This window comes from Actinomadura kijaniata NBRC 14229, assembly GCF_001552175.1.
Lineage (GTDB): Bacteria > Actinomycetota > Actinomycetes > Streptosporangiales > Streptosporangiaceae > Spirillospora > Spirillospora kijaniata.
In genome coordinates, this window is sequence record NZ_BCQR01000077.1 from 1 (window position 1) to 53,490 (window position 53,490).

Sequence of the window (53,490 nt, forward strand, 5' to 3'; positions counted from 1 at the left end):
CGACCCCGGCGCGACCCCCGGCACTCCCGACGTGGCCCCCGGCGCCCCCGACACGCCTCCCGGCGAAGCCCCCGGCATGCCTCCGGGCCCGCCCGACCCGAACGGCGCCCCGCCCGGCCCGCCCGACACGGCCGGCGGCGCGCCCTCCCCCGAACCCGGCACCGCCCCCTCCACCACGGCACCCCAGCCGGTCGAGGGCAGGCCCGGGGCCGCCGGGCGCGGGGACTCCTACCTCCGGCAGGCCGGGAACGGCGGCTACGACGTCCGCCACTACGACATCGACCTGCGCTACCGCTCCGGCGGCCGGGTCACCCTGAGGTCGGTCATCACCGCCACGGCGCTCCACCCCCTGTCCCGGTTCAACCTCGACTTCCGCGGGCCGAGCCTGCGCGGCGTCGCCGTGCAGGGGAGGGCGGCGCAGTACCGGCGTTCCGGGCAGGAGCTCGTCATCACCCCGGCGGCACCGGTCCGCTCGGGGACGACGTTCACCGTCGAGGTGCGCTACGACGGCAAGCCCCGTCCCGTCCACAACAAGTCCCTGGGCACCTACGGCTGGGTGGCCAGCCGCGACGGCGCGGTCGTGCTCGCCGAGCCCGACGGCGCGCCGACCTGGCTGCCGGTCAACGACCACCCGACCGACAAGGCCACCTACGCCTACCGGATCACCGTGCCGGCGAAGCTCCGGGCGTTCGCCAACGGCGTCCCCGGCAGGGTCGTCCGGCGCGGCGGCGAGACCACCTACGAGTGGGCCGAGAGGTCCCCGATGGCCAGCTACCTGGCGACGGTCGCGATCGGCAGGTTCGAGGTCAGGAAGGGGAAGGTCGGGAAGGTCCCGGTCATCACCGCCGTCGACCCCAAGTTCCGCAGGTCGGCGCGGAAGGTCCACGACCTGACCGTCGAGGCGCTGCGGTGGGAGACGAAGCTGTTCGGCAGGTACCCCTTCGCCTCCTCCGGCGGCATCGTGGACGACCCGGCGCTCGACTACGCGCTGGAGACGCAGGAACGGCCGATCTACGCCGGGTTCGTGCCCGACGAGGACTTCGTCGTGCACGAGCTGGCGCACCAGTGGTTCGGCAACAGCGTCACCCTGAGCGACTGGTCCGACATCTGGCTCAACGAGGGCTTCGCCACCTACGCCGAGTGGCTGTGGGCGGAGCGGTCCGGCCCCGACAGCGCCAAGAAGATCTTCGACCGGTACTACCGGCAGCCCGCCGACTCCCCGATCTTCTCCCCGCCGCCGGGCCGGCCCGGCCACCGGGACCTGTTCGGGTTCTCGGTGTACGTGCGCGGCGCGATGGCGTTGCAGGCGCTCCGGCAGAAGGTCGGCGACGCGCGGTTCTTCCGGATCCTGCGGACCTGGGCGAGCGGCCGGCCGCACCGCAACGTCACCACCCGCGACTTCATCGCCCACGCCGAGCGGGTCTCCGGCAAGAAGGTCGGCCCCCTGCTCAACGCCTGGCTCTACGACAAGGGCAAGCCGAGGCTCTGACCTCCGGGCCCGAGGAAGGGAGGCGACGACCGTGCAGGTCCCGCCCCTGGCGCGGCGTACGGCCGTGCTGCTGCTCGTCCCCACGATGGCCGCCGCGACCGCCGCGCCGACGGCCGCCCGGCCGGCCGACCGCCGGAACCACGGCCCGGGCGCGGCGGGCGTCGGCGACCCGTACTTCCCGCTGGCGGGCAACGGCGGCTACGACGTCCGGCACTACGACATCGCGCTGACCTACCGCCCGCAGGGCAGGCGCGTCGCCGGCACCACGACGATCACCGCGACCGCGACGCGGGACCTGTCCCGGTTCAACCTCGACTTCGTGGGCAACCGGGTCGGCTCGGTCACCGTCGACCGCGCCGCCGCGCGCCACAGCCGCCGGGGCCAGGAGCTCACGGTCACCCCGCCGCGCGGGATCGCCAAGGGGGCCACCTTCACCGTCGCGGTCTCCTACGCCGGGTCGCCGCGCACCCTCGGCAACGCCAACCTGGGCCGCACCGGCTGGATCCCGACGCCCGACGGCGTGGCCACGCTGTCGCAGCCGCGGGGCTCGGCGACCTGGTACCCGCTCAACGACCACCCGTCCGACAAGGCGACCCACGCGTTCACGATCACCGTTCCGGACGGGCTGACGGTGATCGCCAACGGCGAGCCGGGCAGGACGACGCGGCGGGGCGGGACCACGACGTTCCGCTGGCGCACCGACCGGCCGATGGCGGGCTACCTGGCGCTGCTGGCGATCGGCAGATTCGCGGTGCGCACCGGGCGCACGCCGGAAGGCATCCCGATGATCACGGCCGTGGACCCGACGCTGGTCACCGCCGACCACGACGAGCTGGCGCGCGTCACCGGCGAGGTCACCGACCGGCTGGCGCGGTGGTTCGGGCCCTACCCGTTCGCCTCGACCGGCGGGGTCGTCGACGACATCCCGGTGGGGTACGCGCTGGAGACGCAGACCCGCCCGGCCTACCCCGGCCAGACCGACACGCCGCTGGTGGTGCACGAGCTGGCGCACCAGTGGTTCGGCAACAGCGTCAGCGTCCGCCGCTGGCAGGACATCTGGCTCAACGAGGGCTTCGCCACCTACGCCGAGTGGCTGTGGGCGGAGAGGCACGGCGGGGCCAGCGCCGAGAAGACCTTCCGGCAGCACTACCGCCGCCCCGCGACCGACAAGGTCTGGCGGCGGCCCACCGGCGCGCCGGGCCGCGACGGGATGTTCGACTTCTTCCCGGTCTACACGCGCGGCGCGATGACGGTGCACGCGCTGCGCACCGCCGTGGGCGACCGGACGTTCTTCACGATCCTGCGCACCTGGCTGCGCCGCAACGCCGACGCCGGCGTCACCACGGCCGACTTCGTCGCGCACTCCGAGAGGGTCGCGGGCCGCCGGCTCGATGGTCTCTTCCGCAAGTGGCTCTACCGGCCCGGAAAGCCGAACCATCCGCGATCCACGTCCTGAACCGGCCGTTTCGATACCAAATCGCGCTTGATCCGGACGGGTCGGCTCGCGAGTCTTGGGGCACGTGTGACACACCTCAAGGACGGGGCCGATGAGCAGAACGCCTCACACTCTCACCGCCGTGACGATCCTCGTCACGGCCGGACTCCTCGGGGCGGCGGCGCCCGTGAACGCCGCCGCCCCCGCCCGCTTCACCCCCGGCGCGCCGGGCGCGGGCGACCCCTACTTCCCCGACATGGGCAACGGCGGCTACGACGCCCAGCACTACGACATCGCCCTGCGGTACGACCCGGCGACCAAGGGCGTGCAGGCCGTCACCCAGGTCAAGGCCCGCGCCACGCAGAACCTGTCGCGCTTCAACCTGGACTTCCTCGGCCCGCTCCGGATCTCGGCGCTGACCGTGAACGGCCGCAAGGCCGCCTACAAGCGGACCGGCGCGCAGGAGCTGGAGATCACCCCGCCGAAGGGGCTGCGCAAGAACAGCCGCTTCACGGTGCGGGTCGCCTACTCCGGCGTTCCGCAGAAGGTCGACGACCCGGCGCTGGGCGTGTCCGGCTGGGTCGCCACCGAGGACGGCGCGATCTTCGTCAACCAGCCGATCGGGGCCGCCACCCTCTACCCGGTCAACGACCACCCGACCGACAAGGCCACCTACACGTTCACGCTCGCCGCGCCCAAGGACCTCACCACCCTGGCCAACGGCGACTTCGCGGGCAAGTGGACCAAGGGCGGCCTGACGGTCTCGCGGTGGAAGATGCGCCAGGTCATGGCCAGCGAGCTCGCGATGATCGCGATCGGGAAGTACGACGTGATCAACGGGCGGACCAGGAGCGGCGTCCCGAACATCACGGCCACCGACCAGCGCCTCGGCATCAAGCCGGAGCTGGCCCGGCAGTTCAACACCCAGACCGGGGACGTGCAGGACTTCCTGGCGGGCTACTTCGGCAAGTACCCGTTCTCCTCCACCGGCGGCATCGCCCTCAAGGGCAACATCGGCTACGCGCTGGAGACCCAGGGCCGCCCGATCTACGACCTGTCCCGCCGTCCCGGCACCATCCCGCGGCCCACCCTGCTGGCGCACGAGCTCGGCCACCAGTGGTTCGGCGACAGCGTCACGCCGAAGCGCTGGGCCGACATCTGGATGAACGAGGGCTTCGCCACCTACTCCGAGTGGCTGTACTCGGAGAAGTACGAGAACAAGCCCGTCCAGCAGAGCTTCGACGAGGTCTACGCCACCCCGGCCGACAACGACCTGTGGAAGCCGAGGACCGCCGACCCGGGCCGCGACAACATCTTCCACCCGACCGTGTACGACCGGGGCGCGATGACCCTGCACGTGCTGCGCAAGCGGGTGGGCGACAAGACGTTCTTCAAGATCGCCAAGCAGTGGCCGACCGTCTACAAGTACCGGAACGCCTCCACCGCCGACTTCATCCGCTTCACCGAGAAGGTGTCGGGCAAGCAGCTCGACGACCTGTACCAGAAGTGGCTCTACACCTCCGGCAAGCCGTCCCTGTGACGGCCCTGTGACGGCCCCCTGACGGCCCTCCGCCGAGGCCGCGGCGCGTCTCCCGCTCCGGCGGGGGCGCGCCGCGTTCCGTTCCGGGACGCGCGCTAGCTCAGGGTGAGGGTGTAGCCCTTCTCCCTGAGGCGTCCGAGCACTTCCTCGCTGTGGTCGGAGCCGCGCGTCTCCAGGTGCATGAGCACCTCGGCCTCCTCCACGTGCAGGCGGGCGGCGACGCGCTCGTGCATGACGTCGAGGACGTTGACGCCCATCCCGGCCAGCTCGCTGAGCAGCGTCACCAGCGCGCCGGGGCGGTCGTTCAGACGGCACCGCACCACCAGGTAGCGGCCCGCGCCCGCCAGCCCGTGCCGCAGCACCTTGGACAGCAGCAGCGGGTCGATGTTCCCGCCCGACAGGACCGCGACCACCGGCGTCCGCACGGCGTAGGAGTGCTCCAGCAGGGCCGCGACGCCCGCCGCGCCGGCGGGCTCGACGACCTGCTTGGCCCGCTCCAGGCACAGCAGCAGCGCCTGCGAGATCGACTCCTCGGTCACCGTGACCACGGCGTCCAGCAGCTCCGACACCAGGTCGTAGGTGAGGTCGCCGGGCCGTCCCACCGCGATCCCGTCGGCCATGGTCGGCTGGATCTCGATCTTCGTGGGCCGTCCGGCGGCCAGCGACGGCGGGAACGCCGCCGCCCGCTTGGCCTGCACCCCGAGGACCTTCACCGCGGGCCGGCCGGCCTCCTCCAGGGCGGCCTTCACCGCCCCGGCGATCCCCGACATCAGCCCGCCGCCGCCGACGGCCCCGACGATGGTCCGCACGTCCGGGCGCTGCTCCAGGATCTCCAGCCCGATGGTCCCCTGCCCGGCCACCACGTCCGGGTGGTCGAACGGGTGGATGAAGACGGCCCCGCACTTGTCGGCGTACTTGCGCGCGGCCTCCAGGCAGTGGTCGACCGTCGGTCCGGGGAACCGCACCTCGGCGCCGTACCCCCGGGTCGCCGCGACCTTGGGCAGCGGGGCGCCCTGCGGCATGAACACGGTGGCCTTGCAGCCCAGCATGGACGCGGCGAGCGCGACGCCCTGCGCGTGGTTGCCCGCGCTGGCGGCGACCACGCCCCCGGCGCGCTCCTCCTCGCTCAGCCGCGCGATCCGCACGTACGCGCCCCGGATCTTGAACGACCCGGTCCGCTGGAGGTTCTCGCACTTGAGGAACACCGGCCCGCCGATGGCCTCGCTGAGCACGCGCGAGTGCACCAACGGCGTGGGAACGACCACCTCACGCAGCATCTCCCGCGCCGCGCGCACGTCATCAAGCTTCAGAGCCACCCCCGCATCCTGCCACGTCCGCCCCGGTGGCCCGGCCCGTCCCGGCCGGGGAGGGCCGTCAGTCGGCGTGCCAGTAGGAGCCCGGGTCGTGGATCAGGGCGGCGGCGCCGACCAGGCCCGCGGTCTGGCCCAGCGTGGCGGGGACCGCCTCGACCCGGCGGGCGAAGTCCAGGCGGGCGTGGGCGCGCAGGGCCTCGTTCAGCGGGGCGAACAGCAGGTCCCCGGTCTGGGACAGGCCACCGCCCACCGCCACCACCTCCAGGTCGCACAGGTGCGTCGCCGAGGCGATGGCGACGCCCAGGGCGCGGCCCGCCCGGGTCAGCGCCCGGAGGGCCACCGGGTGGCCCGCGCGGGCGTCGTCCGCCAGCTCCACGCCCGTCACCCGCTCGCCGGGGCGCCAGCCCTGCGACTGGGCCCAGGCCACCAGGCCCGGACCGCGCGCGACGGCCTCCAGGCAGCCCCGGCCGCCGCAGGCGCAGGGCGGGCCGCCCGGGTCCACCACCACGTGGCCGATGTGGCCCGCGTTGCCGCTCGCCCCGTCGATCAGGCGGCCGTTCAGGATCAGGCCGCCGCCCACCCCGGTGGAGACGACCATGCCCAGCACGTTGGCGCGGCCCCGGCCCGCTCCCGCGCGGTGCTCGCCGATCGCCACGCAGACCGCGTCGTTGTGGACGCGGACCGGCAGGCCCGGGTGGCGGTCGGCCAGGCGGGCCCGGAGCGGGAAGCCCCGCCAGGCGGGCATGTTCAGCGGGGACACCTCCGCCGCCGGCCAGGTCATCGGGCCGCCGCAGCCCACGCCGACGCCCGCCAGGTCCGGTTCGCCCGCCTCCGCCAGCACCTTGTCGAGCAGGGAGGTGAGGGCCTGCCAGATCTCCTCCCCGTCGCGGGTGACGGGGGTGGGCGTGCGGGCCTGGGACAGCAGCTCCCCGTCGGGGGCGACCACGGCGGACGCCAGCTTCGTGCCGCCGATGTCCACGGCCAGGACGGTCACCGCGCCGCCCCGAACGCCAGGATCGACGCCGTGAAGCCGTGCACGTGGTTGCGGCCCGCGACCGGGCCGATCTCCCCGGCCGCGAAGAAGCCGCCGACCCCGGCCGCGCCGAACGCCTGCTGGAGGATCTTCGCGTCGTGGTCGGAGTCGGGGAACATCGCCCGTCCCCGGCCGTTGCAGGAGAACAGCAGCGCCCCCTCGACGTGCAGGTCGAAGCGGTCCAGCAGGGCCGCCAGGTCGTGCTCGGCCGCGCCCGAGTCGCGGACCTGGAAGCGGACCGTGCGGCCGATCTCCACCACGTCGCCGATCGCGATCGCGCCGGAGTCGGTGTCGGCGCCGACCACCCCGCGCACCAGGAAGTCGCCGTGCTCGTGCTCCTCGGCGTACTCGTCCATCGCCACGCCGATCAGCAGGCCGCGCGCGGCGAGCTCCTGCTCCTCCTCGGGCAGGCCCAGGACGATCTGCTCCAGCTTGTCCAGGGCCGGGGTGCCCGCCAGCTCGTACAGCACGTTGTCCTCGGCGCGGGTGACCACCATGTCGGGGCCGATCGGGCGCGCGCCCTGGCTGACGACCGTCGCGGCCGTCACCTCGCCGCCCAGCACGACGCCGACCGCGCCGGAGTCGTGGATCTCCCCGTTCAGGAACAGCCGCACCGAGCCCCGCACCGGCCCGTCGGCCATCCCGCCGACCAGCGGCAGGCCGGGCATCGCCTCGCCGGACCGCTCGACGAACGCGTCCACCGGGAAGCTGTAGGGGTCGGCCAGCAGCACGCCGACCACGTCGTCCTCCTGCCCCTCGGGCATCCCGACGACGATCAGCCGGTCCTCGGCGCGCAGCGTCTCCAGCCGGAACGGCTCCAGCCGCGCCCCCGGCAGCACCGCCGCCCACGCGCTGACCGCGCTGGACTCCTCCACGCCCCGGCCCGCGCCGATGACGCCGCCGGCGCTGCATCCCAGCAGCACGGCCGGTCCCGCGGCCTGCGCGGCGACGCGGGCGGCGTCCTCCAGCTCGTCCGGGTCGTCCCCGGCCACGAACACGCACACCAGGTCGGGCGCGGCGTCCAACGGCGCCAGCGCCTGCTCGACCGCCGACCTCGCGGCGCTGGCCAGATCGGGGCCGAGGGCCAGGCCGTCACCGAATCGCGCCATCGGCGCCGCCTCCCTCGAACGGTTCACCGGGTCGGTCCACACCACCAGTCTCCCCGCTGGGAGCCCGTGGCCCAAACCTCCGCTCCGCATTCCCGGCGACGAAGATTCGAAGCCGGACAACGGTGCGATTCGGCGGATCGGCGACGTAGTGTCGTTCGCGTGCGTCCATCCATACCTCGCGAGACCACTCTGGGCGGGCTGCGCACCAGCGGCCACGTGCGACGCTCGGTGAAGGCCGAGATCCGGCACAACCTGCTGACGCGGCTGAGATCCGGCGAGCCGCGCTTCCCCGGCATCGTCGGTTTCGACGACACCGTCCTGCCCCATCTGGAACGCGCCCTGCTCGCCGGGCACGACCTGGTCCTGCTCGGCGAGCGCGGCCAGGGCAAGACCCGGCTGATCCGCACGCTGGCCGGGCTGCTGGACGAGTGGACGCCCGTGGTCGACGGCTGCGAGATCGGCGACCACCCGTACGCGCCGGTCTGCGTGCGCTGCCGGAGGCTGGCCACCGAGCTCGGCGACGACCTGCCGGTGGGCTGGCGGCACCGCGACGAGCGGTACGGCGAGAAGCTCGCCACCCCCGACACCAGCGTCGGCGACCTGATCGGCGACGTGGACCCCATCAAGGTCGCCGAGGGCCGCACGCTGGGCGACCCCGAGACCGTCCACTACGGCCTGGTCCCCCGCTTCAACCGGGGGATCTTCTCCATCAACGAGCTGCCCGACCTCGCCGAGCGCATCCAGGTCGCGCTGCTCAACGTGCTGGAGGAGCGCGACGTCCAGATCCGCGGCTACGCCCTGCGGCTCCCGCTGGACGTGCTGCTGGTCGCCTCCGCCAACCCCGAGGACTACACCAACCGGGGCCGCATCATCACCCCCCTCAAGGACCGCTTCGGCGCGGAGATCCGCACCCACTACCCGGTCGACCTGGACACCGAGCTCGGCCTGATCCGCCAGGAGGCCGACCTCGCCGACCTGAACGGCGTGCCGGCCGAGGTCCCCGACCACGTCCTGGAGGTCATCGCCCGCTTCACCCGCCTGGTCCGGGAGTCCAACGCGGTGGACGCCCGTTCCGGCGTGTCGGCGCGGTTCGCGCTGGCCGGGGCCGAGACCGTCGCGGCCGGGGCGGTGCGGCGCGCCGCGATCGCCGGCGAGGACCACGCCGTGGCGCGCGTGTGCGACCTGCCCGCGATCGTCCCGACGCTGATGGGGAAGGTGGAGTTCGAGGTCAGCGAGGAGGGCCGCGAGCAGGAGGTGCTGGAGCACCTGCTGCGCCGCGCCACCGCCGAGACCTACCGCCGGACCCTCGGCGCGGCCGACCTGTCGGGGCTGCTGGACCGGTTCGACGCCGGGGAGACCGTGGAGTCGGGCGAGCTGGTGAGCGCCACGGCGCTGCTGCGCCGCATCGGCCCGGTGCCCGGCCTCGCCAAGATCATGGAACGGCTGGGGCTGACCGGCGACTCGCCCGGCCAGGCCGCCGCCGCGCTGGAGTTCGCGCTGGAGGGGCTGTTCCTGACCCGGCGGCTGTCCAAGGACGTCACCGAGGGCGGCGACGGGACCGCCACGTATCGCACCTGACCTTTCTTCCTGAGGGGGCTCGATGAGCCGCTACCGGTACGGGGCGTACGAGGACGGGCCCGATCCGCTCGCCCCGCCCTACGACGTCCGCGACGCGCTGGACGCGCTGGGCGACTCGGTCCTGGAGGGCACCCGGCCCGAGGACGCGCTGCGCGAGATGCTGCGGCGCGGCCTGCCGGGCGCGCGGGGCCGCCGCGGGCTGGACGACCTGCTGCGGCAGGTCCGCGAGCGCCGCCGCGCCCTGCGCGAGCGCGGCCGTCTCGACGGCACGCTGGAGGAGGTGCGCCGCCTGCTGGACACCGCGATCGGGCAGGAGCGCGCCGAGCTGTTCCCGGACCCGGGCGACGAGGCCCGGCTGCGCGAGGCGGAGCTGGACACGCTGCCGGACGACACCGCGCAGGCGGTGCGGCGGCTGTCGGACTACGACTGGCGGTCCGACGCGGCGCGCGAGACGTTCCAGAAGCTCAGGGACCTGCTGCGCGACGACGTCCTGGACGCGCAGTTCCAGGGCATGAAGCAGGCGCTCCAGAGCCAGGACCCGCAGGCGATGCGGCGGGTCAAGGACATGATGGCCGCGCTCAACGGGATGCTCGACCGGGACGCGCGCGGCGAGCACACCCAGCGGGACTTCGAGGAGTTCATGCGCGAGTACGGGGACTTCTTCCCCGACGAACCGCGCGACCTGGAGGAGCTCGTCGACTCCCTGGCCCGCCGCGCCGCCGCGACCGACCGGCTGCTGGCGTCGCTGTCGCCCGAGCAGCGCGCCGAGCTGGCCGACCTCATGCGGCAGGCCATGCAGGACGCGGGCCTCGCGATGGAGATGACCCGGCTCGGCGACGCGCTGCGCGCCCGCCGCCCCGACCTCGGCTGGGGCCGCCCCGAGCAGATGACCGGCGACGACCCCCTCGGCATGGGCGACGCCACCACCGCGCTCGCCGAGCTGGCCGACCTCGCCGACCTGGAGAGCGCCCTCGGCCAGGACTACCCCGGCGCGCGCCTGGACGACATCGACGAGGAGGCCGTCCGCCGCGCCCTCGGCCGCCGCGCCGTGGACGACCTGGCCGAGCTGCGCCGCATCGAGGCCGAGCTGGAACGCCAGGGCTACCTGGAGCGCGACCGCGGCAGGCTGGAGCTCACCCCCAAGGCCGTGCGGCGCCTCGGCGAGACCGCGCTGCGCCGCGTGTTCTCCCAGCTCGCCGCCGGCCGGCAGGGCGACCACGACCAGCGCGACGCCGGGCAGGCCGGGGAGCTCACCGGCTCCAGCCGCCCCTGGCGGTTCGGCGACGAGCAGCCCCTGGACGTCGTCCGCACCGTCGGCAACGCGATCACCCGCAGCGCGATGGAGGCCGTCCCCGCCCCCGGACCCGCCGGGCCCTCCGGAGCGGCGGCCCCGGTGGTGCGGCTGCACGTGGACGACTTCGAGGTCCACGAGACCGAGCGCCGCACCGCCGCCGCCGTGTGCCTGCTGGTGGACCTGTCGTACTCGATGGTGCTGCGCGGCGCGTGGGCGGTCGCCAAGCAGACGACCCTCGCCCTGCACACCCTGGTGACCAGCAGGTTCCCGCAGGACGCCATCAAGATCATCGGGTTCTCCAACTACGCCCGCGAACTCCACCCCACCGAGATGGCCGGGCTGGAGTGGGACATGGTCCAGGGCACCAACCTGCACCACGCCCTGATGATCGCGGGCCGCCATCTGGACCGGCACCCCGACTTCGAGCCGATCGTGCTGGTGGTCACCGACGGCGAGCCGACCGCGCACCTGCGGCCCGACGGGCGGTCCTGGTTCGACTACCCGCCGTCGGCCGACACGCTGGTGCTGACCATGGCCGAGGTGGACCGGATGACCCGGCGCGGCGCGGGCCTGAACTTCTTCATGCTGGCCGACGACCGGCGGCTGGTGTCGTTCGTGGAGGAGGTCGCCCGGCGCAACGGCGGGCGGGTCTTCGCCCCCGACGCGCAGCGGCTCGGCGAGTACGTCGTCTCCGACTACCTGCGGGTGCGGCGCGGCCGCCGCCGATGATCTTCCTTTACCGAGCCTGACGGTTACCCCCGAACGCGCCCGGGGAGGGTGACCTCCGCCGCACCGCGGCTACGGAGAGTAATCGAAGGTCGCTCAACGCCTCTCTGGGGGAGAGACGATGAAACCACGCACGTCCCTGGGACTCCTGACGGTCGGCCTCGGCACCGCGGCGGTCGTCGCGTTCGGCTCGGGCCTCGCCATGGCCGACCACAGATCCGACCACCGGACCGCCGCCGTACCCCAGTGCCCGCCGTCCGCCGAGGCCGACCCGGCCGCTGACACGGCCGCCGATTCGGCCGCTGACACGGCCGCCGACACCGCCGCCGATCCCGCCGCCAAGCCCGTCCGGCCCGGGAAGGCCGCGCCGCAGTGCCCGCCGCCGAACGCCAAGCCCGCCGACTCCACCAAGCCCGCGGAGTCCGCGGAATCCGCGGCACCCGGCGACTCCACGAAGCCGGCCGACTCCACCAAGCCGGTCGACTCCACCAAGCCCGCCGAATCCACGAAGCCCGACCAGTCCACGAAGCCCGACGAGTCCACGCCCCACGCCGGCTCCACGCCCCACGCCGACTCCGCGCCGCCCGCCCAGACCGCGGCGCCCGCTCAGTCCACACCGGCTCAGTCCGCACCGGCCCAGACCGCGGCACCGGCCCAGCCCGCGCCGGCCAAGCCCGCGACCACCAAGCCCTCGTCCGGCAAGCCCGCGGCCGCCAAGCCCGGGAAGCCGACCAAGTCCGGGAAGCCGGCCAAGCCCGCCAAGAACACCAAGCCCGCCAAGAGCACCAGGCCCGGCAAGTCCACCACGGCCGCCAAGCCCGCGGCGCCCGTCGTGGCACCGGCCGCGTCCCAGCAGGCTCCCGCGGCGCCCCAGCAGGCTCCCACCGGCTGACGGACCCGGTCCGAGGGGAGGAGGGCCGCCCGGCGTCCGCCGGGCGGCCTCCGCCCATTCCGGGGCCGTGCGGGCTAGGGTCGGCGGCATGTCGACTTCTGATCGTCTGCTGCTGGTCCTGCACGTCGGCTTCGCGATCTTCACGCTGGGACCGCTGACGGCCGCGACCATGTCCACCCCGAGGTACATCCGCAAGCAGGACGTCACGGTCGTGCGCTACCTGACCCGGACGACGCGGATCTACGCGCTGGGGTCGCTGGGCATCTTCCTGTTCGGGATGTTCCTGGCCAAGGGCCAGTTCGCCAAGGTGTGGCTGTCGGCGTCGATGACGCTGTTCCTCGTCGCGCTGGTGCTGCTGTTCCTGGTGGAACGCGACCAGCGCAAGGCCATCCACCTGCTGGAGGTCGCCGCCGCCGAGGCTCCCCCGCGCCCCGCCGCCCCCGCGGAGCCCCCCGCCGGGGACGAGAAGGCCGAGAAGACCGCGAAGGCCGCGAAGACCGACGCCCCCGAGGAGAAGCCCGCCCCCCGCGCCGACGTCGCCCAGGTGGAGCGCGGCCGCATCGCCGCCATGTCCGGCGTGGTCGCCCTCATCTGGCTGGTCATCCTGTTCCTGATGGTCTGGTACGGCTGACCCGACCGGCGGAACGCGCGAACGGGGCTCCCCCACCGAGGGGGAGCCCCGTTCGCGTGGGACCGGACGCTCAGCGGGTGCGGGCCTTCAGCCAGGACAGGATCGTCGGGTAGACGTTCGGGTCGTTCAGCAGCGAGCTGCCGTGCGTGTCGCCCTGGATCGTGCGCACCGTGACCGGGACGTTCACCGCCCGCAGCGCGCTCGCCAGCGCCGTGCTCTGCGCGGGCGGCACGAAGTCGCCGACGCTGTGCATCAGCAGCATCGGGGCGTCGCCCGCCGAGGCGTGGCTGGCGCTGTCGGCGTCCTCGATCCGCCGCCAGCAGGAGGGGTCCGGCGTCCGCGCCCCGGTGGACCCGGCCGCGCACCGGATGAGCTCGGTGACCGCGCCGCGCAGCCGGCGCTGGGCGGGCGAGGCGGTGGGCTTGGCGCCGTCCTGGTAGGCCAGGTAGGGGGTGTTCACCGGGGACAGCGCGATCACGCCGCGCACCCGCCCGCCGCCCTCGCCGTACGCGCCGAGCTGGGTGGCGAGCATGCCGCCCGCCGAGGAGCCGAGGACGACGACGCGATCGGGATCCACGTTCCAGCGCTTGGCGTTCTTCTTGACGAAGGCGAGGGCGTTCCCGGCGTCGTTGCGCTGCGCGGGCCACTGGGCGGTCTCGGCGAGCCGGTAGTTGGCGGCGAAGACGACGAAGCCCTGGTTGGTGAGGCGGCGCGCGAAGTACTTCCAGGAGGACTTGTCGCCGCGCAGCCAGTAGCCGCCGTGCAGCATCAGCACGGCGGGACGGGCCTTGGGCGCGGGGGCGTCCCGGCGGTTCCCGGGCGCGGTGGACGGCGTCGCCGAGGGCGTCGTGGACGGCGTCGCGGACGGCCCGCCGTCGCGGTCCCGCTGCTCCGCGCCGGTCTTCGGCGCCCGCTGCTTCTTCGGGGCGGCGACGGGGCGCCAGTAGGCGTCGATGCGCTGGCGCGGGCCCGGCCCGTAGGCGTAGGTGGCCTGGCGGGGCGGCCGCGGCGTGACCATGACGCCCTGCGCGGACACGACCGAGCCGGATCCGGCGGACGGCGGCGTGGGAGTCGGCGCGGCGTCCGGCGTCCCGGAGTCCCCGGGCGAGGGGGTCGGGGACGACGGGGTCCCGGTGGGGCCGGTCGGCCGCGGGTCGGTGGAGGGGGCGGTGGAGGGAACGGTCGGCGACGGCTCCACGGTGACCGTGCCGGTCGGGGTCGGCGTCGGCTCGGTCGTCGTCGCCAGGGCTCCGGTGGGGACGGCCACGGCGGAGATACACGTGGCGGCGAACGCCGCACCGCACAGAAGTACTTTGCGCACTCCGAACCCTTTCTTGGCGGGACCTGGCGCGCACATCATAGATGTTTGATCACGTAAACGGCGGGAACGGCACGACCTCAGGCGCTTCCGGCAGATCGGCGAGGACGGGCGCCCGATGCGCCCGTCCTCACGTTTCCGCAGGTCAGGCCAGCGCCTGCTCCAGGTCGCGCAGCAGGTCGTCGATGTCCTCGATGCCGACCGACAGCCGCACCAGGTCCGCCGGGACCTCCAGCGGCGACCCGGCGGCCGACGCGTGCGTCATCCGCCCCGGGTGCTCGATCAGCGACTCGACGCCGCCCAGCGACTCGCCCAGGATGAACAGGCGCGTCCGCTCGCAGACGGCGACGGCGGCCTCCTCGCTCTTCATCCGGAACGACACCATCCCGCCGAACTTCCTCATCTGCTTGGCCGCGACCTCGTGCCCGGGGTGTTCGGGCAGTCCCGGGTACAGCACCTCGCGCACGGCCGGGTGCCGGGTCAGCATCTCCACGACCTTCTCGGCATTGGAGCAGTGCCGGTCCATGCGCACGCCGAGCGTCTTGATGCCGCGCAGCGTCAGCCAGGCGTCGAACGGCCCGGCGACCGCGCCCATGGCGTTCTGGTGGTAGGTCAGCCGCTCGCCCAGGTCGGCGTCGGCGACGATCAGCGCGCCGCCGACCACGTCGGAGTGCCCGCCGATGTACTTGGTGGTGGAGTGCACGACCACGTCGGCGCCCAGCGTCAGCGGACGCTGGAGGTAGGGCGAGGCGAAGGTGTTGTCCACCACCAGCAGCGCCCCCGCGTCGTGCGCGACGGCGGCCAGGGCCGCGATGTCGGCGACGCCCAGCAGCGGGTTGGTGGGCGTCTCCACCCAGATCAGCTTCGTCTCGGGCCGGACCGCCGCGCGCACGGCGTCGACGTCCCCGAGCGGCACCGGGTCGAACGCCACCCCCCACGGCTCGGCGACCTTCGCGAACAGCCGGTAGGTGCCGCCGTAGGCGTCGTCGGGGATGATGACGTGGTCGCCGGGCTTGCAGACGGTGCGCAGCAGCGTGTCCTCGGCGGCCAGGCCGGACGCGAACGCCAGCCCCCGCGTGCCGCCCTCGACCTCGGCCAGGCATACCTCCAACGCGGTACGCGTCGGGTTGGCCGACCGGGAGTACTCGTAGCCGCCGCGCAGGCCGCCGATTCCGTCCTGCTTATACGTCGAGACCTGGTAGATCGGCGGGACGACCGCGCCCGTGGTGGGGTCCGGTTCCTGTCCCGCGTGGATGGCCAGGGTTTCGAAGCCCTGGTGAACCTCGTTGTCCATGAGGATGAGGCTATCCACCCGCCGCCCCTCCTGGAGGAGGAGCCCTTCCCCCGCAGGTAGCAGGGGACATTTCGGCATGCGGATTGACCCGATCCGTCCCTTCGATCTCTAGCGTTTGAGGGGTAATCAATCCCCCTTTGCACACTGACCGAAGGGTTGCGCATGTTCGCACGCCTTGGGCGGGGCGTCGTCAGACACCCGTTGATCACGATCGGGTTGTGGCTGCTGGCAGCCGTCGCCCTGGTCGCTCTCGCACCTGAACTCAAAACGAAGTCGGACCAGGCGGAGTTCCTGCCCGACAAGTACGAGGCCGTCCAGGCCGCCAAGTTGTCCGAGCGGGAGTTCCCCAGCGCGGACAAGGAGACCAGTCCCGCGATGGTCGTGATCAAACGCACCGACGGCGGGGCCCTCCAGCCGGCCGACGGGCAGAAGATCCAGCAGCTCGCGCAGGCGTTGCAGGCCAAGCAGATCCCGGGGGTCAAGGGCGTGCAGGCGATGCCGCCGCAGCCGGGCGCCAAGGTCGGCCTGGTGGTGGCGGGGCTGCCCTCCGACTTCCGCGACGCCAAGGCCATGGAGCAGGCCAAGAAGGCCGTCAAGACCATGCGCACCGAGTCCACCGCGCAGCTCCGCGGCAGCCCGCTGGCCGCCAAGGTCGGCGGTGACATGGCCTCCACCGTGGACAACGAGGAGTCCGACAAGAAGACCATGGCGATGATCGGCATCGCCACCATCGTGCTGATCGTGGTGCTGCTGGGCATCATCTTCCGCGCGCCGCTGGCCGCGCTGCTGCCGATCCTCGTGGTCTCGCTGGTGTCGATGGTGTCGGGCGCGGTGACCGCGATCATCGGTAACGCGTTCGGCCTCAGCTTCGACGAGAGCTTCAACGAGATCATCGTCGTGGTGCTGTACGGCATCGGCACCGACTACATCCTGTTCCTGCTGTTCCGCTACCGCGAGCGGCTGCGGATGGGCGAGGACAAGAAGACCGCGATGATCACCAGCGTGGAGCGGGTGGGCGAGGCCATCGCCTCCGCCGCGGGCGCGGTCATCGTGGCCTTCCTGGTGCTGCTGCTGGCGGCGTTCAAGGCGTTCGGCGGGCTGGGCCCGCAGCTGGCCATCGCGGTCGGCGTCATGCTGATCACCTCGCTGACCCTGGTGCCGGCGCTGGTCTCGCTGCTCGGCCCGGCGATCTTCTGGCCGTCCAAGGCGTGGAAGAAGGAGCCCAAGCCCGGCCTCTGGGCCAAGATCGGCAACGGGGTGGGCCGCCGTCCCGCCGTCGCCGCCCTCGCCTCGGGCGTGGTGCTGGTCGGCCTGGCCGGAGCCGCGCTCGGCTTCAAGGCCGACTACGACTTCAACGCCAGCGCCCCGCAGAACACCGAGGCCGCCCAGGCCATGAAGGACTTCCGCGGCTCCTTCCCGGCCGGCGCGCTCACCCCGACCGAGGTCTACGTCAAGTCCGGGCAGCCGCTCGACAAGGGCACGCTGGCCTCCTACGGGCAGAAGCTCCAGCAGGCCCCCGGCATCGGCCAGGTCCAGCCGCCGCAGGTGAGCAAGTCCGGCACCGTCGCGATGTACAAGGTCGCGCTGAAGGAGAACCCCAGCTCCAACGAGTCCATCTCGCTGGTGAAGGGCCCGCTGCGCGACTACGTCAAGAAGGAGGCCCCGCAGGGCACCCAGGTGCTGGTCGGCGGCATGACGGCGATCTGGGCCGACATCAACGAGGTCAACAACCGTGACCTGTCGGTCATCCTGCCGGTCGCGGTGGCGCTGATCGGGCTCATCCTGGCGCTGCTGCTGCGCGCCCTGGTCGCCCCGATCTACCTGGTGGTGGCGGTGCTGCTCGGCTTCGCCGCGACGCTGGGCGCGACGGTGCTGCTGTTCCAGGGCATCGAGGGCCGGCCCGGCCTGATGTTCCAGCTACCGATCATCCTGTACCTGTTCGTGCTGGCCATCGGCACCGACTACAACATCCTGATGATCGCCCGGCTGCGGGAGGAGGCCCGCGAGGGCCACGACCCGCGGCGCGGCGCGGCGCTCGGCATCATGCACGCCGGTCCCACGGTGGCCGCGGCGGGCGTGATCCTGGCCGGGACGTTCGCGGTGCTGGTGCTGTCGCCGCAGTCGATGCTCGCCCAGATGGGCTTCGGCGTGGCGATCGGGATCCTGCTGTCGACGTTCGTGATGTCCACGTTCTTCGTCCCGGCGATCACCGCGCTGCTCGGCCACAAGGCCTGGTGGCCCGGCCACAGCGACGCGCCGCGCCAGGTGCCGCCGCACGGTGGCGCCGACCCCGTCCAGGACCGGTTCGCCAAGACCGGCTCCTGACCGACGCCGGATCGCGGCCACCCGGCCGGTAAACGCCGCCCACCTGGCCGGGGCCGCGATCCGGTTCCCCAAGGGGAAGACCAGGCCCCGGAGACCCGCATGAGGGTCTCCGGGGCCTCGGTCGTCCGGGGCGGCGGCCGCCGGGGGTCAGGAGGCGTTCGTCCCGCCCGCCAGGAAGGCGATCACGTCCTGCCGCGTGATCAGGCCCTTGGGCTTGCCGTCCACCAGCACCACAGCCGCGCCGGACTTCTCCAGCACCGACACCGCCTTGCCGACCGGCTCGCCGGACCCGATGGTCGGCAGCGGCGGGGCCATGTGCCGCTCCAGCGGCTCGCCCAGCAGCGCCCGGTCCTTGACCAGGATCTCCAGCAGGTCGCGCTCGGCGACGGACCCGACGACCTCGGCCGCCATGACCGGCGGCTCCTCCTTCATCACCGGAAGCTGCGACACCTCGTACTCCCGCATGATCGAGATGGCGGTCTCGACGCTCTCGTGCGGGTGGGCGTGCACGAACTCCGGCAGCGTGCCGCCCTTGCGGGTCAGCACCTCGCCGACGGTGGGCTCCTCCTGGCCGGCGGCCGACAGGAAGCCGTAGGACTGCATCCACTCGTCGTTGAAGATCTTCGACAGGTAGCCGCGGCCGCCGTCCGGCAGCAGCACGACGACCACCGCGTCGTCGGGGGCCTCGGCCGCGACCCGCAGCGCCGCCACGACCGCCATCCCGCAGGACCCGCCGACCAGCAGGGCCTCCTCGCGGGCCAGCCGCCGCGTCATCGTGAACGAGTCCTTGTCCGACACCGCGATCACGCGGTCGCAGATCTCCCGGTCGTAGGTCTCGGGCCAGATGTCCTCGCCCACGCCCTCGGTCAGGTACGGCCGCCCGGTGCCGCCCGAGTACACCGAGCCCTCCGGGTCGGCCCCGACGATCTGCACCCGGCCGCCGGAGACCTCCTTGAGGTAGCGGCCGGTGCCGCTGATCGTGCCGCCGGTGCCGATCCCCGCCACGAAGTGTGTGATCTTCCCCTCGGTCTGCTCCCAGATCTCCGGGCCGGTCGTCTCGTAGTGGGAGAGCGGGTTGTTGGGGTTGACGTACTGGTTGGGCTTCCACGCGCCGGGGATCTCGGCGGCCAGCCGGTCCGACACCGAGTAGTAGGACTCGGGGTGGTCGGGCGCGACGGCCGTCGGGCAGATCACCACCTCCGCGCCGTAGGCCTTCAGCACGTCGGTCTTGTCCTTGGCGACCTTGTCGGGGCAGACGAACACGCAGCGGTAGCCGCGTTCCTGCGCCACGATGGCCAGGCCGACGCCCGTGTTGCCCGAGGTCGGCTCCACGATCGTCCCACCCGGCCTGAGCAACCCCTCGCGTTCGGCGGCGTCGACCATCCGCACCGCGATGCGGTCCTTCACCGAACCGCCCGGGTTGAAGTACTCCACCTTCGCCAGAACCTGGGCCCCGCCCGTGCCGCCGGTCACCTTGCGCAACCGGAGCAGCGGAGTGTTGCCCATCAGTTCGACGAGCGAGTCGTGTACCTGCACTGCGACGTCCTTGTCGAATATCAGCGCTGTCTGATTTCAGCGTCCTGCATCCCGGTGTCGATCCCGGGGCGACGTGCCGTTCACCACAGTGTCAGCGGGGTGTGCGCCCATGGGAGGGGATGCGGATTCGGATAGATTCTTGTCCCTGACGGTAGCCGAGATCGGTGCCCACGGGCATCTACAGGGGGACGGGGGTCGCAACCCGGGGTTCCGCACCTCACTGCCACGAAGGGGCAACGCACGATGCTGAGAGCTTTCACGGCGCGGCGCATCGCGACGGCCGCGGCGTACGGGGGCGGCGGGATCACCGCGCTGGGGGGACTCACCTTCGGTCTGGTGCTGGCGGAGGCCAGGCTCGCCCGGAAGATCATCCTGGCGACGCCGAACGGCGATCCCCCGGTGGCCGACGGCTTCTACGGCCTGTCCCTGCCCGGCGATCCGCTCGCGTTCGCGATGCTGGGCGACTCCACGGCCGCCGGGCTGGGCGTGCGCTCCGCCGACGAGACCCCGGCCGCGCTGCTGGCGGCGGGGCTGTCCTCGCTGGCCGACCGGCCGGTGTGGCTGACCAACGTCGCCAAGTCCGGCTCCCGCTCCGAGGCGCTGGCCTGGCAGGTGGAGCGGGCGCTGCTGGCCGAGCCCGACGTCGCCGTGATCATGATCGGGGCCAACGACGTCACCGCGCGGGTCCCGCCCGCCGAGTCGGTGCGGCACCTGGCCGAGGCCGTGACGCGGCTGCGCGCGGCGGGCTGCGAGGTCGTCGTCGGCACCTGCCCCGACCTCGGCTCGGTCAAGCCGCTGATGCAGCCGCTGCGCTGGATCGCCCGCCGGGCCAGCCGCCAGCTGGCCGCCGCGCAGACGATCGCGGTGGTGGAGCGGGGCGGCCGGACGGTGTCGCTGGGCGACCTGCTGGGCCACGAGTTCGCGGCCGACCCGCGCGAGATGTTCAGCGCCGACCGCTACCACCCTTCCGGGCGGGGCTACGCCTCCGCCGCCGCGGCCGTGCTGCCCGCGATGGCCGCGGCCCTCGGCCTGGAGCCCGACATGGACGAGCTGGTGCCCGCGCCGCGCCGGGGCCGGGGCACCGGCGTCCTCCCGGTGTACCTGGCCGCCGCCGAGGCCGCCGAGGAGCCGGGCACCCAGGTCGTCGGCACCCGCGTCGCCGGGCGCGAACGCGGCCCGCGCGGCCGGTGGGCGGCGTTGCTGCGCCGCCGCCGCGTCGCCGCACCGGAGACGGCGCTGGAAGGCCCTCCCGACCTGACGGCCGCCTGAGCCGGTCCCGCCCGGCCCCACCCGGCTGGGCGGGATTTCGGCGATCCCCCGCCGTTTGCGTGATTCCTCTGTTACGTTCTGCCACGACGTCCTTCCAAGCGGTCACCAGTCCCCGTCGCCTCCCCGGGAGTCCCGCATGGTCTCGCACACCCTCCGACGATCACCCTCCGCGCCCGTTCCGGCACTGGCCGCGTTCGCCGTCCTGCTCGGCGCGGCGGGCTGTTCCGGCGGCGCGCCGGGCCGGGGCGCGGAGGCGGCCCAGGGCTGGGCGGGCACCGGGGTGAACGCCGTCAGCCGCCCCGTCACCGGGTCGGGCGTCACCGCCGTCACCGGCCTGCGCCCGGACGGCGACCTGGAGACGGCGGTGTTCGACCTGGCCAAGGGCCGTCGGCTGTGGAGCAGGCCCGCCACGATGGTGGGCCGGCTGTCCGGCATGGGCGTGCAGCCCCCGGCGGTCGCCGGGACGCCGGGCAGCCCGGTCGTGGTCGCGCTGGAGCCGCGGCGGACCGGCAGGTGGAAGGCCACCCTGGTCGCGCGCGACGCCCGCACCGGCGCGGAACGCTGGACCCGCCCGGTCGACACGACGTTCGGCCCGGTCCGCTGCGGGACCCAGGTGTGCCTGTCGGAGTTCACCGCGCGCCGCAGTGCCCGGTTCGCGGTCCTGGACGCCGCGACCGGCAGGCAGCTGTGGCGGATGCCCGGCATCGCCGAGGTGGAGTGGTCCGACCCGACCCGCGTGGTGGCGTTCCGGATGGCCCGGCACCCGGCGCTGGAGGCCCGCGACCTGCGGACGGGAAGGACGCTGTGGACGTTCCCGGTGGAGAGGGCCGTCGGCCCCGGCGTGAACCTGTCGGGCGGCTGGGCGTTCGGCGCGCTGCCGGGCGGGCCGCTGGTCGGGTACATCGCGCCCTACCAGCGCGGCAAGGGCCGCGACTCGCTGTCGGCGTTCGGCTTCTTCGGCCTGAACCCCGCCACCGGCAGGCTGGTGTGGACCCGCAAGCGGCTGCTGCGCGTCTACCCCGGCGCCAGCCCCGCCGTCGCGCTGGTCACCCGGCAGGTCACCCCCGGCGGCTCCTACGGCGGCTTCGAGCAGCTCGACCCCCGCACCGGCCGCACCACCGCCACCGTCGCCGCCGACAAGGCCCCCGCGTCGTCCTGGCTGCTGGCGTTCCCGGCGGACCTGTCGAGCCTGGCCTTCCTGTCCCAGGGCAGGCGGGGCGCCGCCTACCGGCTGGCCGACGCGTCCCCGGTCGGGCCGCAGGGGCTGCGCGTCTGGTCGTTCTGCACGGTGACCCCGTCCGAGCTGAGGATCAACGGGCACCGCGGGTTCTTCCCGGTCGCCCCGCTGTGCGCCTACGACCTGGCCACCGGCCGCAGGCTCGGCTCCGCGGGCGCGCCGCCCGGCTGGTACACCGGCTCCACCGACGGCTGGCGGGTCTGGCGCGGCGAGGACGGCGTCCTGCACGCGGTCCGGGACGCCCGGGGAACGGCCCCCGGCATGTACGGCCAGTGACCTTTCCTTCCCCCCACCCGCCCCGGGGCGGGCTTCGTAGGAATGCCAGAAAGAGGGAATACAGTGAACGAGACTCCCGGCCTGGAGCAGCTCGCGGAGAGGGTGAACGCGTTGGACGAACGGACCCATGCCACCGCATACGCGCACATGGTGCGCCTGGAGCAGTTGCAGAGCCAGATCGCGGCACCCGCCTCAGCACTGGGACTGCTGGACTACCGGATCAACCAGCTCCAGGAAGAGCTCACCGGCTTCCGGGCCGAGGCCTCCACGGAGTTCGGCGTCGTCAAGGCGGATCTCGCCACGGTCAAAGACGACGTGACCGGACTCAAGAACGACGTGACCGGGCTCAAGAACGACGTGACCGGGCTCAAGAACGACGTGACCGGGCTCAAGAACGACGTGACCGGACTCACGGTAGACGTGGCGGAACTCAAGCACCTCGTCACGGCCGATATGGCGGAGCTCAAGGCGAACGTGGCCAAGATCGTGACGTTGCTGGCCGAACGCGGCTGAGCCATCGCCCGGTCCGTCGCCGGTGGGCGGCGGGCCGGGCCGCCCGATGCCGGACTGTTGGACGGTATGTCAACAGGATGCCGGGGCGGCGTGTACGCGTGCCGAGGGGACGCGTTAGATTGCTGGTGACCGGCGGGTAACACCGCAGGCCCCAGCATCAGGTCGCACGACAGGAGACCCGCAATGCCCGAGGCAGTGATTGTCGCCACCGCGCGTTCGCCGATCGGCCGCGCCTTCAAGGGTTCGCTGAAGGACCTGCGGCCCGACGACCTCACCGCGACGATGGTCGAGGCCGCGATGGCCAAGGTGCCGCAGCTCGACCCGAGCCAGGTCGAGGACCTGCTGCTCGGCTGTGGCCTGCCCGGCGGCGAGCAGGGCTACAACATGGGCCGCGTCGTGGCGACGCTGCTCGGCTGGGACGGCGTTCCCGGCGCCACGATCACCCGGTACTGCTCGTCCTCGCTGCAGACCACCCGGATGGCGTTCCACGCGATCAAGGCCGGTGAGGCCGACGTGATCGTCTCGGCCGGCGTGGAGATGGTCAGCCGGTTCGCCAAGGGGTCCAGCGACGGGCTGCCCGACACCCAGAACCCGAAGTTCGCCGAGGCGCAGGCCCGCACCGAGGAGACCGCCAAGGGCGGCAGCACCTGGCACGACCCGCGCCAGGACGGCAAGCTGCCCGACATCTACATCGCGATGGGCCAGACCGCCGAGAACGTCGCCCAGATCAAGGGCGTCTCCCGGCAGGCCCAGGACGAGTTCGGCGTCCGCTCCCAGAACCTCGCCGAGAAGGCCCTGGCCAACGGCTTCTGGGAGAAGGACATCACCCCGGTCACGCTGCCCGACGGCACCGTGGTCAGCAAGGACGACGGCCCGCGCGCCGGCACCACCTACGAGAAGGTGTCCCAGCTCCAGCCGGTGTTCCGGCCCGACGGCACCGTCACCGCGGGCAACTGCTGCCCGCTGAACGACGGCGCCGCCGCCGTGGTCGTCATGAGCGACACCAAGGCCGCCGAGCTCGGCATCACCCCGCTGGCGCGGATCGTGTCCACCGGCGTCACCGGCCTGTCCCCCGAGATCATGGGGCTGGGCCCGGTGGAGGCGTCCCGGCAGGCCCTGGCCCGCGCCGGGATGACCATCGACGACATCGACCTGGTCGAGATCAACGAGGCGTTCGCCGCGCAGGTGCTCCCCTCGGCCGAGGAGCTGGGCGTGGACCTGGACAAGCTGAACGTCAACGGCGGCGCGATCGCGGTCGGCCACCCGTTCGGCATGACCGGCGCCCGCATCACCTCCACGCTGATCAACAGCCTGCGGTTCCACGACAAGCAGTTCGGTCTGGAGACCATGTGCGTCGGCGGCGGCCAGGGCATGGCGATGGTGCTGGAGCGCCTGAGCTGACGTCCGGAAAGCCGATCATTCATTGATCACTTAACGTCATCGCGAATGGCCCGGGGAACTGGTGCGGCAATGCGCCATGAACCGGGCCATTTCCCTTTCCATCGAACCGTCCGCGAAGGGGCAGGACGATCGATCCGCTCGGAATGATCTACGTAACGTAATAGATAGGTACCCGTTAGGGGCTTGTCACATCCGAGGAGGTGTTGCAGAGTCGGCACAAGAGCCCCGCCGACCTGGAGGTGCACCTTGTCCCTGAACCACTCGCCGGACACGCACAACAAGTTGCTCGCTCGCATCCCACAAGTCACAGGACGTGACATCCCCGAGTGGTTCACCACCATCGAGAACGGCCCGTCGTTCCTCCGCTGCGAGGAGCGCTGCAACTGGCTGGCCGACGAACACGGCCTGTCGCACGGCTACGCGGCGGCGCTGGTCCGCGAACACGAGCGCACCCGCCGCGCCCGCCACTACTGAACGACCCGGAGCCCCCTCGCCCCGACGCGGGCACGCGGAAGGCTCCCCACCAGACTCCCCGCGGGATCCCGCCAAGGGCAGTCCCCGCTCGTCGCCCCGCTACGCGTTGGCGACCCCGGTGAAGAGATCCCGCATGCGATCAGCCCCCTGCCGGTCCGCCGGCAGGGGGCTGATCCATGGACGGGGCGTCGCTACTCCCGGTTGAAGTACGACAGGAAGCGCAGCAGCTCCAGGTAGATCCACACCAGGCTCAGGGTGAGGCCGAAGGCGCTGTACCAGGCGAACTTCTCCGGCGCGCCCGCGTTCACGCCGCGCTCGATCTCGTCGAAGTCCAGCAGCAGGAAGAAGCACCCGACGAGGATCGCGACGACGCTGAACACGTAGGCCAGCGGGTTGGAGGCGTCGCGGATGCCGATGCCGGTGTCCGGGCCGAAGGCCTGCACCAGCAGGTTGACCAGCATCAGGCCGAGCAGCGCCCAGCCCGCCGCGACCACGAACTTCACGAACTTCGGCCGCACCCGCACGATCCGCAGCGCGTACACCGCGAGCATGCCGCCGAACGCCAGCGCGGTGCCGATGACCGCCTGGAACACGACCCCGTTGTAGAGGTCGTTGAAGTAGTGGCTGATCGCGCCGACGCCCACGCCGTACACGGCCGAGAACGTCAGCACCAGCGGCGCGTTGGCCTTGCCGGAGAAGCTGATGTAGAGGCCGAGGCCGAGCTGGAGCAGGAAGGCCACCCCGCCGATCGCCAGCGCCGTCGGCGTCGGGACGAGGAGCCAGGTCAGCGCGCCGGTGAGGACCAGCATGCCGAGGCTGAGGAAACCGCGCACGACGACGTCGTCATAGGTCATCGGGCGGGTCGCGGGTGGCGCGTACGCGGGCGCCTGGTACGTCTCGTTCAACATCTCGGGCGTGCCGTACCCAGAGTAGGGCGGGGGCTGCTGCTGCCCGAAGTTCTTCCCCCGGAACGCGGGGTTCCTGCTCTCCATCGGTTCCCTCCGTAGGGCCGGACCTGCGTCAAGTTTATGACGACCCGAGATCGGCGGTCGTTCCCCGATGTGATCGTTTGATAACGGCTGCGCGGCCGGAACCTTCCGGCCGCGCAGCCGGGTCGGTGCCCCTGGTCGGATTCGAACCGACACCCGTAGCTCTTTTAGGGAGCTCGCCTCTGCCGTTGGGCTACAGGGGCGGCGACAGCATACCGGGAGCGATTGACCCTTCAAGCAGCGGATATTCGACTGAGACCGCATTTGTGCCGCCCCGTGCCACGGCCCGCCCGCGGTTCCCGGAACGCGCGGGCCCCCGCGGTCGACGTTTTTCCGGCCGTTCCTTCCGGAAACCGGAAGAACGCCGGTTCAACGGCTGACGACCGCGCGCCCTTCGACCAGCGTCGCGCCCGCCCGGCCGTCGTGGTCGCGGCGGACGGCGCAGATCTCGTGGACGCCGACCCGGCCGCTCTCGCACGCCAGCGCCGACGCCGCCAGGTACAGCAGCCACACCCGGGCGTGGCCGGGCCCGGCGAGCTCGGCGGCCTCGGCCCAGTGGCGTTGCAGGTTCGCGGCCCAGGAGCGCAGGGTGCGGGCGTGGTGCTCGCGCAGCGCGCCGACGGTGCGGACCTCCAGCCCGGCCGCCTCCACGTCGGAGACGATCTCGCCGAGGGGCCGCAGCCCGCCGTCCTCGGGGAACATGTAGCTGGTGGTGAAGGTGCGCCTGATCTGGTGGGGGCCGGGGCGGCGGGCCTGGACCCGCAGCAGCAGCCGGCCGGTCGGGGCCAGCAGCCCGTACAGGCGGGCAGTGTCGCGGTCGGCGGTCTCGACCCCGGCCAGGTCCACGATGGCGTCGTAGGGGCCGTCGCCCGCGGCGTCCAGGTCCCAGGCACGCGGGTCGATCCGGTCGGCCAGGCCCGCGGCGGCGGCGCGTTCGCGCAGGTGCTCGGCCTGGCGGTGGGTGCGGGTGAGGGCGACGACGCGCACGTCGCAGGCGCGCGCGGCGTGCAGGGCGAACGCGCCCCATCCGGCGTTCAGGTCCAGCAGCCGAGCGCCGGGGAACAGTCCGAGGCGCTCGGCGGCGGCCTCCAGCGCGGCGCGCTGCGCGTCCGTCAGGTCGACGGCCTGGTCCCACAGCCCGGTGCCGTGCGCCAGCGACGGGCCCAGCATCCGGGTGAAGAACTCCGGCGACGCGTCGAGCGGGCCGGTGACCTCGCCGTCGGCCCGGCCGGCCGGGAACTCCTCGGCCGGGGGCTTCGGCTCGGGGCCGACCGCGCCGAGCATGACGGCCGTCCGGACGATCTCGCGCTTGTCGTCGCTGGACAGCCGGATCGGCTCGTCGCCGCTGCGCATCATCCGCTGCACCGCGTCGAGCGCGGCGAACACGTCGCCCTCGATGTCCAGCTCGCCCGCGACGTAGGCGCGGACCAGGCCCATCTCGCCCGGCTTCCACAGCAGGCGGCGCAGGGCGCGGCGGTGCCGGATGACGAACGCGGGCGCTCCGGCGGGGCCGACCACGCTGCCGTCCCAGGCGCGGACCTGGACCGGCAGCTCGTCGGCGGCGGCCGGAGCGGCGTTCTCCTCACCGAGCAGGACGCGGGTGAGCAGCGGCGCGAGCCGGGAGGCGACACCATCGTGCACCGGGCGCGGACACCCCCTTCATGGTCGGTCCGGGGGCGGCGGCGACGCTCCGCTAGTCCCCCTTGCTTGCCAGTTCGAACTCCTCGCGGGGGTGTTCGAGTTCCCCCAGCGACACGATCTCACGGCGGAACAGGAACGCCAGCGTCCAGTCCGCCGTGACGCGCATCTTGCGGTTCGTCGTCGGCATCCGGGACAGATGGTAGGTGCGGTGCATGAACCACGCGAGAAGCCCGCGCAACTTCACGCCGTAGACGTTCGCCACGCCCTTGTGCAGCCCGAGCCCGGCGACCGACCCGACGTAGGCGTGCACGTAGGGCTTGCGGGGCCTGCCCCGGTAGTCGGCCACGATGTTGTCGGCGAGCCGCCTGGCCTGGCGGACGGCGTGCTGGGCGTTGGGGGCGCAGTAGTCGCCGGTGTCGGTGAGGTCGGGGACGCGGGCGTTGTCGCCGGCGGCGTAGACGCGTTCCCTCCCCTCGACGGTGAGCTCGGCGGTGGCGATGACGCGCCCCTTGTCGTCGATGGGCAGGTCGCTGCGGCGCACGACCGGGTGGGCCTTGACGCCCGCGGTCCACACCAGCGTCCCGGTGTCGAACTCCTCGCCGTCGCTGAGCACGACGCGATGGTTCTCGGCGGACTTCAGCAGCGTCCCGGTCCGGATCTCGATGCCGCGGCGGCGCAGCGCCTCGGCGGTCCAGGTGCCCATCTCCGGCCCGACCTCGGGCAGGATCCGGTCGGTGGCCTCGACCATCACCCAGCGCATGTCCTCGGCGCGGAGCGTCGGGTACCACTTCAGCGCGTCGCGGGCCATGTCCTCCAGTTCGGCCAGGGCCTCGACCCCGGCGAAGCCCGCGCCGACGAACACGAACGTCAGCGCGCGGCGGCGGACCTTCTCGTCCTCGTTGGAGGCGGCGATGTCGAGCTGGCGCAGCACGTGGTTGCGCAGGTAGATCGCCTCCTCGACGGTCTTGAAGCCGATGCCGCACTCGCTGAGGCCGGGGATCGGCAGCAGCCGCGACACCGATCCGGCGGCGACCACCAGGAAGTCGTAGTGGATCTCCTGCTGGACCTGGCCGTCCGATCCGGCGGGGCAGTAGGTGACGCACCTGCGGGCGTCGTCGATGCGGGTGACGAAGCCGTTGCGGATCCGGCAGCGGTGCAGGACCTTGCGCAGCGGCGCGACCACGTGCCGGGGCTCCAGGTTCCCGGCGGCGGCCTCCGGCAGGAACGGCTGGTAGGTCATGTAGGACTGCGGGTCGATGACGGTGATCGCGACCTCGCCGCGCTTCAGCTCGCCGCGCAGCTTCTTCTGCAGGCGGAGGGCGGTGTACATGCCGACGTACCCACCACCCACGATCACGATGTGCTTGGCGTTCTCAGGGGTTCGCTCAGGAGGCATAACGGGACCGTTACCCCCATAGCGGCGACCCTCACCCGGCAGGGGGGCGGCGGACGGCCCGCAGAGAATCTCACTTTCCCGCGAACAACTCGGTCCTCTCCGGCATCTCACCCAGTACACCACCGGAAGACGGCGGCGGGACAGGGCCCGACGGGGGCGTCAAGCGGCCAGGGACACGGGGCGGCCGGCACGGGGGCGGGCCGCCCCGGCCCGGCCGCTTGACCTGGCCCTGCCCCGCCGCCGGTCCGGGGTGCCGATCAGCCCGCCCCGGCGATCGTCCGGGCGCGGGCGAACACGGCGTCCAGCATCTCCTCGGTCACGCGGCCGGTGAAGGTGTTCTGCTGGCTCGGGTGGTAGCAGCCCAGCAACGTGACCGGACCGGTGGCCGGTTCCGGCGGCGTGATCTCCGTCTCAACGCCGTGCCCGAACTTCGGCCGCGGCCGGGGCAGCTCGTACCCCGCCCGCCGCAGCGCGGGCCACACCCCCTGCCAGGCGAACCCGCCGAGCATCACATAGCACCGCACGCTGGGGACGACCTCGGCGATCTCCCGGGCGAGCCAGGGCAGGCAGGTGTCGCGTTCGCCGGGGGTCGGCTTGTTGTCGGGCGGCGCGCACCGCACGGTCGCGGCCATGCGGGTGCCGATGAGCCGCTGCCCGTCCCCGGCCCGGACGCTGGTCGGCCGCGCGGCCAGGCCCACCCGGTGCAGCGAGGCGAACAGCCAGTCCCCCGACCGGTCCCCGGTGAAGATCCGCCCGGTGCGGTTCCCGCCGTGCGCGGCCGGGGCCAGCCCCACGATCATGATCTTCGGTTCGGGGTCGCCCCACCCGGCGACAGGCCTTCCCCAGTACTCCTCGTCGAGGAACGCGCGGCGGCGCTCCACCGCCACCTTCTCCCGCCAGGCGACCAGCCGGTCGCAGGCCCGGCACACCGACTGGCGGGCGCACAGCTCGGACAGGCCGGGGGCGGACGCGGCGAGCCCGGCGACCTCCTCGGCCGTGGTCGCGACGGGCGTGTCCGGGGCCGCCGGATCGCCCGGCCACCCCGTTCCGGGCGGCACGAAGGGAGCGTTCGTCATGCCTCGATCCTGTCACCCGTCCGATGGAACACCGGATCGGCCGGGGTAGACGTCCCTCGTCGCCCGGGCGGCCGCCGGTGTGCGCCGCGCGCCCTCTCCACCGCCTCCGGCGGCTCGTTCCCGGTGCGGGCGAGGGAGGCCCGGACCTCGGCCGACCGCGCCCGCCCGGCTCGCCGCGGCCGCCGCGCCACGTCGCGGACGTGGCCGTCACCGCGTTCCGGGATGGCGAGCACCGCGTGCCCTGGGAGTACCGGGCAAGGCCCGGAAGCCGACGCCCGTCTCTCGGTACCATGCCCCTGGCCGGTGGTCGGGGGGTGGGGAGACCGGCTCCACCGTGTGTTGCGGAGGCACGCCTTGGCTCGTCCCGGCTGGTATCCCGACCCCTACGGCAGCGGCAGCCTGCGCTGGTGGGACGGCCAGGGCTGGACCCAGCACCTCAACCCTCCGCCCCGCGTCCCCGAGTCCGCGCCGCGCCGGCAGCCCGACCCCTCCCCCTACGGCCACGGCTGGGGCCAGCGCCGCCAGCCGTTCCCCGGCGCCGTCGACGCGTCGGTCCGCGGCCTGCTCCTGCACGCCGACGACCAGGTGGTCGCCTACGGCCACACGTCGCTGGCCTGGACCCACGTGGAGTGGGTGGCCTACTGGGCCGCCCACGTCCCCGGCGGCCACGGCCGCCCGCCCGGCGTCCAGTGGATCTTCCAGGCGGGCCGCCATCCGTTCCACGGGGGCCCGAGGGTCGAGGTGGTGCTCGACGACTCGGGCCACACCACCGACCCCGAACGCCTGTGGCAGCGGCTGGTGGACCTGTGCCACCACCACGCGGAACAGCGCCTGGTCGCCGAGCTGGCGAGCCGGGTGCGGGCGGGCGAGTCGGTGGACGTCGCCCAAGGGCTCACGGTCCATCCGGGCGGGGTCAGGGGCAACCGCGTCTCACTCAGCTGGTCCACCATCTCCGGCGCGGTCCTCGAGAACGGCCGTGTCTGGATCCAGCAGTCCAGCAACGCCAATCCAGTTCTGTATGTCCCGCAGCAGAACCCCAACGCCGTTCTGATCCCGGCCCTGCTCTCGCTCCTCAAGCGCTGACGGGCGGGCGTCGAACCACCGCGGGCGCTCGGCCGGCTTCCGGTCGCCGACCTTGAGCCGGTGGTCGCCGCCGATGATGAAGCTGGAGTACCCGCCCCGGTCCGCGCAGGCGCCGTGGGAACGGCTGGAGGCGGCGATGGCGGTGCCCCCGTCGACCTTGGGCGCCTTGAAGGTCACGTCGGCGTAGGGGAGCCTCCCGCACCGGGACGCGCCCTCGTCGTAGGCGATGAACCCGCCGACCCGTCCCCGCAGGTCCCCGTGGGACGCCGGAACGCTCCACGCCCCGATCTCCCGGGCCCGCGCCGCGGAGTCGCCGGCGTCCCGCAGGGTCGCGCGCCAGACCGCCCGGTCCGCCCGCTCCGTCGGCGCGGCCGGCGCCGCGTCGTCCTTGGCCACGGTGATCTCGTACCGGTGCCCGCGCTTCAGTTCGAGCCCCTCCAGGGTGCAGGTGACGCCGCCCTGGTCGGCACTCTGGTCCGCACTCTGGTCGGCGCTCTCGTCGGCCGCGGCGAGGCCCGCCCGGACGGCGTCCGCCCCGCCGGGGTCCACCCGGAGGGAACGCAGGAGCCCGCCCAGGTCCACCCGGACGGGGCCGGCCGTGACGACCTCCTCCTTGCCGGGGTCCACCTCGACGAGACCGAGACCGGCCAGGTCCACCTTGATGGCGCCGTCCTCGGTGATCTGGACGACGCCGGGGTGCACCTCGACGAGACCGTGCTTGCCCAGGCTCACCTTGATGGCGCCGTCCTCGGGGACCACGACCTTGTCGGTGTCGATCGGCCGGGAGTCGGCCTCGGCGTCGGCCTGGGCGGTCTCCGTCTGGGTGGTCTCGGTCTGGGTGGTGTCGGTCTGGGTGGTCTCCGTCTGGGTGGTGTCGCTCTTGGTGACCTCGGTCTTGGTCGCGCCGCTCTCGGTGGCGTCCATCTTGGTGACCTCGGTCTGCGTGGCGTCCGTCTTGGTGGCGCCCGTCTTGGTGGCGTCCGTCTCGGTGGTCTCCGGCCGCGTGGCGTCCGGCCGCGTGGTGTCCGGCTGCGTGGCGTCGCTCTTGGCGGTGTCCGGTCCGGTCGCGGCGGCCTTGCAGTGCTTGGTGTCGACGGCGGTGACCCCCGGGCCGGACGCGGCGAACACCGCCGCCATCTTCCCGCCCGGCCGCGGCCGGAGTCCGGCGTGCCCGCCGTGCCGCGCCCCGGCGAAGCCGAACTGCCGGGCGAAGAAGTAGCCCTTGGCGTCGGGCGCCTCGTGCACGACGAACGGGAAGGTCATCCGTTTCCACGGCCCCGTCCCGCGGATGACGTTGTCCAGGACGACCACCCCGCCTTCGACGGCGGAGGCGCCCGGTCCGATGGTCTCCTCGCGGACCCTGTCGGCCGCGCGAGCGTTTCCGGATATCAGCGTCATCGGCAGCATCGCCGCGACGGCGGCGAGCGCGAGACCTCTCATCGTTCCCCCCGATCGGTTCGACCGCCGGGAGACGTTTCCCACCCGCCCCTTCAGCAACCGACGCTTTCCCGGTCCGTTGCCTCCACCAGCGAGAAAAAGAACGGACGGCGCGCGCGCCGGGGGGCGACTAGGCCAGGGACCAGGCGATTCCGTCCAGAATGTCGTGCTCGCTTACCACCACCGCGCCGAAGCCGTACTCGCGCATGACGCGGTCCAGGATCAGAGCGCCCGCCCCGATCACGTCCACCCGGCCCGGGTGCATCACGCCGATCGCGGCGCGTTCCGCGCGGGTCGCGTGCAGGAGGTCGCGGGTCGCCTCGTGGACCTGGGTCGCGGTGATGCGCGACAGGTGGATCCGGGCCGAGTCGTACTCCGGCAGGTCCAGGGCGATCCCGGCGACGGTCGTGACCGACCCGGCCAGGCCCACCAGGGTCCGGGCCTCGTCGACCGGGACCCTCGCGCGGACCCGCGCCAGGGCCTCGTCGATGTCGGCGGCCGCGGCGGTGATCTGGTCGGGGGTGGGCGGGTCGCCGTCGGTGAGGTGGCGTTCGGTCATGCGGACGCAGCCGATGTCGACCGAGATCGCGGCCTCGACGTCGGAGGAGCCGAGGACGAACTCGGTGGAGCCGCCGCCGATGTCCACCACCAGGTAGGGGCGGGCCGGACGCAGCGACGCCAGCTCGCGGGTCGCGCCGAGGAACGACAGGTGCGCCTCCTCATCGCCGCTGACCACCTCGGGCACCACGCCGAAGATGTCCACCACGCCGTTGACGAAGTCGGAGCGGTTCGCCGCGTCGCGGGTCGCGCTGGTCGCCACGACGCGGACCTTCCCGGCGTCGTGCTCCCGGATCAGGCTCGCGTAGCCGCGCATGGCGGTGAACGTGCGCTCCAGCGCCTCCGGGGCCAGGCGGCCGGTCTTGTCGACGTCCTGGCCCAGCCGGACGATCTCCATGCGGCGTTCGACGTCGGTGAGGGTCGTGCCCTCGATGTCGGCGATCAGGAGGCGGACCGAGTTGGTTCCGCAGTCGATGGCGGCTACGCGGGTCACGGGGTCTCCTCGGGGTCGTCGGGGACGCACACGCACGGGCCCGACCGCCACCACTCGGGAAGCAGGTCGAGGGCCTCCCGGCCGAACGGGTTCACGCCCGGCACCGCCAGCTCGTGGCCGACCAGGGCGTGCAGGCACTTGACGCGTTCGGGCATGCCGCCCGCGCTCTGCATCCCGGCGGGCAGCGGCTCGATCCCCTCCTCGACCGCGGCCTTGTCGCGGCGGGACAGGTAGTCGGCGTGCGCCGCCTCGTAGGCCGCCCGCAGCTCCGGGTCGGCGGCGAGACGGTCCTGCATCTCGCGCATGACTCCGCCGCCCTCCAGCGTCCCGATCGCCGAGGCGGCCTTCGGGCAGGTCAGGTAGAACAGCGTCGGGAAGGGCGTGCCGTCGGGCAGCCGCGGCGCCGTCTCGATCACGGCGGGCAGGCCGCACGGGCAGCGGTGGGCCACCCGGCGGACGCCGCGCGGCTCGCGGTCGAGCTGGGCCGCGACGGCGGCCCGGTCACGTTCGCTGATCATGTGTTCGTCCCCACTCGCGGCGCGGGTCCGCGCGCCGCCTGAATGTTCTCGTGCTCCGCGCCGCCGGGCGCCGGGCCCCCGGAACGCCGCCGTCCCGGCGAGCGGCGGGACGGGCGATCAGCGCGGTCGGTCGGCGGTCTCCACCGACCGCCACAGGGTCTCGTACCACGGCGGCCTGCTCGCCGGCCCGCCCGGTGAGGTCTGCTGGCCGTTGCCGCCGCCGCCGTCCAGGACGATGTAGCACTTCTCCCCGGGCATGCAGTAGTGGAGCCGCCGTTTCGCCTCACGCTCAATGTACGACTTGTCCCCCAACTGCTGCTTGCGTTGGGCGAGTTGTTCCACCTGTTTTCTGGCTTCGCGCTCCTCGGCCTGCAACTCGGCGATCTCCTGGCGCTGGGCGATGTACTCCCGGACGGGGTAGGCCAGACTCAGCGCGATGGCGCAGACCACCACGGCCAGGATGGCGGCGCGGCTGGTCAGCGCGGGGTTGGCGCGGCGCTCGCCGCCGCCCGCGGTGTCGCGGGCGGCGGCGTTCTCGGAGGCCCGGGCCACGGGCGGCTCAGCCCTCCCAGGTGAAGCGGGGGAACGCGGCCGCGCCGGCGTAGCGGGCGGCGTCGTCGAGCTGCTCCTCGATGCGCAGGAGCTGGTTGTACTTGGCGACGCGGTCGCTGCGGGCGGGGGCGCCGGTCTTGATCTGGCCGCAGTTGGTGGCGACGGCGAGGTCGGCGATGGTGGTGTCCTCGGTCTCGCCGGACCGGTGGCTCATCATGCACTTGAAGCCGCTGGTCTGGGCGAGGGTGACCGCATCGAGGGTCTCGGTGAGCGAGCCGATCTGGTTCACCTTGACCAGCAGGGCGTTGGCGGCGCGCTCGCGGACGCCGCGCTCCAGCCGCTCGGGGTTGGTGACGAACAGGTCGTCGCCGACGAGCTGGACGCGGTCGCCGACGGCGGAGGTCAGGTTCTTCCAGCCCTCCCAGTCCTCCTCGTCGAGGGGGTCCTCGATGGAGACCAGGGGGTAGTTGGCGAGCAGGTCGCCGTAGTAGGCGGCCATCTCGTCGGCGGTCTTCTTGGCGCCCTCGAAGGCGTAGACGCCGCCCTCGTGGAACTCGGTCGCGGCGACGTCCAGGGCCAGCGCGATGTCGCGGCCGGGGGCGAAGCCCGCCTTGCGGACGGCCTCCAGGATCAGGTCGAGGGCGTCGCGGTTGCTGGGCAGCTCGGGGGCGAAGCCGCCCTCGTCGCCCAGGCCGGTGGCCAGGCCCTTGGCCTTCAGCACCGACTTGAGGGCGTGGTAGACCTCGGTGCCCCAGCGCAGCGCCTCGGAGAAGGTGCCCGCGCCGATCGGCGCGATCATGAACTCCTGGACGTCGACGTTGGTGTCGGCGTGCGCGCCGCCGTTCAGGATGTTCATCATCGGAACGGGCAGCAGGTGCGCGTTCGGCCCGCCCACGTAGCGGAACAGCGGCAGGTCGGCGGAGGCGGCGGCGGCCTTGGCGACGGCCAGCGAGACGCCGAGGATCGCGTTGGCGCCGAGCTCGGCCTTGTTGGGGGTCCCGTCCAGGTCGATGAGCAGCTGGTCGATCAGGCGCTGCTCGGAGGCGGGGTAGCCGACGAGCTTCTCGTCGACGGTGTCGTTGACGGCCCGGACGGCCCTGGTGACACCCTTGCCGTTGTAGCGATCCCCGCCGTCGCGCAGCTCGACGGCCTCGAACTGGCCGGTGGAGGCACCGGACGGAACGGCGGCGCGCGCCTCGGTTCCGTCGGAGAGCAGCACCTCGACCTCGACGGTCGGGTTACCGCGGGAGTCGAGGATCTCCCGGGCGAGTACGGCCTCGATGGACGACACAGCATCTCCTCACAGCTCAGTGCCTGGTGACACCTGAGCCTATCCAAGGCCGCGCGCCCGCCGCCGGGCGGGCACGCCGCCCCGCGACGCGGCCGGTGTGACCGCCGTTACGAACCCGTTCCCGGCAAGCGACTTGACGAACGAATTACCTACATTGTCTACTCGTCACATCAATACGACTTGATTAGTAGGGAATACCGACAATGCGCCGAAGGCCTCACCTGCGGATGCTCGCCGCCGCCCTGACCGTTCTGGCCGCGACGGGGACGCTCGGCGCCTGTGGCGGCGGCTCCGGGGAGAAGGGCGGCGGCGCCGCCCAGCCCCTGCGGCTCGGGTACTTCCCCAACATCACCCACGCGACCGCGCTGGTCGGCCTCCAGAAGGGCATCTTCGCCAAGCACCTGGGGGCCGCGCCGAAGGCGTCGTCGTTCAACGCGGGCCCGGCGGCCGTCGAGGCGGTGTTCTCCGGCGCGGTCGACGCCACGTTCGTCGGCCCCAACCCGGCGATCAACGCCTGGTCCAAGTCGCACGGCAAGGCGGTCCACATCATCTCCGGCGCGGCCTCCGGCGGCGTCTCCCTGATCGTCAAGCCCGGCATCAAGGGGCCGCAGGACCTGAAGGGCAAGCGGATCGCCACCCCGCAGCTCGGCAACACCCAGGACGTGGCGCTGCGGTACTGGCTGAAGAAGAACGGCCTGACCGCCAACAAGGACGGCTCCGGCGACGTCAAGGTCGTCCCCCAGGAGAACTCGCAGACGCTCCAGACGTTCGCGCAGGGCAGCGTCGACGGCGCGTGGGTCCCCGAGCCGTTCGCGTCCCGGCTGATCCTGGAGAGCAAGGGCGTGCGGCTGCTGAACGAGAAGTCGCTGTGGCCGAACGGCAAGTTCGTGATCACCAACCTGATCGTGCGGCAGGACTACGCCAGGAAGAACCCCGAGCAGGTGAAGAAGCTGCTCCAGGCGGTCGTGGAGACCACCGAGTTCATCAACGCCAACCAGCCCGAGGCGAAGAAGGCCGTCAACGAGCAGCTCTCCGCCCTGTCGGGCAAGCCGCTCAAGCAGGAGATCCTCGACGCGGCGTTCCGGGAGATCGAGTTCACCACCGACCCGGTCGCCTCGTCGCTGACCGAGGGCGCCCGGCACGCCGAGGACGTGGGCCTGCTGCCCAAGACCGACCTGAACGGGATCTATGACCTCTCCCCCCTCAACGAGGTGCTGAAGGCCAGCGGAAAGGCACAGGTCAGCGACAAATGACACAGGCTCTCCCCACGGGGACGGCCGCCCCCGGCCGGACCGCCGCCGCGGTCCGGCTCGCGGGCGTCTCCAAGGCGTTCGGGTCCGGGAGCGGCGCGCTGCTCGCCCTGGACCACGTATCCCTCGACGTCGCACCCGGCGAGTTCGTCTGCCTGCTCGGCGCGTCCGGCTGCGGCAAGTCCACCCTGCTCAACCTGGTGGCCGACCTGGACGCGCCGTCGGCCGGGACGATCGACGTCGGCGGCTCGCGGGTGGCGCTGATGTTCCAGGAACCGGCGCTGTTCCCCTGGCTGAACGTCACCGCCAACATCGAGCTCGCCCTCAAGACGCGCGGCGTCCCCCGGTCCGAGCGCCGCGCCCGCGCCGCCGAGCTGCTGGAGTCGGTCCACCTGGGCGGCTTCGCCAAGAAGCGGCCCCACCAGCTGTCGGGCGGCATGCGGCAGCGCGTGGCGCTCGCCCGCGCGCTGGCGCTGACGGTGGCCGAGGAGGGCGACGAGCGCGGCACCGTCCTGCTGATGGACGAGCCGTTCGGCGCCCTCGACGCGATGACCCGCGACCTGCTGCACGACGAGATCGAGCGGATCTGGCGGGAGCGCGGGCTGACCGTGCTGTTCGTGACCCACAACGTCCGCGAGGCGGTGCGCCTCGGCGACCGGGTGGTGCTGCTGTCCAGCCGTCCCGGCCGCGTGGTGGAGGAGTTCCCCGTGCCGATGGAGCGCCCCCGGCGCATCGACTCGACCGAGGTCGCGCGGCTCGCGGCGACGATCACCGACCGGTTGCGCGAGGAGGTCGGCCGCCATGGCGCTTGACGTCCGCAAGAACGAGCCCACCGACACCCTGGCGGGCCTGGACGCCCTGGAACTGGCCGGGGCGACCGCCCGGCCGTCCCCGCTGACGCGGGTGTGGTCGGCGGCGTGGCCGATGCTCGCCGCGATCGGGATCGCGCTGCTGTTCTGGCAGGCGGTGGTGTGGAGCGGGTGGAAGGACCCGTGGGTGCTGCCCGGCCCCACCGAAACCCTGCCGATCTTCTTCGACCAGATCACCAGCGGATCGTTCTGGGCGGCGGTCGGGCTGACCATGCAGCGCGCCCTGGTCGGGTTCGCGGTGTCGGTGGCGATCGGCGTGCTGGTCGGGGCGCTGGTGTCGCGGTTCATGGTGCTGCGGCGGGCGTTCGGCTCGCTGATCACCGGGCTGCAGACGATGCCGTCGATCGCCTGGTTCCCCCTCGCGATCCTGCTGTTCCAGCTCAGCGAGAAGGCGATCCTGTTCGTGGTGGTGCTGGGCGCGGCCCCGTCGATCGCCAACGGCCTGATCGCGGGCGTCGACTACACCCCGCCGATCCTGCTGCGCGCGGGCAAGGTGATGGGCCTGCGCGGGATCAACCTGTACCGGCACCTGATCATGCCCGCGTCGCTGCCGTCGTTCGTGGCGGGCCTCAAGCAGGGCTGGGCGTTCGCGTGGCGCTCGCTGATGGCCGGCGAGCTGCTGGTCATCATCGGCGACACCACCTCGCTCGGCGTGCTGCTGTCGCACGCCCGCGAGCTCAACAACACCGCCGACATGATCTCCTACATGATCGTGATCCTGGTGATCGGCATCGTGATCGACCAGCTGTTCGGCGTCGTGGACCGGGCCATCCGCACCCGCTGGGGCCTCGACTAGCCTTCCCGGATCACCCAGGCGGCGACCTGGGTGCGGGAGGTGAAACCGAGCTTGCCCAGGATGTGCTCCAGATGGGAGTCGACCGTCCGCTTGGAGATCACCAGGCGGGCGGCGATCTCCCGGTTGGACAGGCCCTCGGCGACCAGTTCGGCGATCTCCCGTTCGCGGCGGGTGAGGCGTCCGGCGGGGGTGGGCTCGGACGCGCGCGGCGCGGTCTCCCGCAGCGCGCAGGCGACGCTTTCGGCGTCCGTCATCGCGAGCCCGGCCGCCCAGGCGTCGGCGAACGCCCGCTCGCCGAGCTCCTGCCGCACCCGCGCCAGGTCCGCCTCCAGCAGGACCTCGAACGCCCCGGCCATCACCGACAGCCCCTGCGCCTCGCGCAGCACGTGGGCGGCGGCGAACAGCCGGGCCGCGCGTTCGAACTCCGCCGTCCGGACCGCGACCATGGCGAGGGCCTCCAGGTTGGAGATGACGGCGACGCGGGCGTCCAGGGGCACCGCCAGCCGCAGGCCCTCGGCCAGGTCCGCCTCCGCCTCCGCCGTCTCCCCCAGGAACATCCGCACGCCGCCGCGCGTCCACAGCGCGTGGGACAGGCACCACCGCTCCCCCGCCGCCCGGCAGAGGTCCACCAGCTCCTGGACGGTGGCCAGCGCCCCGGCCAGGTCGCCGTTGACCAGCCGCGCCCCCGCCAGGTACAGCCGGGTGCTCAACGCCATGACGTCGCGGTTGCCGTGCTCGTGGTGCTCCGCGACGGCCTCGTCCAGCAGCCGGGCCGCCGCGACGACGTCGCCGCCGAGCAGCTCGTCGGTGCCGCGCAGCTGGGTGAGGTAGGCGACGTCGGCGGGCCCGGAGGCGACCGCGGCGGCGCGGTCCAGCAGGGCGCGCTCGGCGTCGCGGTCGTCCTGGTGCAGCGCCACGAGCGCGTTGAGGACCAGCACCTGGAACCGCGCGTCCGGGCCGCCGCCGGCCGTCGCCAGCGCCCGGTCGCCCCACAGCCGCGCCTCGCGCAGCCGCCCGAGCGCGAACCACACCGGCGTCAGGCGCGCCACCAGCCGCAGCGCCCCGTCGGCGTCCCCCTCGTCGATCATCCGGTCGAGCAGGACGCGCAGCGTGGGGCTCTCCCGGACCGTCCAGGCGAACCACTCCGGCTGCGCGGCGGTGGACAGGCCGGCGGCGAGCCGGCCGGTGGCGGCCAGGTAGTGGTCGCGGAACCGGGCCCGCGCCGTCCCGGTCTCGCCGCGTTCCGCCAGCAGCCCCGCGCCGTACTCGCGCAGCGTGTCCAGCATCCGGTAACGCCGGTCGGCGCGGGTGAGGACCGACTTGTCCACCAGCCCGGCGACGACGTCGGTCACCCGTCCGGCGGGCAGGTCGTCCCCGGCGCACACCGCCTCGGCGGCGGCCAGGTCGCAGCCGTCGGGGAACACCGACAGCCGCGCCCACGCCGTGCGTTCGGCGGGCGCGCACAGCCCGTGGCTCCAGTCGATCGCGTCGCGCAGCGTCTGGTGGCGTGACTGGCCGGTGCGGCGCTCGCCGGTCAGCAGGAACCGGTCGCCGAGCCGCGCGACGATGTGGTCCAGCGGCAACGCCCGCAGCCGCACCGCCGCCAGCTCGATGGCCAGGGGGATGCCGTCCAGGCGGCGGCACAGGCGCTCGACGTCGGGGCGGTTGTCGGGGGTGACCGCGAAGCCGGGCAGCGCGGCGGCGGCGCGTTCGGCGAACAGCGTCACCGCCTCCCCGGTCCCGCCCTCGCCGCCCAGCGGCGCGACCGGCAGGGTGTGCTCGCCGGGGACGTCGAGGGCCTGGCGGCTGGTGGCCAGCACCCGCACCCCCGGCCCGGCGCGCAGCAGCACCTCCACGAGGATCGCGCACTCGTCGAGCATGTGCTCGCAGGTGTCGAACACCAGCAGCAGCCGCCGGTCGGCGACGTGCCCGGTCAGCACCTCCACCGGCGGCCGGGTGGACTGGTCGCGCAGGTCGAGGGCGTCGGCGACGGCCTGGGCGAGCACGCCGGGGCCGCGCACGGCGGCCAGGTCCACGAAGCACACGCCGCCGGGGAACGACCGCCGCGCCTCCCGCGCCACCCGCAGCGCCAGCCGGGTCTTGCCGACGCCGCCGGGCCCCAGCAGCGTCACCAGCCGCGCGCCCTCCAACAGCCGCCGGGTCTCGGCCAGCTCGCGCCGCCGTCCCACGAAACTGGTCACCTCGGCGGGCAGCCGCCCGGCCGTCCGCACCACCGCCGCGTCCGTCACCGGCAACCTCGCGTCACTCGCCCGGGGAGACAACCGCATCGTAACCGCTCGACCACCCTTGGCGACCCTCCCTGGTCGACACCCGTCCGGCGGCGCCCGTTCCGGCCGCCTGTGGACGAGCTTTTACCGATCACCTCCGGATCCGTTTGCCCAGGTCAGGCAAGACTCTCCAGACAAAGGCCCCCGGAAGGGACTCGACGAGGTGGTCATCGACGCGGCGGCTCTCCGGTCCGCCGACCAGCATGGTCCGCGGCGTCGGCTGCTGTGCGATCCGAGGCTCCGGGCGCGGATCACCGTCCGGGCCGTGCTGATCACCCTGGTGCTGCTGGTGCCGCTGTACCTGGCGCTGCTGGCGCTGGTGTGGCGGTCCGAGGCCGACGGCCTGGAGAGGGACCTGGCGCGGGAGGGCCGCCGGGTCGGGGTGCTGGTCCGCGAGGGCCGGCTCGACAGCGACATCTCCGGTGAGTCGCACCTGCTCCAGGTGGTGGACCCGGGCCGCCGGGTGGTCGCCGCCGTTCCGGCGATGCGCGGGCGTCCCGCGGTGAACTTCCCCGAGCCCGACCCGGACGACGACCGCCGCGACGGCACCGGCTGCGCCATCGACGCGCCCGGCGGCCCCTGCTTCCGCGTGGTGGCCCTGCGCGTCGGCGGCGGCGCGGACCGGCGCGTCGTCTACGCCGTGGCGACCGAGCCCGGCTGGCTGCCGCGCCCGGGGCTGGCGCTGGCGCTCGCGCTGGGCGTTCCGCTGATCGCGGGGCTGGTCGGGCTGGGCGCCTGGCGGTCGGCGGGCCGCGCCCTGGCGCCGGTGGCCGCGATCCGCCGCGAGCTGGACGAGATCACCGCCACCGACCTGCGGCGCCGGGTGCCCGAGCCGCCCCGCCGCGACGAGGTCCACCTGCTGGCCCGCAGCGTCAACGCCACCCTGGACCGGCTGGAGAAGGCGGTCGCCCGGCAGCGCGCGTTCGTCTCCGACGTCTCCCACGAGCTGCGCAGCCCGCTGACCGGCCTGCGGATGGAGCTGGAACTGGCGCTGGCCGACCCGCGCGCCGCCGACGTGCCCGACGCCCTGGCCGCGATGCTGCGGAACGCCGACCGCCTCCAGGCGATCATGGACGATCTGCTGGCGCTGGCCCGGCTGGAGTCCGACCACCGGCCCCCGGCCGAGCCGGTGGACCTGAACGAGCTGACCGACCAGGAGGTGCTGCGCCGCCCCCGCCGCGCCCGGGTGACGATCGAGGCGACCGGCCCGGTCCTGGCGTGCGGCACCCGGGTCGAGCTGGCCCGGGTGCTGACCAACCTGATCGACAACGCCGACCGGCACGCCGACGCGGCCGTCACGGTCCGCGTCCTGGCCGAGGGCGACCGCGCGTTCGTCGAGGTCGTCGACGACGGCACCGGCGTCCGGCCCGAGGACCGCGACCGGATCTTCGAACGGTTCGCGCGGCTGGCCGAGGGCCGCCACCGCGACGCCGGTGGCACCGGCCTGGGCCTGGCGATCTCCCGCGACATCGCCGAGGCCCACGGCGGCGAGCTGTACGTCACCGAGCGCCGCGACGGCCGCCCCGGGGCGCGCTTCGTCCTGGCCCTGCCCCGCGCTGAGGAATCGGGGCCCTCCGGCCCGGCGGGCGAGGACCCGGAGGGTTAGCGCGCCGGGCCGGTCGCGTCCGGCCGTCCGCGCAGGCGCCGGATCTCCGCGACCAGGCGGGGGACGTCCTGGCGGGCCCTGGCGATGAACCGGGCGTTCTCGTCCCAGCGCTCGTCGGCCACGTCCACGTAGCGCGGCTCCTGGACGAGGGTGGCGGCCACGATCTCCCCGTGGTCGAAGTCCGGCCAGCGCTCGCCGCGGCCGGTGTCGGGGGCGGTGCCGACCGCGACCAGGCCCATGGCGTGGGCGTCGTCGAGCTGCCGGACGTGCCAGGGGCCCGGTGTCGCGGCCGCGGCCGCCTCCTCGATCTCGTCGAGTTCCTCGTCGGTCAGGGGTGCGGGGGCGTCCATGGCGCGGCTCCGTTCGGCTGGGGTGCGGCACAGCATGGCCCGGCCCGGCGGAGCCGCTCAACGGGTTATCGGAGGCGGCGGGTTCAGCGGCGCAGCAGCGCCAGGTCGTCCGCGCCGAGGCGCAGCGACGCCGCGCCCATGTTCTCCTCCAGGTGGGCGAGCGACCCCGTTCCCGGGATCGCCAGCATCACCGGGGACAGCGCCAGCAGCGCCGCCAGCATCACCTGCGCCACCGTCGCGCGGTGCCGTCCGGCCACCTCGCGCAGCCGGGCGTCGTCGGGCAGCCCGAACCCGCCCAGCGGGAAGAACGGCACGTACGCGACGCCCTCCCGCTCGCACGTCTCCAGCAGCGCCGCGTCCCGCTCCCTCGTGATGTCGAACCGGTTCTGCACCGCCACCACCGGCGCGATCTCCCGCGCCTCGGCGAGCTGCGCGGCGCTCACATGGCTCACCCCCAGGTGCCGGACGAGCCCCTCCTCCCGCATCCGCGCCAGTGCCGCGAACCGTTCCCCGATCGACCGCCCGTCCGGCTCCTCCAGGCCGCCCGTCCGCAGGTACACCAGGTCCAGGCGGTCGCGCCCCAATTCGCGCAGGTTGCGTTCGACCTCGCCGCGCAGGTCCCCGGCCGCCAGCTCCCCGGTCGGGAACGCGTCCCGCGGCCCCCGGTACGGTCCGACCTTCGTCGCGACGACCACCTCGTCGCCGAGGCCCGCCGCGCGGATCGCCTCGTTGGCCGAGACCGTCCCCTGGTGGTAGAACGCGGCCGTGTCGATGTGGTCGGCGCCGAGCTCCACGGCCCGCCGCACGACCTCCACCGCGCCCTCGGGGCTCCCGGCCCCGAACAGCCGCATCGCCCCGAACCCCATCCGCCGGACCCGCAGGTCACCGAGCTTCCATTCGCCGTACACGTCGTTCGTCGTCATGGCCTCCACCCTGCCGACGGGCTCCGCCGGGCAGTAGGGCGTGGCATCTTGCTGCCATGAGCCTCGACGAGAACGTCGTCCTGCGCGGCGAGGAGGAACTCGCCGAACGCGCGGGGCACCTGCTCACCGGCGCGCGCCGGGAGTTCTCCTGCGCCGCCGCCGACCCGGCCACCTGGATGCTGCCGAGCGTCCGCGCGCGACTGCTCGCGGCGCGCCCCCTTCCCGCCCGGATCACCGTCCGCAAGCTCTACACCCCGCGGGCACTGGCCGACGAGGAGTCCGAACGCCTGCTGCTCCAGGGCCTGGCGCGCGGCGCCCGCGTCCGCATCACCCAGGCCCCGCTCCCCCACGAAACGATCATCATCGACCGGCGGCTGGCCGTGCTCGCCGGGCCGCCCGTGCGGGGCGTGCGCGACTACACGGTCGTCCGCTCCCCCGGCGTGGTCCGCAACATCGCCTCCCTCTACGAGGCCGCCTGGGACACCGCCGCCGACCTCGCCGACCACCGCCGTACCCGCCCGCCCGCGCTGTCCGCCGAGAGCCGCGCCATCCTGCGCCTGCTCGCCGAGGGTCTCAAGGACGAGACGGCCGCCCGCCGCCTCGACATGTCGCTGCGCACCTACCGCCGCCGCGTCGCCGAGATCCTGACCCTGCTGGACGCCGACTCCCGCTTCCAGGCGGGCCTGCGCGCCCACGAGTTCGGCCTTCTCGACGGGCGCTCACACGGGGGCGGGGAGGACGAAGCGCACGTCGGTCAGCCGTTCTGACACCTCCCACAGGCGCCGGCCGATCCCGGGGTCGGTCACCGCGGCGGACGGCCGCACCCGGGTCGGTTCGCCGCGGAGTTCGGCGAGGCCGCCGGGCCCGATGAACTCCCCGCTCCGCGCGGTCGGGTCGGTGGCCGCGTACAGCTGGGGCAGCGCGCCCCTGGCGGGCGGCTGGGCGAACAGCGGGTTGCCGACGCGGCCGAACACCACCCGCCACAGGCCGGTCGTCGCGCTCGTCTGCAGGTTGGTGGCGGTGTAGCCGGGGTGGGCCAGCAGGCTGCGCACCGGGCTGCCGGCCGCGGTCAGCCGCCGGTGGAGTTCCCAGCCGAAGACGGCGTTGGCGAGCTTGGACTGGTTGTAGAAGGCCATGGGCGCGTAGCCGCGCTCGCCGGTCAGGTCGTCGAAGCGGAGGGTGGCCCTGCGGTGGTTGACCGAGCTCACCGTGACCACGCGGGGGTCGCGTCCGGCGGTCAGCAGGTCGAGCAGCAGCCCGGTGAGCGCGAAGTGGCCGAGGTGGTTGCAGGCGAACTGCAGCTCGTGGCCCTGGGCGCTCAGCGAGCGCGGCGGCGCCATCACCCCGGCGTTGTTGACGAGCACGTCCAGGCGCGGGTGGTCGGCGCGCAGCCGGTCGGCGAAGGCGCGGACCGCGTCCAGGTCGGCCAGGTCGAGGCGGCGCACCTCCAGACGGGCCCCCGGATGCTCGGCGGTGATCTGGGCGGCCGCGCGCCGCCCCTTCCCCTCGTCGCGCACGGCGAGGATCACGTGGCCGCCCCTGCGGGCGAGCGCGCGGGCGGTGGCCAGGCCGAGGCCGCTGTTGGCCCCGGTCACGACGGAGACCCGTCCGGTCTGGTCGGGGATCTGTTCGGCGTTCCAGCGCCGCTGCTCGGTCATGGGGTTCACCCTGCCCGCCGATGACACTCAGTGTCAATGCGATCCTGAGTGCCATCGGTGGCATGGCGTTACGATTGCCGCGTGGATTCCCTCCCCAACGTCACCATGGCCGAGCGCAAGCGCCGGCTCGTCGTGAACGGGCTGACCGAGGCGGCGCTGCGGCTGCTCGCCGAGAGGGGGTTCGACGCGGTCACCGTCGACCAGATCGTGGCCGCCGCCGGGGTGTCCAGGCGGACGTTCTTCCGCCACTTCGCCTCCAAGGAGGACGTGGTCGTGCGGTTCCTCGGCGACATGGGCGCCGACATCCGCGCGGAGCTGGCGGCCCGTCCCCCCGCCGAACCGCCCTCGGTGGCGCTGCGGCACGCCGTCTGGAGCTCCATGGCCACCTGCGTCGACCGGTCCGGCCAGGCGCTGGGGGTGGTCCGGCTGATCCTGCGGACCCCCGCCCTGCGCGCCCGCTTCGTGGAACGCCAGGCGCAGTGGCGCGACGACCTGGCGGTGGAGCTGGCACGCCGCCTGGGGCTCGACCCCGCGACCGACCTGTACCCGCCGCTCGCCGCCGGGATGGCGCTGACCGCCTTCGACCTGGTGCTCCAGCGGTGGAGCGACAGCGAGGGGGCCGCGGACCCCGCCGCGCTGACCGACCGCGCCTTCGCCACGATCGCTCCGGCCCTGGACGGGCCCGGGACCGGATGAGGCACGGAACCGGATGAGGCACGGGCGCCCTCAGAGCAGCAGGAGGGTCTTGCCCAGGGCGGTGCGGTCCTCGATCGCGGCATGGGCGTCGGCGGCGCGTTCCAGGGGGAACGTCTGCCCGATGACCGGCCGCACGACCCCCGCCTCCGCCTGCGCCATCATCCGCTCCGCCCACCGCACCGCGTGCGCCCCGAAGCCGAACAGCTGCTCGATGCCGATCACCTCCACGCCCCGGCGCCGCGCCTCCGCCGGGTCGATCACCGTCGCCCGGCCACCGGCGGCGCCGTGCACCGAGAACCGTCCGCCGCGCGCGGTCACCTCGAACGCGGCCGGCCCGATCGGCTCGCCGACCCCGTCGAACACCACATCGACCCCCGCCCCGCCGGTCGCGTCGAGCACCCGGCCGGTCCATCCCGGCTCCGAGTAGTCCACGACGGCGTCGGCGCCCAGCGCGCGGACCAGGTCGAGCTTGCGCGTCCCGCGGGCGGCCCCGACGACCCGCGCGCCCGCCGCCCGGGCCAGCTGCACCAGCAGGCTCCCGACGCCACCGGCCGCCGCCTCGACCAGCACCCACTCTCCGGGACGGATCCCCGCCCCCTCGACCAGCCCCTGCGCGGTGCTGCCGTCGCTGTGCAGCGCGACCGCCTCCGGCAGCCCCAGCCCGTCCGGGACCGGGAACAGCTCCTCGACGGCGGCCAGCGCGCGTTCGGCGAAACCGCCGTCCTCCCCCGTTCCGGCGATGACGCGCCGTCCCTGCCAGGCCGGATCCACCCCCGGCCCGACCGAGGCCACCCGACCGGCCACCAGGCTGCCCGGCACGTACGGGAGTTCCGGCCGGGGATGCCAGGGGTCGGTGCCGCGCCGCATCTGCGTTTCGACGAACGACATCCCGGCGACCTCGACATCGACCGTCACCTGCCCCGGCCCGGCCACCGGATCCGGCGCCTCGGCCAGCTCCAGCACCTCGGGACCTCCGAACCGGACCGCCTGAACCACCCGCATCGCACGCTCCTCCGCTCTCCCTCACCAGCCAGAACAGCGTGCAACCCCAACTCCGGTTGAGGTCAACAGCCGCCATCTCGCCGTCGGAGCGCGGGTCGGTCGGGTTCGTCACCGTCACCCAAAATGATCATCACGGGCGGAACGGTCGCGCTGAGCGCGTTGCGGCTCGTCGCCGACGCCCTCTCGCGTTGCCCGGGAATGGCGGGCGCCGGTTTCCCGTCGCCGCAATCCTGACCGCCGCGGCCCGTTACAACGCCATGCGAAAAGACACGGCCGTCGCGAGTCGACAACATGTCGGCGTTAATGGATTGCGGTTCCCGCAATGGCGATTGTCGGCCTCTTCACCCCGCGACGCGGTTTCGGCCGGACCGAAAATCGCGGCGGCGTGCCGGGGCCGGGCGGATGTGCGACTCGGCGGGAAATTCCGGAAGCGTCGTCATCTCCGCGTTCGCCGGAGCCGGTCGGGTTTCTCCGCACTTTTCGCCGGGGCGGCCGCCACGAACGCGCGACACGGCGAGATCGGCGCGCCGCTTGCCTCTTGACGATCTCTGTGCAGACTTGGAGCGGGACACGACGGGGCCTGCGGACATGGGCGATCGGCGTTTCCCGCCGGCCGCCCGGCGACCGCGACGGCCGACCGCTTGACCGTCACCGAAGAAACCTAGCCCAACGACCCCCGGGAATTAGCGATCTCTTTGCCGGTACCAGAGTTCGGTGGAATACCGGGCCGGGTACTTTGCCGCATGTAAATGAATAGATCACCCGAGGATCTTATATGAAATTTCTTTCGGCGTTCGCCCGCGCGGACACGGCCCTGGATCTGGGGGCCGTTAATTCGCGTGTTTTCGTGCCCGATCTCGGTGTGCAGGTGAACACGCCTTCGGTGGTCATGGTCAGTCGGCGGAGCGGGCGGGTCCTGGCGGTCGGGGACGACGCGCTGCACGGCTACGAAATGGGGTGGCGCGACGCCGAGCTCGTCCGGCCGCTCTGGAACGGCGTGGTCTCCGAGTACGAGCCCGCCGTGGCGCTGGTGCGGTGGCTGCTGAACGCCGCGCACGGCCGCGCGTTCCGGTTCAAGCCGTGCGTGGCGGTGGCCGTCCCCTCGGGCGCGGCGCAGATGGACCGGCGCGTCATGGAGGAGGTCGTCGCCGAGGCCGGGGCCAGGAAGGTCGTGCTGGTCGACCAGAGCCTGGCGGCCGGGCTCGGCCACCACAGCGACGACGCCGGCATCGCGGCCCGGATGGTGGCCAACCTCGGCGGCCACACCACCGAGATGGCGATCGTCGCCAAGGGCAGGGTCTGGGCCCAGCGGACCTTCCCGGTCGGCGGCCAGCGCTTCGACCAGGCGATCGTCGCCTGGGCCCTGCGGGAGTACCAGCTGGTGCTGAGCGAGCAGACCGCGGAGGCGGTCAAGGTGCGCGCGGAGGCCCTGGCGGTCGAGGCGGGGAAGTACGCGCCGTTCGACATCTGCGGGCAGGACGTCGCCACCGGACGGCCGACGATCTACACGGTCGCCGCCGCGGAGGTCACCGCCGCGACCGAACGGGTCACCGACCAGATCACCGAGGCGCTGATCGACCTGCGCGACTCCTGCAAGCCCGACCTGATCAGCCAGCTGATGGTCCACGGGCTGACCCTGTCCGGGGGCGGCGCGCTGCTGCCGGGGCTGCCCGCCCGGCTGTGCCGGAAACTGAACCTCCCCGTACAGGTGAACGACGACCCGGAGGACACGGTGCTCGTGGGAACCGCGCGCTACCTGTACGGTCCCTGGACCAAGACCCCGAGGAAACTGCCGAAACCTCTGACCGAGATGGTGGCGGCCCCGACCCCTGCAGGTGAATGAGAGTGGGAACCATGCAAGCTGTCGATGAAGCGAGGGGCGCGGCCACCGATGAGGCGCTGTCCGCCTGGTTCCTGGGGGAGTCCCACAGCTGCTGCGGTGAGGGCGACATCATGGAGCTGGGCTCCGACCACATGGGCGCCACACGCTTCTGCCGGGAGAACGAGAACTGCGTGACCGCGGAGTTCGACGAGGCGGACTGGGCGGTGCTCCGCAAGCAGCACGCCAAGTGCTTCCGGTTCGTCCACCTCAACGGGATCCTGCCCTACGAGGACCTGCTGGCGGCCATCGAGGCGTCGCGCACCCTGCTGCGGCCGCACGGCATCATCGCCCTCAGCGACTACCAGAAGGGGAACAACCCCGGATCCGCCGCGGCCGTCTGGAACGCGGTGCTCACCGGGACCCTGCGCCCCATCTGCACCACCAAGCGGCGGTTCTACGGTCTGTGGGGCGACCCCAGCCCGATCCAGGAGGAGCTCCTGGTGTGGATGGCCAGCTACGATTCGGGATTCGCCGCCGAGGTCCACGTCATCGCGGGACACCGGCTGCTGCATTTCAACATCACCTGACGGCGCGGCGGACGCTCCGGCGCGCGTTCAGACGGAGTCGGCGCGCCTTCGGCGGTGGTAGGCGAGCGTCGTCGCGGCGAGGAACGGCCCCCACCGCAGCATGGGCACGTAGGCGAGGCTCATGACCACGGCCGCCGCGCCGTCGGGGAAGGCCGGATCGGACTCCGCACCGGCGAGCACCCGCACGATCTTCACACCGAAGGCGACGCCGAACGCGGTCAGCAGCGCCGCGGCGACCGCGGCCGGGACGACGGCCGCGGACGGCCGCACCGCCCTGCCCCCGACGAGCGGGAGCCACCGGGGCGCCTGCTCTCCCCAGGGCCGGACGAGCCCCAGCGCCAGGAGCGCGCAGCCCTCGGCCACCAGGCTCAGCACGATGGGCCAGACCGGCCCCGGCCCCGGAACGCCCGCCCGGTCGAGCCAGGCCCGGTCGAACCCCACGGGTATCCCCACCGCCATGGCGACCCGCCACAGCCCCGCGGGCAGAGGTGCCAGTGCCGCCGCGTGCGCCGTCCACACGGCCCAGCCCGGCGTGATCCTCTTCGTCGTCGTCCGCATGGCATCGATGCTCGGCGGCGCGGGCGCCCCGCCACCAGATGACGTCCGGCCTCGCCTCGCTCCACAACAGGTGCCGTTCGGCACGGGTCCCCGGCGTACGGCGGCGCCTGGGATCGGGCCCATGCGAGTCGGACCGCGCCGCCCGGTACTCCTCGCCCTGGCCACGGGAACGGCGCTGGCCGGTCTCGCGGCCACCCCGTTCCACGGCGCCGGAGCCCGGTGGAGCGCGGGCGTCGCGACGGCCGTCTCCCTGGGCGTGAGCCTGGCGTTCCTGACGTCCGGCGAGCCGGAGCCGGTGCCCGCGCTCGGCTACGCGGAGATGGCGGGCCTGACGTTCCTGACCGGCGGAGCGGCCCGGTGGGCGCCGCCGCGGACCACGGCCGTGGTGGGCGCGGCGGCCGGGGCCGCGGTCGTGGCGCTGGTGCTGAGGCTCATCGCGGCCGACCTGGACGTCACGCCGACGACGGCGGCGATCGCCTGCGCGATCTTCTCGGCCGGACCGGCCGGGGCGGCGGGGTGCGGAACGTACCTGCGCCTGCTGGAGGCGCGGCGGCGGCGCGCGGTCGCCACGGCACGGCGCGACCAGCGGCTGGCACTCGCCCACGACCTGCACGACTTCGTCGCCCACGACGTCGGGGCCATCGTCGCCCAGGCGCAGGCCGGGCAGGTGGTCGCCGGTGATCCGCAGCGGGTCGCCGCCCTGTTCGCCCGGATCGAGCAGGCCGGTCTCCGCGCCCTGGCGTCGATGGACCAGGCCGTCGACGCCCTGCACCCCGACGGCCGGGACGGCCGCGCGCCGCCGCCCGGCCTCGCCGACCCGCCCTCGCTCACCGCCCGGTACGCGGCGGCGGGACCGGCCCGCGTGGACCTGGTCCTCGATCCCGACCTGGAGGTCTCCCGCGAGGCCGCCACCGCGGCCACCGTGACGGTGCGCCGCACGGCCGACGCCGCGCTGGAGGTCATCGTCACCAACGACCTCGCCGGGCCCCCGGGGCGTTCCACGCGGCGCGCGGGCGGACTGGGCCTGCACGGCCTCACCGAACGCGTCCGGGCACTGGGCGGAACGCTCAGCGCGGGACCGCACGGCCCCGGCTGGCGGGTCCACGCCGTACTGCCGACCGGACGGCGAACCCGTGATCGACATCCTGCTCGCCGACGACCAGGCGGAGGTCCGCGGCGCCTTCCGGCTCATCCTGGAGGCTCAGCCGGACATGCGGGTGGTGGCCGAGGCCGGCGACGGCGCCACCGCCGTCGCGCCGGCCCGACGTCGTTCTCGCCGACATCCGGATGCCGGTGCTCGACGGCCTGGCGGTGACGCGCGCGCTGGCCGGACCCGGCGTCGCCGACCCACTCCGCGTCGTCGTGGTCACCACCTTCGACCTGGACGAGTACGTCGACGCGGCGCTGCGCGACGGCGCATGCGGCTTCCTCCTCAAACGCTCCGGCCCCGCGCTGCTGGTCGAGGCCGTACGCGCCGCCGTCGCGGGCGACGCGCTCATCAGCCCCCAGATCAACCGTCCGCCTCCTGCGCCGGCTCGCCCACCGCCCCGCGACAACGCACCGCACCCCGGCCATCCCCCTGACACCACTCGAGATCGAGATCGCACGACGCGTCGCCGACGGCGGGACCAACGCCGAGATCGCCGCCGACCTCCACCTCGCCCCCGGCAAAAACCACATCGCCGCCATCCAGCGGAAACTGGACGTGCGCAACCGCGTGGGCATCGCCACCTGGGCCTGGGACAACAACCACCGTCCCCCACCCTGACCGGCCGCTCCCACGGCGGGAACCACGCGGCTACGGCAGGGGAAGACCCTCCGGGACCAGCACACACGGCGCGACACTTCCGCGGATGACCCCGACGCTGCCTCCGTACCCCTCGCGGGGGTTACCGCGGGCGGAGTGCATCTGCACGACGAGGGTCTCGTCCGGCGCGAACTCCTTCGGGTCGACGCGGAAGCCCATCGAGTCCCCGTCGCGCCTCAGCGGCATCCGTTCCGGCCGGGGCACGATCTCACCCCTCGGCTCCCGGCAGGTCTGGCCATGGGGAACGTAGTCGATCACGGCCCGCACCCCGGCCCGGCCCAGCTTCTTCTCCAGCTCCTTGGGCTGGACGAACTCGTTGATCTCCACGGTGACCGTGCCGTCGGTGTTCTTGACCACGGCGAACGCGGGCTCGTCGGGCAGCAGCGGCACCGCGACCGCCAACGCGACGACCATCCCCGCGCCGACCAGGGCGACCTTCCTCCCCAGGTGTCGGCGAGCCGGTGCGGGCTCCCAATCGACCTTCGCGGCCTCCACGCTCAACTCCGCCAGGAGCCTGTCCTTGAACGTCATGGTCATCCCAGTCCCTCCGTAGCCAGAGCCGGTGCGACACCGGGCACGTCCCGCAACGTCCGACGAGCGCGGTGGAGCCGGACCCTGGCCGTCCCCACCCTGATGCCCAGGGCCTGGGCAGCCTCGGCGACCGTCAACTGGTCGATCACCACCAGTTCGAGCAGGGCCCGCTGCCCCTCCGGCAGCTCGGCCATGGCCGACAGCGCCCGCCGGGCGGGCTCCTCGGAATCGATGCGCTCGGCCAGACGGGTCAGGTCGTCACCGTCCAGAAGCCGATGGGCGACGATCCGCTCGACGGCCCGCGCCTCACGCCGACTGCGCCGACGTTCGGCGGCCAGCACGTTGCGGGCCACCCCATACAACCACCCGGTCTCGCTGCCCAGCCCCGGCCGGTAGGTGTGCCGGGAACGCAGCGCCGCGAGGAACACCTCCGCTGTCAGATCCGCCACCGCGTGCGGATCGGCGACCCGCCGGGCGATGAACCGCGTCATCGCGTCGAAGTGCCGCAGGTAGAAGGCCTCGAAGCCGTCCGACCCCGGCCCCGATCCCGCCGACCGCTCCGCCGCTTTCGTCTGTCTGAGCCGCACCGGCCCAGCTCCCTTCGTCGCAGTGTCTACACCCTGTACTTGGACGAAAGACCCGAATGCATTACCGCCCGATCGGCTCCACGCTCGTCAACGGTTCGACCACCGCAGCGCGACGGAGCGCAGGCCAGGCGACGAAGGGAACTCCAGAAATGAGAAAAGGCCCCGACACTAGGTGTCGGGGCCTTTTCTAATATGAGTCCGGCGGCGTCCTACTCTCCCACACAGTCTCCCATGCAGTACCATCGGCGCTGAAGGGCTTAACTTCCGGGTTCGGGATGGGACCGGGTGTTTCCCCTTCGCCATAACCACCGAACGACCAACGCACACCCCCCTAAGCGGGGCGGCAAGCTCATCGTCCGAACGCTAGGCTCGGTTATTCTATTGTAGCGGTTCCCGATTTGTTTTCTGGGAACCACACAGGGACGCGAACACTCAGCAGAAAA

44 protein-coding genes, 1 tRNA gene, 1 rRNA gene and 2 pseudogenes are annotated in these 53,490 nt (G+C 73.2%); 24 read left to right on the top strand and 24 right to left on the bottom strand.

All coding sequences use genetic code 11. From position 1 onward, the window contains the following. From AKI01S_RS23810 to AKI01S_RS23820, 3 genes are all read left to right on the top strand, one after another. Positions 1-1,489 (top strand): M1 family metallopeptidase (locus tag AKI01S_RS23810; RefSeq protein ID WP_369688738.1); only part of this gene is annotated, 1,489 nt, incomplete at its 5' end. 31 nt (positions 1,490-1,520) lie between these two features. Next, the gene (locus tag AKI01S_RS23815) at positions 1,521-2,945 is read left to right on the top strand and encodes a M1 family metallopeptidase (protein ID WP_067822139.1); all 1,425 of its coding nucleotides are present in this window, start codon (positions 1,521-1,523) and stop codon (positions 2,943-2,945) included. 91 nt (positions 2,946-3,036) lie between these two features. Then, positions 3,037-4,464: a M1 family metallopeptidase gene (locus tag AKI01S_RS23820; protein WP_067822142.1), complete on the top strand. Its 1,428-nt coding sequence runs from the start codon at positions 3,037-3,039 to the stop codon at positions 4,462-4,464. Positions 4,465-4,559: 95 nt separating this feature from the next. Here the strand turns inward: AKI01S_RS23820 and ilvA are convergent, their stop codons facing one another. Genes ilvA through AKI01S_RS23835 form a run of 3 tightly spaced genes read right to left on the bottom strand, consistent with a single transcriptional unit; the run spans position 4,560 to position 7,919 of the window. Then, complete coding sequence (ilvA, locus tag AKI01S_RS23825) at positions 4,560-5,780, bottom strand: threonine ammonia-lyase (protein ID WP_245681748.1); 1,221 nt, start codon at positions 5,778-5,780, stop codon at positions 4,560-4,562. A 58-nt stretch (positions 5,781-5,838) separates the two neighbouring features. Beyond that, positions 5,839-6,771 (bottom strand): ROK family protein, encoded by a 933-nt coding sequence (locus tag AKI01S_RS23830; RefSeq protein ID WP_067822145.1) that lies wholly within the window; start codon positions 6,769-6,771, stop codon positions 5,839-5,841. Continuing rightward, positions 6,768-7,919, bottom strand: coding sequence for an FIST signal transduction protein (locus AKI01S_RS23835; protein ID WP_067822249.1), 1,152 nt, complete (start codon positions 7,917-7,919; stop codon positions 6,768-6,770). The genes AKI01S_RS23830 and AKI01S_RS23835 overlap by 4 nt, the downstream gene beginning before the upstream one ends. Before the next feature lie 159 nt (positions 7,920-8,078). On the opposite strand from AKI01S_RS23835, the gene AKI01S_RS23840 reads away from it, so the two are divergent. The 4 genes from AKI01S_RS23840 (at position 8,079) to AKI01S_RS23855 (ending at position 13,040) form a co-directional block, all read left to right on the top strand. Then, on the top strand, positions 8,079-9,497 hold the full coding sequence (locus AKI01S_RS23840) for a sigma 54-interacting transcriptional regulator (protein WP_084000148.1): 1,419 nt from the start codon (positions 8,079-8,081) through the stop codon (positions 9,495-9,497). Positions 9,498-9,519: 22 nt separating this feature from the next. Further along, a complete protein-coding gene (locus tag AKI01S_RS23845; RefSeq protein WP_067822147.1) occupies positions 9,520-11,520 on the top strand; it encodes a vWA domain-containing protein in 2,001 nt (666 codons plus the stop codon). A 118-nt stretch (positions 11,521-11,638) separates the two neighbouring features. After that, positions 11,639-12,409 (top strand): hypothetical protein, encoded by a 771-nt coding sequence (locus AKI01S_RS50805; protein ID WP_067822151.1) that lies wholly within the window; start codon positions 11,639-11,641, stop codon positions 12,407-12,409. 88 nt (positions 12,410-12,497) lie between these two features. Beyond that, on the top strand, positions 12,498-13,040 hold the full coding sequence (locus AKI01S_RS23855; protein WP_067822155.1) for a hypothetical protein: 543 nt from the start codon (positions 12,498-12,500) through the stop codon (positions 13,038-13,040). Between the two features lie 70 nt (positions 13,041-13,110). Here AKI01S_RS23855 and AKI01S_RS23860 read toward each other — a convergent pair whose 3' ends face one another. Beyond that, a complete protein-coding gene (locus tag AKI01S_RS23860) occupies positions 13,111-14,361 on the bottom strand; it encodes an alpha/beta hydrolase (RefSeq protein WP_245681749.1) in 1,251 nt (416 codons plus the stop codon). Between the two features lie 142 nt (positions 14,362-14,503). Further along, complete coding sequence (locus AKI01S_RS23865; RefSeq protein ID WP_067822159.1) at positions 14,504-15,652, bottom strand: cystathionine gamma-synthase; 1,149 nt, start codon at positions 15,650-15,652, stop codon at positions 14,504-14,506. A gap of 162 nt (positions 15,653-15,814) precedes the next feature. Here AKI01S_RS23865 and AKI01S_RS23870 point away from each other — a divergent pair, with 162 nt between their 5' ends. Continuing rightward, positions 15,815-17,977, top strand: a complete 2,163-nt coding sequence (locus tag AKI01S_RS23870; protein WP_067822162.1) for an MMPL family transporter — start codon at positions 15,815-15,817, stop codon at positions 17,975-17,977. A gap of 147 nt (positions 17,978-18,124) precedes the next feature. Here the strand turns inward: AKI01S_RS23870 and AKI01S_RS23875 are convergent, their stop codons facing one another. Then, positions 18,125-19,513 carry a cystathionine beta-synthase gene (locus AKI01S_RS23875; RefSeq protein WP_067822165.1) on the bottom strand — a complete coding sequence of 463 codons (1,389 nt, stop codon included), beginning with the start codon at positions 19,511-19,513 and terminating at the stop codon, positions 18,125-18,127. A 243-nt stretch (positions 19,514-19,756) separates the two neighbouring features. On the opposite strand from AKI01S_RS23875, the gene AKI01S_RS23880 reads away from it, so the two are divergent. From AKI01S_RS23880 to AKI01S_RS23900, 5 genes are all read left to right on the top strand, one after another. Continuing rightward, on the top strand, positions 19,757-20,782 hold the full coding sequence (locus tag AKI01S_RS23880; RefSeq protein ID WP_067822168.1) for an SGNH/GDSL hydrolase family protein: 1,026 nt from the start codon (positions 19,757-19,759) through the stop codon (positions 20,780-20,782). A 136-nt stretch (positions 20,783-20,918) separates the two neighbouring features. Further along, entirely contained in the window at positions 20,919-22,295 is a 1,377-nt protein-coding gene (locus AKI01S_RS23885) for an outer membrane protein assembly factor BamB family protein (RefSeq protein WP_067822172.1), read from the top strand. A 63-nt stretch (positions 22,296-22,358) separates the two neighbouring features. Continuing rightward, positions 22,359-22,808 (top strand): hypothetical protein, encoded by a 450-nt coding sequence (locus AKI01S_RS23890; protein ID WP_067822175.1) that lies wholly within the window; start codon positions 22,359-22,361, stop codon positions 22,806-22,808. Between the two features lie 183 nt (positions 22,809-22,991). Continuing rightward, entirely contained in the window at positions 22,992-24,209 is a 1,218-nt protein-coding gene (locus tag AKI01S_RS23895) for an acetyl-CoA C-acetyltransferase (RefSeq protein WP_067822178.1), read from the top strand. 246 nt (positions 24,210-24,455) lie between these two features. Next, positions 24,456-24,683, top strand: a complete 228-nt coding sequence (locus tag AKI01S_RS23900; protein WP_067822181.1) for a DUF4287 domain-containing protein — start codon at positions 24,456-24,458, stop codon at positions 24,681-24,683. A 191-nt stretch (positions 24,684-24,874) separates the two neighbouring features. Here the strand turns inward: AKI01S_RS23900 and AKI01S_RS23905 are convergent, their stop codons facing one another. From AKI01S_RS23905 to AKI01S_RS23925, 5 genes are all read right to left on the bottom strand, one after another. Beyond that, entirely contained in the window at positions 24,875-25,675 is an 801-nt protein-coding gene (locus AKI01S_RS23905) for a Bax inhibitor-1/YccA family protein (protein WP_067822184.1), read from the bottom strand. A gap of 126 nt (positions 25,676-25,801) precedes the next feature. Continuing rightward, positions 25,802-25,875 (bottom strand) — tRNA-Leu (locus tag AKI01S_RS23910). 166 nt (positions 25,876-26,041) lie between these two features. Beyond that, a complete protein-coding gene (locus AKI01S_RS23915; RefSeq protein ID WP_084000154.1) occupies positions 26,042-27,313 on the bottom strand; it encodes a class I SAM-dependent methyltransferase in 1,272 nt (423 codons plus the stop codon). A 52-nt stretch (positions 27,314-27,365) separates the two neighbouring features. Further along, complete coding sequence (locus tag AKI01S_RS23920; RefSeq protein ID WP_067822187.1) at positions 27,366-28,709, bottom strand: NAD(P)/FAD-dependent oxidoreductase; 1,344 nt, start codon at positions 28,707-28,709, stop codon at positions 27,366-27,368. Between the two features lie 257 nt (positions 28,710-28,966). Next, positions 28,967-29,785: a uracil-DNA glycosylase gene (locus tag AKI01S_RS23925; protein WP_067822190.1), complete on the bottom strand. Its 819-nt coding sequence runs from the start codon at positions 29,783-29,785 to the stop codon at positions 28,967-28,969. 354 nt (positions 29,786-30,139) lie between these two features. On the opposite strand from AKI01S_RS23925, the gene AKI01S_RS49410 reads away from it, so the two are divergent. Further along, entirely contained in the window at positions 30,140-30,868 is a 729-nt protein-coding gene (locus tag AKI01S_RS49410; RefSeq protein ID WP_169814003.1) for a DUF2510 domain-containing protein, read from the top strand. Positions 30,869-32,435: 1,567 nt separating this feature from the next. On the opposite strand, the gene AKI01S_RS23935 is transcribed toward AKI01S_RS49410, so the two are convergent. The 4 genes from AKI01S_RS23935 to eno all read right to left on the bottom strand — a co-directional run bounded on the left by AKI01S_RS23935 (position 32,436) and on the right by eno (position 35,717). Further along, entirely contained in the window at positions 32,436-33,356 is a 921-nt protein-coding gene (locus AKI01S_RS23935) for a Ppx/GppA phosphatase family protein (RefSeq protein ID WP_067822196.1), read from the bottom strand. Further along, entirely contained in the window at positions 33,353-33,874 is a 522-nt protein-coding gene (locus AKI01S_RS23940) for a DUF501 domain-containing protein (protein ID WP_067822200.1), read from the bottom strand. Before AKI01S_RS23940 ends, AKI01S_RS23935 begins: the two co-directional genes overlap by 4 nt. 117 nt (positions 33,875-33,991) lie before the next feature. Then, the gene (locus tag AKI01S_RS23945; protein WP_084000158.1) at positions 33,992-34,426 is read right to left on the bottom strand and encodes an FtsB family cell division protein; all 435 of its coding nucleotides are present in this window, start codon (positions 34,424-34,426) and stop codon (positions 33,992-33,994) included. A 7-nt stretch (positions 34,427-34,433) separates the two neighbouring features. Further along, positions 34,434-35,717 carry a phosphopyruvate hydratase gene (eno, locus tag AKI01S_RS23950; RefSeq protein ID WP_067822205.1) on the bottom strand — a complete coding sequence of 428 codons (1,284 nt, stop codon included), beginning with the start codon at positions 35,715-35,717 and terminating at the stop codon, positions 34,434-34,436. 203 nt (positions 35,718-35,920) lie between these two features. On the opposite strand from eno, the gene AKI01S_RS23955 reads away from it, so the two are divergent. Genes AKI01S_RS23955 through AKI01S_RS23965 form a run of 3 tightly spaced genes read left to right on the top strand, consistent with a single transcriptional unit; the run spans position 35,921 to position 38,632 of the window. Next, on the top strand, positions 35,921-36,970 hold the full coding sequence (locus tag AKI01S_RS23955; RefSeq protein WP_067822208.1) for an ABC transporter substrate-binding protein: 1,050 nt from the start codon (positions 35,921-35,923) through the stop codon (positions 36,968-36,970). Beyond that, positions 36,967-37,779 carry an ABC transporter ATP-binding protein gene (locus AKI01S_RS23960; protein WP_067822211.1) on the top strand — a complete coding sequence of 271 codons (813 nt, stop codon included), beginning with the start codon at positions 36,967-36,969 and terminating at the stop codon, positions 37,777-37,779. Before AKI01S_RS23955 ends, AKI01S_RS23960 begins: the two co-directional genes overlap by 4 nt. Further along, positions 37,769-38,632 (top strand): ABC transporter permease, encoded by an 864-nt coding sequence (locus tag AKI01S_RS23965; RefSeq protein WP_067822213.1) that lies wholly within the window; start codon positions 37,769-37,771, stop codon positions 38,630-38,632. Before AKI01S_RS23960 ends, AKI01S_RS23965 begins: the two co-directional genes overlap by 11 nt. Here the strand turns inward: AKI01S_RS23965 and AKI01S_RS53645 are convergent. Continuing rightward, positions 38,629-40,881 (bottom strand): LuxR C-terminal-related transcriptional regulator, encoded by a 2,253-nt coding sequence (locus AKI01S_RS53645; RefSeq protein WP_067822216.1) that lies wholly within the window; start codon positions 40,879-40,881, stop codon positions 38,629-38,631. The two genes, AKI01S_RS23965 and AKI01S_RS53645, sit on opposite strands and share 4 nt — an antisense overlap. Before the next feature lie 304 nt (positions 40,882-41,185). On the opposite strand from AKI01S_RS53645, the gene AKI01S_RS53650 reads away from it, so the two are divergent. Next, positions 41,186-42,526 (top strand): sensor histidine kinase, encoded by a 1,341-nt coding sequence (locus tag AKI01S_RS53650; protein WP_281186138.1) that lies wholly within the window; start codon positions 41,186-41,188, stop codon positions 42,524-42,526. Here the strand turns inward: AKI01S_RS53650 and AKI01S_RS23980 are convergent. Together AKI01S_RS23980 and AKI01S_RS23985 are read right to left on the bottom strand one after the other, a co-directional pair. After that, positions 42,523-42,876, bottom strand: coding sequence for a hypothetical protein (locus tag AKI01S_RS23980; RefSeq protein ID WP_067822219.1), 354 nt, complete (start codon positions 42,874-42,876; stop codon positions 42,523-42,525). The genes AKI01S_RS53650 and AKI01S_RS23980 overlap by 4 nt on opposite strands. A gap of 83 nt (positions 42,877-42,959) precedes the next feature. Further along, complete coding sequence (locus AKI01S_RS23985; protein WP_067822268.1) at positions 42,960-43,799, bottom strand: aldo/keto reductase; 840 nt, start codon at positions 43,797-43,799, stop codon at positions 42,960-42,962. 56 nt (positions 43,800-43,855) lie between these two features. On the opposite strand from AKI01S_RS23985, the gene AKI01S_RS23990 reads away from it, so the two are divergent. After that, positions 43,856-44,566, top strand: a complete 711-nt coding sequence (locus tag AKI01S_RS23990; RefSeq protein ID WP_067822222.1) for a helix-turn-helix domain-containing protein — start codon at positions 43,856-43,858, stop codon at positions 44,564-44,566. Here AKI01S_RS23990 and AKI01S_RS23995 read toward each other — a convergent pair. Continuing rightward, complete coding sequence (locus AKI01S_RS23995; RefSeq protein WP_067822274.1) at positions 44,519-45,457, bottom strand: oxidoreductase; 939 nt, start codon at positions 45,455-45,457, stop codon at positions 44,519-44,521. The two genes, AKI01S_RS23990 and AKI01S_RS23995, sit on opposite strands and share 48 nt — an antisense overlap. Before the next feature lie 81 nt (positions 45,458-45,538). On the opposite strand from AKI01S_RS23995, the gene AKI01S_RS24000 reads away from it, so the two are divergent. Continuing rightward, positions 45,539-46,153, top strand: a complete 615-nt coding sequence (locus AKI01S_RS24000; RefSeq protein ID WP_218009788.1) for a TetR family transcriptional regulator — start codon at positions 45,539-45,541, stop codon at positions 46,151-46,153. Between the two features lie 30 nt (positions 46,154-46,183). On the opposite strand, the gene AKI01S_RS24005 is transcribed toward AKI01S_RS24000, so the two are convergent. Then, positions 46,184-47,155, bottom strand: a complete 972-nt coding sequence (locus tag AKI01S_RS24005; protein WP_067822225.1) for a zinc-binding dehydrogenase — start codon at positions 47,153-47,155, stop codon at positions 46,184-46,186. Positions 47,156-47,930: 775 nt separating this feature from the next. On the opposite strand from AKI01S_RS24005, the gene AKI01S_RS24010 reads away from it, so the two are divergent. Together AKI01S_RS24010 and AKI01S_RS24015 are read left to right on the top strand one after the other, a co-directional pair. Next, positions 47,931-48,998, top strand: coding sequence for a rod shape-determining protein (locus AKI01S_RS24010; protein WP_084000164.1), 1,068 nt, complete (start codon positions 47,931-47,933; stop codon positions 48,996-48,998). A gap of 11 nt (positions 48,999-49,009) precedes the next feature. Continuing rightward, positions 49,010-49,564, top strand: coding sequence for a hypothetical protein (locus AKI01S_RS24015; RefSeq protein WP_157420084.1), 555 nt, complete (start codon positions 49,010-49,012; stop codon positions 49,562-49,564). A gap of 27 nt (positions 49,565-49,591) precedes the next feature. Here the strand turns inward: AKI01S_RS24015 and AKI01S_RS53655 are convergent, their stop codons facing one another. Continuing rightward, complete coding sequence (locus AKI01S_RS53655) at positions 49,592-50,122, bottom strand: hypothetical protein (protein ID WP_067822233.1); 531 nt, start codon at positions 50,120-50,122, stop codon at positions 49,592-49,594. Positions 50,123-50,441: 319 nt separating this feature from the next. Here AKI01S_RS53655 and AKI01S_RS53660 point away from each other — a divergent pair. Then, positions 50,442-50,888 (top strand): annotated as a pseudogene (locus AKI01S_RS53660) (histidine kinase dimerization/phosphoacceptor domain-containing protein); the annotation flags it as partial. 367 nt (positions 50,889-51,255) lie between these two features. Next, positions 51,256-51,890 (top strand): annotated as a pseudogene (locus AKI01S_RS49420) (response regulator). 30 nt (positions 51,891-51,920) lie between these two features. Here the strand turns inward: AKI01S_RS49420 and AKI01S_RS24030 are convergent. From AKI01S_RS24030 to rrf, 3 genes are all read right to left on the bottom strand, one after another. Beyond that, positions 51,921-52,466: a hypothetical protein gene (locus AKI01S_RS24030; RefSeq protein WP_067822240.1), complete on the bottom strand. Its 546-nt coding sequence runs from the start codon at positions 52,464-52,466 to the stop codon at positions 51,921-51,923. Next, a complete protein-coding gene (locus tag AKI01S_RS24035) occupies positions 52,463-53,047 on the bottom strand; it encodes an RNA polymerase sigma factor (RefSeq protein WP_245681751.1) in 585 nt (194 codons plus the stop codon). Before AKI01S_RS24035 ends, AKI01S_RS24030 begins: the two co-directional genes overlap by 4 nt. 196 nt (positions 53,048-53,243) lie before the next feature. Beyond that, positions 53,244-53,360: ribosomal RNA gene (gene rrf / locus AKI01S_RS24040) — 5S ribosomal RNA — on the bottom strand. Positions 53,361-53,490 lie beyond the last annotated feature (130 nt).

Bases quoted from the DNA above. Each gene is read 5' to 3' on its own strand.
- AKI01S_RS23965 (WP_067822213.1), top strand. From the start codon at position 37,769: ATGGCGCTTGACGTCCGCAAGAACGAGCCCACCGACACCCTGGCGGGC.
- AKI01S_RS23920 (WP_067822187.1), bottom strand. From the start codon at position 28,709: ATGCCTCCTGAGCGAACCCCTGAGAACGCCAAGCACATCGTGATCGTG.
- AKI01S_RS23870 (WP_067822162.1), top strand. From the start codon at position 15,815: ATGTTCGCACGCCTTGGGCGGGGCGTCGTCAGACACCCGTTGATCACG.
- AKI01S_RS24015 (WP_157420084.1), top strand. From the start codon at position 49,010: ATGCAAGCTGTCGATGAAGCGAGGGGCGCGGCCACCGATGAGGCGCTG.
- AKI01S_RS23995 (WP_067822274.1), bottom strand. From the start codon at position 45,457: ATGACCGAGCAGCGGCGCTGGAACGCCGAACAGATCCCCGACCAGACC.
- AKI01S_RS24030 (WP_067822240.1), bottom strand. From the start codon at position 52,466: ATGACCATGACGTTCAAGGACAGGCTCCTGGCGGAGTTGAGCGTGGAG.
- AKI01S_RS23845 (WP_067822147.1), top strand. From the start codon at position 9,520: ATGAGCCGCTACCGGTACGGGGCGTACGAGGACGGGCCCGATCCGCTC.
- AKI01S_RS23880 (WP_067822168.1), top strand. From the start codon at position 19,757: ATGCTGAGAGCTTTCACGGCGCGGCGCATCGCGACGGCCGCGGCGTAC.
- AKI01S_RS53655 (WP_067822233.1), bottom strand. From the start codon at position 50,122: ATGCGGACGACGACGAAGAGGATCACGCCGGGCTGGGCCGTGTGGACG.
- AKI01S_RS23905 (WP_067822184.1), bottom strand. From the start codon at position 25,675: ATGGAGAGCAGGAACCCCGCGTTCCGGGGGAAGAACTTCGGGCAGCAG.
- AKI01S_RS23820 (WP_067822142.1), top strand. From the start codon at position 3,037: ATGAGCAGAACGCCTCACACTCTCACCGCCGTGACGATCCTCGTCACG.
- AKI01S_RS23835 (WP_067822249.1), bottom strand. From the start codon at position 7,919: ATGGCGCGATTCGGTGACGGCCTGGCCCTCGGCCCCGATCTGGCCAGC.
- AKI01S_RS23885 (WP_067822172.1), top strand. From the start codon at position 20,919: ATGGTCTCGCACACCCTCCGACGATCACCCTCCGCGCCCGTTCCGGCA.
- AKI01S_RS24005 (WP_067822225.1), bottom strand. From the start codon at position 47,155: ATGCGGGTGGTTCAGGCGGTCCGGTTCGGAGGTCCCGAGGTGCTGGAG.
- AKI01S_RS23855 (WP_067822155.1), top strand. From the start codon at position 12,498: ATGTCGACTTCTGATCGTCTGCTGCTGGTCCTGCACGTCGGCTTCGCG.
- AKI01S_RS23985 (WP_067822268.1), bottom strand. From the start codon at position 43,799: ATGACGACGAACGACGTGTACGGCGAATGGAAGCTCGGTGACCTGCGG.
- AKI01S_RS23960 (WP_067822211.1), top strand. From the start codon at position 36,967: ATGACACAGGCTCTCCCCACGGGGACGGCCGCCCCCGGCCGGACCGCC.
- AKI01S_RS50805 (WP_067822151.1), top strand. From the start codon at position 11,639: ATGAAACCACGCACGTCCCTGGGACTCCTGACGGTCGGCCTCGGCACC.
- AKI01S_RS23865 (WP_067822159.1), bottom strand. From the start codon at position 15,652: ATGGACAACGAGGTTCACCAGGGCTTCGAAACCCTGGCCATCCACGCG.
- AKI01S_RS23980 (WP_067822219.1), bottom strand. From the start codon at position 42,876: ATGGACGCCCCCGCACCCCTGACCGACGAGGAACTCGACGAGATCGAG.
- AKI01S_RS23990 (WP_067822222.1), top strand. From the start codon at position 43,856: ATGAGCCTCGACGAGAACGTCGTCCTGCGCGGCGAGGAGGAACTCGCC.
- AKI01S_RS23925 (WP_067822190.1), bottom strand. From the start codon at position 29,785: ATGACGAACGCTCCCTTCGTGCCGCCCGGAACGGGGTGGCCGGGCGAT.
- AKI01S_RS23955 (WP_067822208.1), top strand. From the start codon at position 35,921: ATGCGCCGAAGGCCTCACCTGCGGATGCTCGCCGCCGCCCTGACCGTT.
- AKI01S_RS24010 (WP_084000164.1), top strand. From the start codon at position 47,931: ATGAAATTTCTTTCGGCGTTCGCCCGCGCGGACACGGCCCTGGATCTG.
- AKI01S_RS23895 (WP_067822178.1), top strand. From the start codon at position 22,992: ATGCCCGAGGCAGTGATTGTCGCCACCGCGCGTTCGCCGATCGGCCGC.
- AKI01S_RS23940 (WP_067822200.1), bottom strand. From the start codon at position 33,874: ATGATCAGCGAACGTGACCGGGCCGCCGTCGCGGCCCAGCTCGACCGC.